The organism is Rummeliibacillus sp. POC4, assembly GCF_003576525.1.
In the GTDB taxonomy this organism is placed as follows: Bacteria; Bacillota; Bacilli; order Bacillales_A; family Planococcaceae; genus Rummeliibacillus.
In genome coordinates this window covers 57,672-115,342 of sequence record NZ_QWUA01000006.1, presented here as the reverse complement: position 1 = coordinate 115,342, position 57,671 = coordinate 57,672, and the positions used below count along the sequence as shown (strand labels likewise).

General features: G+C 34.5%; 58 protein-coding genes and 1 other annotated feature (3 of these 59 running past the window's edge). Of the genes, 14 read left to right on the top strand and 44 right to left on the bottom strand.

Annotation, left to right across the window (positions count from 1 at the left end; genetic code table 11):
* Window positions 1–7, bottom strand: the 5' portion of a protein-coding gene (rapZ, locus tag D1606_RS03440; RefSeq protein ID WP_119414609.1) for an RNase adapter RapZ. The gene continues 875 nt to the left of window position 1, outside the view; 7 of the gene's 882 nt are visible here — the first part of the coding sequence; it begins with the start codon at window positions 5–7; its stop codon lies beyond the left edge, outside the window.
* On the bottom strand, window positions 1–482 hold the 5' portion of the coding sequence (locus tag D1606_RS03435) for an NUDIX hydrolase (protein WP_119414608.1). 1 nt of this gene lie to the left of the window's left edge; the window shows 482 of its 483 coding nt (coding positions 1–482); it begins with the start codon at window positions 480–482; its stop codon straddles the left edge of the window (only 2 of its three bases are visible, at window positions 1–2). Before D1606_RS03435 ends, rapZ begins: the two co-directional genes overlap by 8 nt.
* Window positions 483–962: 480 nt before the next feature.
* The gene (gene trxB / locus D1606_RS03430; RefSeq protein WP_119414607.1) at window positions 963–1,910 is read right to left on the bottom strand and encodes a thioredoxin-disulfide reductase; all 948 of its coding nucleotides are present in this window, start codon (window positions 1,908–1,910) and stop codon (window positions 963–965) included.
* Between the two features lie 92 nt (window positions 1,911–2,002).
* Entirely contained in the window at window positions 2,003–3,523 is a 1,521-nt protein-coding gene (locus tag D1606_RS03425) for a tetratricopeptide repeat protein (RefSeq protein ID WP_119414606.1), read from the bottom strand.
* Window positions 3,524–3,602: 79 nt separating this feature from the next.
* A complete protein-coding gene (gene hisIE, locus D1606_RS03420; protein ID WP_119414605.1) occupies window positions 3,603–4,223 on the bottom strand; it encodes a bifunctional phosphoribosyl-AMP cyclohydrolase/phosphoribosyl-ATP diphosphatase HisIE in 621 nt (206 codons plus the stop codon).
* A complete protein-coding gene (hisF, locus tag D1606_RS03415; protein WP_119414604.1) occupies window positions 4,220–4,978 on the bottom strand; it encodes an imidazole glycerol phosphate synthase subunit HisF in 759 nt (252 codons plus the stop codon). The genes hisIE and hisF overlap by 4 nt, the downstream gene beginning before the upstream one ends.
* Complete coding sequence (hisA, locus tag D1606_RS03410; RefSeq protein ID WP_119414603.1) at window positions 4,978–5,715, bottom strand: 1-(5-phosphoribosyl)-5-[(5-phosphoribosylamino)methylideneamino]imidazole-4-carboxamide isomerase; 738 nt, start codon at window positions 5,713–5,715, stop codon at window positions 4,978–4,980. The genes hisF and hisA overlap by 1 nt, the downstream gene beginning before the upstream one ends.
* Window positions 5,712–6,359: an imidazole glycerol phosphate synthase subunit HisH gene (hisH, locus tag D1606_RS03405; protein ID WP_119414602.1), complete on the bottom strand. Its 648-nt coding sequence runs from the start codon at window positions 6,357–6,359 to the stop codon at window positions 5,712–5,714. The genes hisA and hisH overlap by 4 nt, the downstream gene beginning before the upstream one ends.
* Window positions 6,356–6,949, bottom strand: a complete 594-nt coding sequence (gene hisB, locus D1606_RS03400; RefSeq protein WP_119414601.1) for an imidazoleglycerol-phosphate dehydratase HisB — start codon at window positions 6,947–6,949, stop codon at window positions 6,356–6,358. Before hisB ends, hisH begins: the two co-directional genes overlap by 4 nt.
* Before the next feature lies 1 nt (window position 6,950).
* On the bottom strand, window positions 6,951–8,231 hold the full coding sequence (hisD, locus tag D1606_RS03395) for a histidinol dehydrogenase (RefSeq protein WP_119414600.1): 1,281 nt from the start codon (window positions 8,229–8,231) through the stop codon (window positions 6,951–6,953).
* A gap of 14 nt (window positions 8,232–8,245) precedes the next feature.
* Entirely contained in the window at window positions 8,246–8,869 is a 624-nt protein-coding gene (hisG, locus tag D1606_RS03390; protein ID WP_119414599.1) for an ATP phosphoribosyltransferase, read from the bottom strand.
* Window positions 8,862–10,031 (bottom strand): ATP phosphoribosyltransferase regulatory subunit, encoded by a 1,170-nt coding sequence (locus D1606_RS03385; RefSeq protein WP_119414598.1) that lies wholly within the window; start codon window positions 10,029–10,031, stop codon window positions 8,862–8,864. Before D1606_RS03385 ends, hisG begins: the two co-directional genes overlap by 8 nt.
* Window positions 10,032–10,150: 119 nt before the next feature.
* Window positions 10,151–10,675, bottom strand: coding sequence for an acyltransferase (locus tag D1606_RS03380; protein ID WP_119414597.1), 525 nt, complete (start codon window positions 10,673–10,675; stop codon window positions 10,151–10,153).
* Window positions 10,668–11,327, bottom strand: coding sequence for a pyrophosphatase PpaX (gene ppaX, locus D1606_RS03375; protein WP_119414596.1), 660 nt, complete (start codon window positions 11,325–11,327; stop codon window positions 10,668–10,670). The genes D1606_RS03380 and ppaX overlap by 8 nt, the downstream gene beginning before the upstream one ends.
* Before the next feature lie 305 nt (window positions 11,328–11,632).
* Complete coding sequence (gene lgt, locus D1606_RS03370; RefSeq protein ID WP_119414595.1) at window positions 11,633–12,442, bottom strand: prolipoprotein diacylglyceryl transferase; 810 nt, start codon at window positions 12,440–12,442, stop codon at window positions 11,633–11,635.
* Window positions 12,443–12,482: 40 nt separating this feature from the next.
* Entirely contained in the window at window positions 12,483–13,412 is a 930-nt protein-coding gene (gene hprK / locus D1606_RS03365) for an HPr(Ser) kinase/phosphatase (protein WP_119414650.1), read from the bottom strand.
* Between the two features lie 400 nt (window positions 13,413–13,812).
* Window positions 13,813–14,196 (bottom strand): cytochrome c551, encoded by a 384-nt coding sequence (gene cccB / locus D1606_RS03360; protein WP_119414594.1) that lies wholly within the window; start codon window positions 14,194–14,196, stop codon window positions 13,813–13,815.
* Between the two features lie 305 nt (window positions 14,197–14,501).
* Window positions 14,502–15,734 (bottom strand): EAL and HDOD domain-containing protein, encoded by a 1,233-nt coding sequence (locus D1606_RS03355; protein WP_119414593.1) that lies wholly within the window; start codon window positions 15,732–15,734, stop codon window positions 14,502–14,504.
* 264 nt (window positions 15,735–15,998) lie between these two features.
* Here D1606_RS03355 and D1606_RS03350 point away from each other — a divergent pair, with 264 nt between their 5' ends.
* On the top strand, window positions 15,999–16,775 hold the full coding sequence (locus D1606_RS03350) for an enoyl-CoA hydratase-related protein (protein WP_119414592.1): 777 nt from the start codon (window positions 15,999–16,001) through the stop codon (window positions 16,773–16,775).
* Between the two features lie 56 nt (window positions 16,776–16,831).
* On the opposite strand, the gene D1606_RS03345 is transcribed toward D1606_RS03350, so the two are convergent.
* Together D1606_RS03345 and D1606_RS03340 are read right to left on the bottom strand one after the other, a co-directional pair.
* Window positions 16,832–17,302 carry an S-ribosylhomocysteine lyase gene (locus D1606_RS03345; protein ID WP_119414591.1) on the bottom strand — a complete coding sequence of 157 codons (471 nt, stop codon included), beginning with the start codon at window positions 17,300–17,302 and terminating at the stop codon, window positions 16,832–16,834.
* A 130-nt stretch (window positions 17,303–17,432) separates the two neighbouring features.
* A complete protein-coding gene (locus D1606_RS03340) occupies window positions 17,433–18,074 on the bottom strand; it encodes a DedA family protein (RefSeq protein WP_233548015.1) in 642 nt (213 codons plus the stop codon).
* Between the two features lie 385 nt (window positions 18,075–18,459).
* Here D1606_RS03340 and D1606_RS03335 point away from each other — a divergent pair, with 385 nt between their 5' ends.
* Window positions 18,460–19,812, top strand: a complete 1,353-nt coding sequence (locus D1606_RS03335; protein ID WP_119414589.1) for an amino acid permease — start codon at window positions 18,460–18,462, stop codon at window positions 19,810–19,812.
* Window positions 19,813–19,921: 109 nt separating this feature from the next.
* On the opposite strand, the gene D1606_RS03330 is transcribed toward D1606_RS03335, so the two are convergent.
* The 6 genes from D1606_RS03330 to lplA all read right to left on the bottom strand — a co-directional run bounded on the left by D1606_RS03330 (window position 19,922) and on the right by lplA (window position 27,103).
* Complete coding sequence (locus D1606_RS03330) at window positions 19,922–21,478, bottom strand: fatty acid--CoA ligase family protein (RefSeq protein WP_119414588.1); 1,557 nt, start codon at window positions 21,476–21,478, stop codon at window positions 19,922–19,924.
* Window positions 21,479–21,673: 195 nt separating this feature from the next.
* Entirely contained in the window at window positions 21,674–23,611 is a 1,938-nt protein-coding gene (locus D1606_RS03325) for an ABC transporter permease (RefSeq protein WP_119414587.1), read from the bottom strand.
* Window positions 23,583–24,356, bottom strand: a complete 774-nt coding sequence (locus tag D1606_RS03320) for an ABC transporter ATP-binding protein (protein WP_119414586.1) — start codon at window positions 24,354–24,356, stop codon at window positions 23,583–23,585. Before D1606_RS03320 ends, D1606_RS03325 begins: the two co-directional genes overlap by 29 nt.
* A gap of 20 nt (window positions 24,357–24,376) precedes the next feature.
* Window positions 24,377–25,366: a sensor histidine kinase gene (locus D1606_RS03315; protein WP_119414585.1), complete on the bottom strand. Its 990-nt coding sequence runs from the start codon at window positions 25,364–25,366 to the stop codon at window positions 24,377–24,379.
* 2 nt (window positions 25,367–25,368) lie between these two features.
* A complete protein-coding gene (locus D1606_RS03310; RefSeq protein WP_119414584.1) occupies window positions 25,369–26,073 on the bottom strand; it encodes a response regulator transcription factor in 705 nt (234 codons plus the stop codon).
* 37 nt (window positions 26,074–26,110) lie between these two features.
* Window positions 26,111–27,103: a lipoate--protein ligase gene (gene lplA / locus D1606_RS03305; protein WP_119414583.1), complete on the bottom strand. Its 993-nt coding sequence runs from the start codon at window positions 27,101–27,103 to the stop codon at window positions 26,111–26,113.
* 139 nt (window positions 27,104–27,242) lie between these two features.
* Between lplA and yhfH the strand changes: the two genes are divergently transcribed.
* Window positions 27,243–27,368, top strand: a complete 126-nt coding sequence (gene yhfH / locus D1606_RS03300; protein ID WP_119414582.1) for a protein YhfH — start codon at window positions 27,243–27,245, stop codon at window positions 27,366–27,368.
* Between the two features lie 217 nt (window positions 27,369–27,585).
* Here the strand turns inward: yhfH and D1606_RS03295 are convergent, their stop codons facing one another.
* From D1606_RS03295 to hemE, 9 genes are all read right to left on the bottom strand, one after another.
* Window positions 27,586–30,225, bottom strand: a complete 2,640-nt coding sequence (locus D1606_RS03295; protein ID WP_119414581.1) for a YhgE/Pip domain-containing protein — start codon at window positions 30,223–30,225, stop codon at window positions 27,586–27,588.
* A gap of 65 nt (window positions 30,226–30,290) precedes the next feature.
* Entirely contained in the window at window positions 30,291–30,860 is a 570-nt protein-coding gene (locus tag D1606_RS03290; protein WP_119414580.1) for a TetR/AcrR family transcriptional regulator, read from the bottom strand.
* A gap of 133 nt (window positions 30,861–30,993) precedes the next feature.
* On the bottom strand, window positions 30,994–31,485 hold the full coding sequence (locus D1606_RS03285; RefSeq protein ID WP_119414649.1) for a FixH family protein: 492 nt from the start codon (window positions 31,483–31,485) through the stop codon (window positions 30,994–30,996).
* A 3-nt stretch (window positions 31,486–31,488) separates the two neighbouring features.
* On the bottom strand, window positions 31,489–32,880 hold the full coding sequence (locus D1606_RS03280) for a sensor histidine kinase (RefSeq protein ID WP_119414579.1): 1,392 nt from the start codon (window positions 32,878–32,880) through the stop codon (window positions 31,489–31,491).
* Window positions 32,877–33,560, bottom strand: a complete 684-nt coding sequence (locus D1606_RS03275) for a response regulator transcription factor (RefSeq protein WP_119414578.1) — start codon at window positions 33,558–33,560, stop codon at window positions 32,877–32,879. The genes D1606_RS03280 and D1606_RS03275 overlap by 4 nt, the downstream gene beginning before the upstream one ends.
* Complete coding sequence (locus tag D1606_RS03270) at window positions 33,557–34,519, bottom strand: YncE family protein (protein ID WP_119414577.1); 963 nt, start codon at window positions 34,517–34,519, stop codon at window positions 33,557–33,559. The genes D1606_RS03275 and D1606_RS03270 overlap by 4 nt, the downstream gene beginning before the upstream one ends.
* A gap of 134 nt (window positions 34,520–34,653) precedes the next feature.
* Window positions 34,654–36,078 carry a protoporphyrinogen oxidase gene (hemY, locus tag D1606_RS03265; protein ID WP_367269465.1) on the bottom strand — a complete coding sequence of 475 codons (1,425 nt, stop codon included), beginning with the start codon at window positions 36,076–36,078 and terminating at the stop codon, window positions 34,654–34,656.
* A 9-nt stretch (window positions 36,079–36,087) separates the two neighbouring features.
* Window positions 36,088–37,023: a ferrochelatase gene (gene hemH, locus D1606_RS03260; protein ID WP_119414575.1), complete on the bottom strand. Its 936-nt coding sequence runs from the start codon at window positions 37,021–37,023 to the stop codon at window positions 36,088–36,090.
* Window positions 37,024–37,040: 17 nt separating this feature from the next.
* Window positions 37,041–38,093: a uroporphyrinogen decarboxylase gene (gene hemE, locus D1606_RS03255; RefSeq protein ID WP_119414574.1), complete on the bottom strand. Its 1,053-nt coding sequence runs from the start codon at window positions 38,091–38,093 to the stop codon at window positions 37,041–37,043.
* 366 nt (window positions 38,094–38,459) lie between these two features.
* Between hemE and D1606_RS03250 the strand changes: the two genes are divergently transcribed.
* Window positions 38,460–38,969 carry an antibiotic biosynthesis monooxygenase family protein gene (locus D1606_RS03250; RefSeq protein WP_119414573.1) on the top strand — a complete coding sequence of 170 codons (510 nt, stop codon included), beginning with the start codon at window positions 38,460–38,462 and terminating at the stop codon, window positions 38,967–38,969.
* Window positions 38,970–39,121: 152 nt separating this feature from the next.
* Here the strand turns inward: D1606_RS03250 and D1606_RS03245 are convergent, their stop codons facing one another.
* The 3 genes from D1606_RS03245 to D1606_RS03235 form a co-directional block, all read right to left on the bottom strand.
* Window positions 39,122–40,132: an LLM class flavin-dependent oxidoreductase gene (locus D1606_RS03245; RefSeq protein WP_119414572.1), complete on the bottom strand. Its 1,011-nt coding sequence runs from the start codon at window positions 40,130–40,132 to the stop codon at window positions 39,122–39,124.
* A gap of 130 nt (window positions 40,133–40,262) precedes the next feature.
* A complete protein-coding gene (locus tag D1606_RS03240; protein ID WP_119414571.1) occupies window positions 40,263–41,444 on the bottom strand; it encodes an ABC transporter permease in 1,182 nt (393 codons plus the stop codon).
* The gene (locus tag D1606_RS03235; RefSeq protein WP_119414570.1) at window positions 41,437–42,177 is read right to left on the bottom strand and encodes an ABC transporter ATP-binding protein; all 741 of its coding nucleotides are present in this window, start codon (window positions 42,175–42,177) and stop codon (window positions 41,437–41,439) included. Before D1606_RS03235 ends, D1606_RS03240 begins: the two co-directional genes overlap by 8 nt.
* A gap of 104 nt (window positions 42,178–42,281) precedes the next feature.
* On the opposite strand from D1606_RS03235, the gene D1606_RS03230 reads away from it, so the two are divergent.
* From D1606_RS03230 to D1606_RS19025, 6 genes are all read left to right on the top strand, one after another.
* On the top strand, window positions 42,282–42,707 hold the full coding sequence (locus D1606_RS03230) for an HIT family protein (protein WP_119414569.1): 426 nt from the start codon (window positions 42,282–42,284) through the stop codon (window positions 42,705–42,707).
* Between the two features lie 196 nt (window positions 42,708–42,903).
* On the top strand, window positions 42,904–43,431 hold the full coding sequence (locus D1606_RS03225) for a tryptophan transporter (protein WP_119414568.1): 528 nt from the start codon (window positions 42,904–42,906) through the stop codon (window positions 43,429–43,431).
* Window positions 43,432–43,611: 180 nt separating this feature from the next.
* The gene (locus tag D1606_RS03220) at window positions 43,612–44,001 is read left to right on the top strand and encodes a YtxH domain-containing protein (RefSeq protein WP_119414567.1); all 390 of its coding nucleotides are present in this window, start codon (window positions 43,612–43,614) and stop codon (window positions 43,999–44,001) included.
* A 114-nt stretch (window positions 44,002–44,115) separates the two neighbouring features.
* Window positions 44,116–44,637: an HTH-type transcriptional regulator Hpr gene (locus D1606_RS03215; protein WP_119414648.1), complete on the top strand. Its 522-nt coding sequence runs from the start codon at window positions 44,116–44,118 to the stop codon at window positions 44,635–44,637.
* A gap of 233 nt (window positions 44,638–44,870) precedes the next feature.
* A complete protein-coding gene (locus D1606_RS03210; protein WP_119414566.1) occupies window positions 44,871–45,416 on the top strand; it encodes a DUF3267 domain-containing protein in 546 nt (181 codons plus the stop codon).
* 73 nt (window positions 45,417–45,489) lie between these two features.
* A complete protein-coding gene (locus D1606_RS19025; protein WP_119414565.1) occupies window positions 45,490–45,675 on the top strand; it encodes a hypothetical protein in 186 nt (61 codons plus the stop codon).
* 88 nt (window positions 45,676–45,763) lie between these two features.
* On the opposite strand, the gene D1606_RS03200 is transcribed toward D1606_RS19025, so the two are convergent.
* Window positions 45,764–45,877, bottom strand: coding sequence for a YjcZ family sporulation protein (locus D1606_RS03200; RefSeq protein WP_119414564.1), 114 nt, complete (start codon window positions 45,875–45,877; stop codon window positions 45,764–45,766).
* Window positions 45,878–46,026: 149 nt separating this feature from the next.
* On the opposite strand from D1606_RS03200, the gene D1606_RS03195 reads away from it, so the two are divergent.
* Window positions 46,027–46,905, top strand: a complete 879-nt coding sequence (locus tag D1606_RS03195) for a peptidylprolyl isomerase (RefSeq protein WP_119414563.1) — start codon at window positions 46,027–46,029, stop codon at window positions 46,903–46,905.
* A 67-nt stretch (window positions 46,906–46,972) separates the two neighbouring features.
* Here the strand turns inward: D1606_RS03195 and yhaM are convergent, their stop codons facing one another.
* Genes yhaM through D1606_RS03180 form a run of 3 tightly spaced genes read right to left on the bottom strand, consistent with a single transcriptional unit; the run spans window position 46,973 to window position 52,034 of the window.
* Window positions 46,973–47,911 (bottom strand): 3'-5' exoribonuclease YhaM, encoded by a 939-nt coding sequence (gene yhaM / locus D1606_RS03190; RefSeq protein ID WP_119414562.1) that lies wholly within the window; start codon window positions 47,909–47,911, stop codon window positions 46,973–46,975.
* On the bottom strand, window positions 47,908–50,799 hold the full coding sequence (locus D1606_RS03185) for an ATP-binding protein (protein ID WP_158582309.1): 2,892 nt from the start codon (window positions 50,797–50,799) through the stop codon (window positions 47,908–47,910). Before D1606_RS03185 ends, yhaM begins: the two co-directional genes overlap by 4 nt.
* Window positions 50,800–50,813: 14 nt before the next feature.
* Window positions 50,814–52,034: a metallophosphoesterase family protein gene (locus tag D1606_RS03180; RefSeq protein ID WP_119414560.1), complete on the bottom strand. Its 1,221-nt coding sequence runs from the start codon at window positions 52,032–52,034 to the stop codon at window positions 50,814–50,816.
* Window positions 52,035–52,191: 157 nt separating this feature from the next.
* Between D1606_RS03180 and D1606_RS03175 the strand changes: the two genes are divergently transcribed.
* Window positions 52,192–52,377 (top strand): YhzD family protein, encoded by a 186-nt coding sequence (locus D1606_RS03175; protein ID WP_119414559.1) that lies wholly within the window; start codon window positions 52,192–52,194, stop codon window positions 52,375–52,377.
* Window positions 52,378–52,439: 62 nt separating this feature from the next.
* Here D1606_RS03175 and D1606_RS03170 read toward each other — a convergent pair whose 3' ends face one another.
* On the bottom strand, window positions 52,440–53,216 hold the full coding sequence (locus D1606_RS03170; RefSeq protein ID WP_119414558.1) for an enoyl-CoA hydratase: 777 nt from the start codon (window positions 53,214–53,216) through the stop codon (window positions 52,440–52,442).
* A 622-nt stretch (window positions 53,217–53,838) separates the two neighbouring features.
* Window positions 53,839–54,074, top strand: a binding site (T-box leader).
* 103 nt (window positions 54,075–54,177) lie between these two features.
* Here D1606_RS03170 and D1606_RS03165 point away from each other — a divergent pair.
* Both D1606_RS03165 and serA read left to right on the top strand, forming a co-directional pair.
* Window positions 54,178–55,350: a pyridoxal-phosphate-dependent aminotransferase family protein gene (locus D1606_RS03165; RefSeq protein ID WP_119414557.1), complete on the top strand. Its 1,173-nt coding sequence runs from the start codon at window positions 54,178–54,180 to the stop codon at window positions 55,348–55,350.
* A 15-nt stretch (window positions 55,351–55,365) separates the two neighbouring features.
* On the top strand, window positions 55,366–56,952 hold the full coding sequence (serA, locus tag D1606_RS03160) for a phosphoglycerate dehydrogenase (RefSeq protein ID WP_119414556.1): 1,587 nt from the start codon (window positions 55,366–55,368) through the stop codon (window positions 56,950–56,952).
* A 289-nt stretch (window positions 56,953–57,241) separates the two neighbouring features.
* Here the strand turns inward: serA and D1606_RS03155 are convergent, their stop codons facing one another.
* A protein-coding gene (locus tag D1606_RS03155) for an HAD family hydrolase (protein ID WP_119414555.1) crosses the window boundary here: on the bottom strand, window positions 57,242–57,671 show its 3' portion. 359 nt of this gene lie beyond the right edge of the window; the window shows 430 of its 789 coding nt (coding positions 360–789); its start codon lies beyond the right edge, outside the window — the gene reads right to left on this strand; its stop codon occupies window positions 57,242–57,244.

Genomic DNA, 57,671 nt, shown 5'->3' with positions numbered 1-57,671 from the left:
TAGGCATTTCTTTCATCCCCTTCACAAGACATCTGAATTTTTTCATCTAACAATTGGAAATCCTCTGTATATGTAAAAGTTCCGTATTGAGTACCTTCTTGTTCAACTGCAAATAACAGATTTGTACGATCACCTTCTGCCATAGGCAAAAGATTTAAGTCTTCTACTGGATGCCATTCAAGTAAACCTTCGCGATTTTCTTTATAGGGTGTTCCTTCCAAATCTTCAGCTAAGAAAGTAAAGAGCATCCATTCATTGACCACTTCTTCTCCACGTCTTATCACCATTGTATAAACGCCTTTAAGATGTGGTTTGACAGCTTTAGCACCTGTTTCTTCTTGGAATTCACGGCTTGCTGCTTCGAAAATAGACTCTCCACTTTCAATTTTTCCTCCGGGCGCAACATACCAACCGCGTCGTGGCTTTTTTAATAATAGAACTTGGTCGTCTTTTTTAACTAACAAATTGGCGATTCTTTGCACACACGACACCTCATTTCTAACAATTCTTATAATAATTATTATACCGTTTTCAACTGCTTGAGTAAAAAAGAATAATCAAAATATAGAAATTCAGCTATCCAGTTGTATGAAATGGATAGATTAACTGATTATAACACTGATACTTAACATGAAATTTTATAAAAAAGAGGCTGCTCCATACGGTCAAGTGATCCGAAGGAAACAGCCATACCAATGTTCAATATTATAAAAGGGGTTATTACAATTCATACTATACACAATTATTATTGCAACTTGATGACAACCATATTAAAGTAAAATTAATTTATCCAACTTTAATGAGGGCACTAAGAACTTAAGTGGAAAAGTTAGTTTGAGAAATAACAACTCCTTGTAAAATCCCTATCGGTTCAACTACCCATCAATGTTTTGGAAAGTAAAAACACATCCTACTGCAACATTTGGCACTAGTATGTCATATTGACCCCTTTATATTGCTAGTTATTTTACTGCGAATTTTTCTTTTAGTTCTTCAACATAGTGTTGAACAGCTTGTGCTGCAATACTACCATCACCAGTTGCTGTAACGATTTGACGCAATGTTTTATCGCGAACATCACCTGCAGCGTAAATACCAGGTACAGAAGTTTCCATTTCTGCATTAGTTTTAATATAGCCAGTTTCGCTTAGAATACCTAGATTTTCAAAAGGAGCTGTAAGTGGCAACATACCAATGTAGATAAATACTCCGTCTGCTTGTACTTCTTGTTCAGTACCATCGACTGTAGAAACAAGTGTTACGCTACCTACCTTGCCATCTTTTTCATGAATTTCTTTTACTGTATTATTCCAGATAAAATCGATTTTTTCATTTGCAAAAGCACGGTCTTGAATAATTTTTTGAGCACGTAATTTATCGCGACGGTGTACAATTGTTACTTTATCTGCAAAACGAGTTAAGTACATACCTTCTTCGACTGCAGAGTCTCCTCCACCAACAACGATTAAATTTTTGTTTTTAAAGAATGCACCGTCACAAACAGCACAATAGCTTACGCCTCGGCCACCAAGTTCTTTTTCACCTGGCACACCCATTTTTTTATATTCTGCACCAGTACTAATAATGATTGCACGTGTTTTATATTCTTTTGTACCAGCTTTAATCGTTTTATACTCTTCGCCATCTACAATTTCAGTAACATCGCCGTAAGCATATTCTGCTCCAAATTTTTTCGCATGTTCGAACATTTTTGTAGATAATTCAGGGCCTAATATTGACTCAAAGCCTGGATAATTTTCGACTTCTTCTGTATTAGCCATTTGTCCTCCAGGAATTCCTCTTTCTAGCATTAAAGTTGAAAGATTACCTCGTGAAGTATAAACTGCTGCAGTCATTCCTGCAGGACCAGCACCGATAATGACAACATCATAAATTTTTTCTTCTGACATATCTGCTCCTCCTAAGTTGTGGCTATTCTATTTTTCTTTATCTTAGAGGATTGCCTTTCAGTATGACAAGATATCTGCTTATAAACAATACGTTATTTGTCAAATAGTGGTAAATATTGTATCAATTGATTCACATATTTTGTCAGGGTGGCTGGGGAAATCCCATAAAATTCAGCTATTTCTTTTTTAGTAATATTCTTCACTCGAGATGATTTATACATATATTCAGTTGCAGCAGCAAGCGCCTTAGGATTTTTAAACGCATAATCGTTTTCAAAAGCACGTTCATATAGAACAAACCACATTTGAAATAAGAAAGTATCATTCATATCTAAAGGTTTCATTTCTTCATATAAAATCTCAGCAACCTCTGCTGAATGTAAAAATGATTTTAAAGTACGATCATCATCTAGAAATTTATGATCCAAAGAATAAGCTAGATACAATTTTTCAAGTGGTGTGTAATTTTCAAGTTTAATCCAATTAGGATGAGCTACGATTTCTTGTTGATAAGGCGATTTCCCCAATAAAAATATGCCTAACAATCGTTCACTTCTATACTCACTTTCTAGTTTTTCAATGATAAAACTTCTATTTCTTTCAATTGAATCGGCCTGAAGTTGATCTTGCTCAAATGTCCATGGCTCATATCCAACTTTGTCAGGATCGATTTCAAGCAATTGTTTCCAAAACAATCTAGCTTCCTTTTCAAATCCGGAAAAATATGCAGAATGAGATAACCAAAAATAATAGCCAGAATCTCCTTCAAAGCCATGATTTTTTAGACTCTTTAACCACTTATACGCTTCTTCGTAACAGCCGATTAATGCAAGGGTTGCACCAAGTTTGTATCGTTGTTCAAATGAGTAAGGGCAAAGCTTTACAAGTAATTCTGTTAACTCTTGTAACTCCTCTTCCTCTTTTTCATAGTAGGCCATAACAGTCAAATTACAGAGTGCATGTAAATTACCATAGTTTCCTTGTAACACTTGATATAATAATGTTCTAGCTTGTTCTGAATCACCTTTATAAAAATACGCAAGTGACAAATTATTATATGCTGCCCAATAATCTGGATGATCCGTAATGATATCTTCTAAAAGCGTAATGGCTTCTTCAAGTTTGCCTTCTTCCATGAACTTTCTTGCCTTTTCTTGTAAATATACTACTTCTCTATCTACAGAGGTTTCAGGAGCAATATGCTTTTCCATCGATTTAGCAAAATCGATAATATCAATTGCTTCATCAGCATATTCTCCCATTTCATCAAGGCGCAAATATTCCTCAGCATAATACTTTGCATCATCAGTAAATCCTGCTTGTGCACATGCTTCTGCTAGGAACAATAAAATTTCAGGTTCTTCTGGATCTATTTCATTTGCCTTTTTCAATAATTCTAATGCGTGATCGATACGTCCGGCTTCCATTTCAACAATAGCATACTGTAGTATTATTAATGAATCCTCTGGACTTAACTCAGTTGCTCTTCTTAAATATTTTAGCGCTTTATCAACTTGATCATGATCTAATGCTTGTACTGCTTTTTTATAATAAAAATCACCATTTGGAATAAAGGACACAACATTTTCTCGAGTATTTTGTTCACTATTCATATCCTACAGTTTTCCTCCAAAATAATAAGGAACGCATTTTTACGTTCCTTAAGCATCGTATCCTATATTATATCATAAATTAGTGTTGCTCATGACGTTTTTGCAGAACTCCTAAAACTTCATATAAATCTAATTTTTGTTCTTGCAAAAGTACTAACAAATGGTAAATTAAATCAGCTGCTTCCCATTTTAGTTCTTCATGATCACGATTTTTCGAAGCAATAACGACTTCAGTTGCCTCTTCTCCAACCTTTTTACAAATCTTATCTACACCTTCATTAAATAGATATGTAGTATAAGCACCTTCAGGCATCTCTTCTTCTCTTCCTTTAATCACATTTTTCAATGTTTCTAAAATATCAAGAGAACCGATTGAAGTTTCTTTCTCTGTTAGAACTTCTGTAAAGCATGAAACAGATCCTTTATGGCAGGCAGGTCCTTTTGGCAACACTTCCACTACTAATGCATCCTGGTCGCAATCTGCACGCATCGCTACAACCTTTTGCGTATTACCACTCGTTTCACCTTTATGCCAAAGCTCTTGTCTTGAACGACTGAAGAACCATGTTTCACCTGTTTCAATTGTTTTCTTTAAAGATTCCTTATTCATATATGCGACTGTTAGCACTTCTTTTGTTTGTGCATCTTGAACAACTGTTGTTATTAAACCTTTTTCATCAAATTTAAGATTTTCAATCATCGTATTGGCACTCCTTGTTGTTTTAAACTTGCTTTTACTTCTGAAACACTTGTCTCTTTATAATGGAAAATTGAGGCTGCTAATGCTGCATCCGCATCAATATTATGTAATACTTCATAAAAATCCTCCGCTTTACCTGCGCCACCACTTGCAATAATTGGTACATTGACAGCATCTCGAATAGCTTTTGTTAACGGCAAGTCAAAGCCGTTCTTCTCACCATCTTGGTCCATACTTGTTACAAGTAATTCTCCGGCACCAAGTGCGACTGCTTCTTTCGCCCAATCCACTGCCTTTTTATCTGTTTTGTTTCGGCCACCATGGGTATATACCATCCAAGTTTGATCTTCTTCACTCCACTTTGCGTCGATTGCAACAACAATACATTGTGCGCCAAAATAATCAGAACCCTCTTTTATCAACTCTGGACGGTTAATAGCAGAAGAATTGATCGACACTTTATCTGCTCCGGCACGTAACAGACGTTTCATATCATCTAGTGTCCGAATGCCACCGCCAACTGTAAATGGAATAGCTAGTGCTGCTGCTGTTTTACGAACAACATCAACCATTGTTTCACGACCTTCATGTGAAGCCGAAATATCAAGAAAAACAAGTTCATCTGCACCTTGTTCGTTATAAAACTTTGCTAATTCGACCGGATCTCCAGCATCGCGAAGAGATACAAATTGAACACCTTTAACTACCCGGCCTTCTTTGACATCTAGACATGGAATAATTCGCTTTGTTAACATTATTCCGCCTCCTTTAATGCCTCTTGTAATGTGAACCGTTCTGCATACAAAGCTTTACCAATAATCACACCACTAACTGAGGAATTCTTTGCAGCATCTTTCACTTTTGAAATATCCTCTAATGCACTAATACCTCCTGAAACAATAATATTCGCTCCAGTTGCTTTTGCTAATTGAATATTAGCTTCTATATTCGGGCCAGATAAAGTACCATCTGTTGCAATATCTGTGAAGATGAAATATTTTGCACCTGCTTTCGCAAAATCTTTTCCTACTTCAATAGCTGATTGATCGGATGTTTCAATCCATCCATGTGTTGCAACCATTCCATCTTTTGCATCTAATCCTATTACAATTTTCTCAGCTCCGAATTCCTTGATGAAATTTTTCACAAGTTGAGGTTCACGAATAGCAAGGCTACCAATGATGACACGATCAACGCCATTTTCTAGATAAAATCGAACATCTTCTTCGGAACGTATTCCCCCACCAATTTGAACTTTCAATGGTAACTCTTTTGCTACACGGATAACTTCCTTCGCATGTCTACGTTCTCCATCTTTTGCTCCATCTAAATCGACCATATGTACATAGCTTGCACCTGCTTTTGCAAAACGCTTCACCATCTCAAATGGAGAATCTGCATAAACAGTTTCCTTTTCATAGTCGCCCTTTAATAGACGAACACATTTCCCACCTCTCATATCGATAGCTGGAAATATTTGAATTGAACTCATGAAACAGCAACTCCTTTCGCAACTGCACGCAGCCACTGTTGTAGTAAATAAACGCCACATTCTCCTGATTTTTCGGGATGAAATTGCATACCTGTTACATTTCCTTTTTGTACAATTCCAGGAACTTTCATATCACCATACTCTGCATAAGCGATAAGATTTTCCTCATCCATATCCGTTGCTAAATAAGAGTGTACAAAATAGACAAAATTATCTGTTGGTAATTGTTCTAACCATGTTGGCGATTTAGCAAATATTAAATCATTCCACCCCATATGTGGAACACGATAAGACTTTCCTGAAAGATCCTTACCCGAAAATTGTTTAACTACCCCTTTGAAAATTCCCAAACCTTTCCAATAGCCATTTTCTTCACTTTCTTCAAACAGAAGTTGCATACCTAGGCAAATACCTAAGAGAGGCTTATTAACCGCTACAATCTTATCGATAAATGTAACTAGCCCTGTATCATTAAGTTTTTTCATAGCATCCTCAAATGCACCGACACCAGGTAATATTAGAGCATCACATGTTAACAAACTTTTTTGATCTGATGAAATTAGCACTTCACAACCTAAACGTTTAATCGCTTGTTCAACACTAAAGAGATTTCCCATTCCATAATCGATTACGCCAATTTTCATGTTAACAACCCTTTCGTAGACGGAACTTTACCTTTCATTCGAGGATCAATTTGTACTGCATCATCAATCGCTCTAGCTAAAGCTTTAAAGATGGCTTCTATAATATGGTGTGTATTATGACCATAAGGAACAATAACATGAACATTCATACGTGCTTCTAATGCAAATTTCCACAAAAATTCGTGTACTAATTCTGTATCAAATGTTCCGACTTTTTGGGACGGGATTTCAGCACGAAATTCTAGATGTGGTCGATTTGAACAGTCAATAACCACTTGGGCTAGTGCATCATCCATTGGGACAAACGCATTTCCGTAACGTTTAATACCTTTTTTATCACCAAGCGCTTCTTTAATCGCTTGACCGAGTACAATTCCCAAATCTTCTGTTGTGTGATGGTCATCGATATCTGTGTCACCATTTGCAGTAATCTTCCCATTGAACAGGCCATGCTTCATGAAAAGATCAAGCATATGATCCATAAATGGTACACCTGTATCAACTGTTGCTTTCCCTTCTCCATCCAAATCGATTTCTACAGCAATTTGCGTTTCATTTGTCTTACGTTCTATTTTTGAATAACGTGCCAAATTATTCCTCTCCTTTGTTCCAGCCTCTTGACTCAACTGCTCTCGCATGCCCTTCTAATCCTTCTAATCTTGCTAAGCGAGCAATTTTAGGTGCATTTTCAGACCAAGTTTTTTCTGTATAATAGACAACATTTGTTTTCTTTAAGAAATCATCAACATTTAATCCACTAGCAAAACGTGCTGTACTATTTGTTGGTAACACGTGATTTGTTCCAGCAAAATAGTCACCTACTGGCTCTGAACTATAACGTCCGATAAAAATAGCTCCAGCATTGTCAATGGCTTCACTAACTTTCAGTGCATCTTCTGTTACAATTTCTAAATGCTCAGGTGCTAATTGATTGATAGCTTTTGTAGCTTGTTGCATCGATTCAGCAATATATATACATCCAAAGTTTTCTACTGATTTTCTTGCAATTGCTTCTCTAGGGAGGGTTTGTAATTGTTTTTCTACTTGTACCTGTACATTTTCAGCTAACAATTTACTTGTTGTAATAAGGATAGGGCATGCCATAGGATCGTGTTCGGCTTGTGACAGTAAGTCTGCGGCAATCTCATCTGGATAAGCCGAATCATCCGCAATAATCGCAATTTCACTTGGTCCTGCGATCATATCAATTGCTACCTCACCAAAAACTTCACGTTTTGCAAGTGCTACGAAGATATTACCTGGTCCGGTAATTTTATCTACCCCTTGAATTGTTTCTGTACCAAAAGCAAGTGCCCCGATTGCTTGTGCACCACCCATTTTATAAATCTCATCAATACCTAAGATAGATGCTGCAGTTAATACTGCGGCCGGAAGTTTACCGCTTTTATCACTTGGTGACGCTAATACAATTCGCTTAACACCCGCAACTTGAGCAGGAATAACATTCATTAAAACAGAAGATGGATAAGCAGCAGAACCACCTGGAACATATAAGCCTACAGAAGATATTGGCAAAATACGTTGGCCTAGCCAAGAGCCATCTGCTATTTGAAGTTTGTAACCTTCACGTTTTTGCTGTTCGTGATATAAGCGAATATTAGATGCTGCTTCTTTTAAATCTTGTACTAATTGAGGATCTAACGATTTAACAGCTTCTTCTATTTCTTGTTCGGTTACACGTAAGTTTTCCGGCGCATAACCATCCCATTTCCGACTATAAGCTTTTACAGCTTCATCGCCTTTTTCTCGAACATCAGCAAGCACTTGGCGAACTGTTTTAAGCTGTTCCTCATTGCCACCTTCCAAAGGTCTTTTTAAGGAAATTTCATCTGTTAACACTTTAATCTTCATCGCAAATCCTTCTCTCATTTCACACATTTTTTAAGGCGTTTTACTAAATCTAAAATACGTTCACTTTTCATCCGATAACTTGCAGGATTAGCAATAAGTCTTGATGACACATCTGTGATAAATTCATATTCTACAAGACCATTTTCCTTTAATGTTTGACCAGTAGAGACAATATCAACGATACGATCCGCTAGCCCAATCATTGGTGCCAATTCGATTGAACCGTTCAGTCCAATAATTTCTACCTGTTCCCCTTTTTCACGATAATAATCTGAAGCAACTGTTGGATATTTTGTTGCAATACGAGGAGCTATTTCGTTCAAAGTTGTATTTGGCAATCCAGCAGAAGCTATATGACATTTACTAATATTTAAATCAAGTAATTCATGAACTTCGCGTCTTTGTTCAAGTAAAACATCTTTACCAGCAATGCCGATATCAGCTACACCATGTTCAACATAAGTAGGGACATCCATCGGTTTAGCTAAAATGAATCGAATCTTTTCTTGTGGGATTTCAATCATTAATTTGCGTGACATTTCAACATTTTCTGGCAATTCGAAGCCTGCCTCGATTAACATCTCATAAGCTTCTTCGAAAATACGACCTTTTGGCATGGCAATCGTTAACTCATTCATGAACGTTACCTCCTTGTCCAATTCGTACAATTTCTGCGAAGTGTTTTTCAAATGCTGCTAAATTATCTAAACCTTCCATCGATTGTAACGTAGTACGTTTTCCTTGTGCTCGAAGTTTTTCGGCAGTTTCAAGCGCTTCTGCTAACTGTGGTGCTACAAATAGTACCAGAACTTCATCATTTGTTTCTGATTGTTGTGGAATAACTTCTAATAGATGGTCAATTCGAAAGCCAAAACCAATGGCGCCAACTTCAATACCAAATTCATCAAGTAATCCGTCATATCGTCCACCATTTCCAATTGGAAAACCTGAACCAGTTGCAAATACTTCAAATAACATCCCTGTGTAATAATTCATATGACTTGCTAATGTAAAGTCGAACGCAATGTAAGATGTAGCGTCTGCAATCTCTAAAATAGATGCTAGTTGTTCCATATAGATAAATGCATCTTTTTCATATAGATATTTTGCAATTTCTCGAATACTTTTCATCTCCGTTGCATCTTCCACAAAGGATAACAAAGTTTGCTCTTTTTCAATCGCTAAATTATACGAAATAACAGCTTCCTCAAATCCAACGATATTTTTTTGTACTAATAAGTTATGTAGTTCCTCAAATTGTTGTTGATCTTGGACGTTCTTTTTAATAATTGCCTCTAAGATTCCAGCATTTCCAATTGTAATTTTAAAATCTTCAATACCCAATGTTTTTAATAAACGTATTGCTGTTAAAATAGCTTCTGCATCTGCATACACTGAAGAATCTCCAATGATTTCGATTCCCATTTGTTCAAATTCTGCTGGTCGACCACCTTCAAGTTGCTGCGCACGAAAAACATTCGCAAAATAAGCTAGGCGTAGTGGTATTTTTTCTTTTAATAATTTTGAAGTAGCGACACGCGCTATAGGTGTCGTCATATCTGGTCGAAGAACTAATGTATTTCCTTGACTATCCACTAATTTAAAAAGCGAAGAATCAACTATAGCAGAAGCTTTACCCACTGTATCGTAATATTCGAGTGTAGGTGTTTGAATAAAATCAAAACCTCTTAAACGTAGAAACTCCATACCTGTTTGTCGAATTACTTCTTTCTTTGCAAATATCTTTGGAAATGTATCGCGCATTCCTAATGGTTTTTCAAATTTTCGAATTGGAGACATTATGACACTTCCTAATCTATATACTTTAGTTCACTAGAGTGTTAGAGTGATGATGTATGAAAGTATTTTATAATAATAAACACTTTAAGTCAATAATTCTAAGTAAATTTATTTGTATCTTACAATTCTTTAGAATTAACTGAATTTTTTTTAGCCATCTCCTCTTTTGTATAAATGATCTTCATCGGATTGCCACCAGCGAATGCACCAGCCGGAACATCCTTGTTCACTAATGTCATAGCAGAAATAATCGCATCATCCCCAATTTCAACCCCAGGTAAAATCGTTGAATTGGCACCAATCATTACCCGATCTCCTATAACTACATCGCCCAATCGATACTCATTTACTAAATATTCGTGTGCAAGTATGGTTGTATTAAAACCGATAATTGTGTCTTTCCCTACTTTAATCCGTTCTGGAAACATCGTATCCGGGGTTACTTTCAATGCAAAAGATGTTTTCTCCCCAACTTTCATCTTTAAAAATGTACGATAAAGCCAATTCTTCACAGAGAGAAAAGGCGTATATCGAGCTATTTCTATAACCACAAAACATTTCACGACTTTCCAGAAAGAAACAGTTTTATAAATTTGCCAAAGTGATGTTGAACCGGATACAGAATATCTTTCTGTTCTACGCATTTGCATGCTCCTCTACTATAGTCAATAAATCTTTCATATCATGCAGCATATAATCAGGTTTAAATTGCATTAAAAAATCTTCTCCTTTTAAAGACCAAGCAACTCCAGCTGTTTTTACGCCTGCGTTCTTTCCTCCTAATATATCGTGAGAATTATCCCCTATCATAATTACGTCTTCTTTTTTTAAATGCATTTTCTCAAGGGCTAAAAGGATAGGTTCTGGATCAGGTTTAACATTTTTTACATCATCCATACTAATAATAACTTCTACTAAATCTTCAATATCTAGTAGACGAATACCTTTGATCAACGAATCGTATCGTTTTGTTGAAACAATTGCTAATCGAATACCCTTGTTTTTTAGTTCTTGTAAAGTGGACTTAACTCCTTCAAATTCTTTAGCTAGTTCATCATGATGTTCACTGTTCCACACACGATATTGATTTACCCATTCCTCAGCTTTTGAAGCATCAATTGTCGAAAATGATTCAATTAAAGAAGGTCCTATAAATGGAACCATGTCGTCCTTTGTAAATTTCCCAGGAAATTCAGGTTCAAGTACATGCAAAAATGTTTGAATTATTAATTCGTTTGTATCTAGAAGTGTGCCATCAAAGTCAAATAGCAACCCTTTAAATTTATTTGTTGTCATTCTAAAATTGCTCCTTTACTTCCTGTATGACAGTTTTGTTTAAATAATAAAAACAGTTTATCATCTTGTTCAATTTTACCACGTTAATAGATTAAAGAATTTCCCAATATTAAAAGAATCGCCGTATTACAATGGCATCTAAATACCGTTTAACAGGTATCTATTCTTTAACCAAAGTAATATCGGCGTATAGTTTTATATCCTTTTTTATGAAAAATACTGAAAAGGGAGTTTCCTAATAATGTAATGTATAAAAAAGATCATTCATCAAAAATCCCATGCAAAACTCTATGTGAAAAAACACCCTATTCATCCTTATAATGAACTATTGGTTTTATTTTAAGTCTACGGTAGATGATTAAAGCAACACCTACAACAAGTCCAACTAGTGATACAATTTGCGCCATACGTAAATTACCAATCAATAAGCTATCGGTACGTAATCCTTCGATGAAGAATCGACCAAATGAGTACCAAATAATATAAGTTAAGAAGATTTCTCCTCGGCGTAAGTTTATTTTTCGAAGTAATAAAAGTATTAGTAAACCAACTAAATTCCAAAAGGATTCGTATAAAAATGTTGGATGATGATAGAAACCTTGAACATTCATTTGTTCAATGATCCAATTAGGCAGATGTAAACTTTCTAAAAACGAACGTTCAACTATACTGCCATAAGCTTCTTGGTTCATGAAATTTCCCCAACGGCCAACAATTTGTCCAATAATGATCGATGGCGCTAGAACATCGGCTAATTTCCAAAAACTGATTCCTCTTTTTTTAGCGAAAATAATCGCTGTCACAAACGCTCCTATAAGCGCACCATGTATGGCAATACCACCATGCCAAATTTGAATAATTTCACCTGGATGTGCCGCATAATATGGCCATTCAAATGTAACATAATAAATTCTGGCACAAAGAATGGAAATAGGTACCGCCCAAATAAGTAAATCTTTTAATAGGTCTTCACCAAAACCTCTTTTCACCATTTCTCTTTGACCTATAAAATAAGCAATAATAATCCCACAAGCAATGATTATTCCATACCAACGAACCGTTATTGGTCCAAGTTTTAATGCTACTGGGTCTATTGCCATTAAAATTGAATCCATAGTAAGCTCCCTTCACTACTATCATCTTTAAATTCTTCTACTAGAATTCGTCATTTCCTTCAATTACATTATCTAAGCGACGTGAAAATTCTTCTGCTGCATTAACGCCTAGATTTTTCAAACGATGATTCATCGCAGCTACTTCAATAATAACAGATAGATTTCGTCCTGGTCTTACTGGAATCGTTAACTTTGGTAGCTCTGTATCAATGATTTTCATCGTCTCCGAATCTAAACCCAAGCGGTCATAAGTTTTATCTGAATCCCATGTTTCTAGATCCATAACAATTGAGATACGTTTATGTTTTCGTACAGCACTTGCGCCAAATAATGTCATAATATCAATAATACCAATTCCTCGTATTTCAAGTAAATGAGCGATTAAAGGTGGCGCATTACCGATCAGTGTACTTTCACCTTCCTGACGAATTTCTACACAATCATCCGCGACTAATCTATGGCCTTTTTTAACAAGTTCTAGTGCCGTTTCGCTTTTCCCTACGCCACTTTTACCGGTTATCAAAACACCTATCCCATAGATATCCATTAACACACCATGCACGGCTGTCGTTGGTGCTAAACGACTTTCAAGGTAATTCGTCAATAGGCTTGAAAAACGAGTTGTTGGTAGCTTTGTTGTTAAAATAGGTACATGATGTTCTTCTGAAGCGACTATTAAAGCTTCAGGTACTTCCATATCATGCGAGATAATAATTGCTGGTGTTTCTTGAGAACACAACTTATTCATCCGATCAAATTGAACTTCGCGAGATAACATTTCAAAAAAGGATAATTCTGTTTTTCCTAAAAGTTGCACACGCTTAGCAGGATAATGTGTAAAATAACCTGCCATCTCAAGACCTGGTCGTGAAATATCACTCGTTAAAATATGTCTACCGATTCCTTCCTCACCGCTTATAAGCTTCAGATTTAAAACTTCCATAACATCTTTGGTGCAAACTTGATCCAAAGGCATCTTCATACCACCTTCCAAATAACCATAAGATAAAATAGATTTTCATACTTGGAACCTGTTTCTACTGTGTTTAAGTACCAATCTAGGCCACACGGAGTAAATCTCCTACTCTTCACTTGCATTTCACTTCAGTCTGTATGTATAGGGCTGACTGCACTTTATGCAAGATAAACAACATGAACATATTTTAGCATAAAACTTTGTATGAAGATGCTTGAAAAACCTGAAAAGTAGAAAAGCATTATGTACTTTAAGTGTACAATTCATAACTAAGTAAATATTGCTTTAAGGAAAAATAAAAACCAAGTAAGTCATTCCTTACCTGGTCTAGAATTTTTCAATTTAATTATAAAAAAACTAGCTTTCCCCTCAATGAAAGCTAGTCCAAAAATTATTATTTTTGTTCAGAAAGCCATTTAGCAACAGCGTTTACTTCGTCATCACTTTGTAGACCATTGGCTGGTTTTGCAGGCATTTGACCTTTACCCTTATTTAAAATATCTTTAATTTCACTTTCAGATAAAGTAGAACCGATTTTTGTTAAATCAGGACCCATAGCACCTGTTAAATCATTACCGTGGCAAGAAATACATTTTTCTTTTGCAATCTTTTCACCATCGGCATTAGTAGTTGTGGCTTTTTCATCTGTTGTTGTATCATTTGCTGCGTTATCAGTTGTTTTAGTATCTTCGGATGCTGCGTTATCCTTATCGTTATTACCACAAGCACCTAAAACTAAAGCTGAACCAAGTAGCAATGCAAGTAGAGCTTTTTGCATGATAGACCCTCCTATAAAATTTAATAATAACCTACGTAGTAAGTATACCAAATTCAATAATAAATTAAACCTGAATAAAACATAAAATTTGTGACCATTTTGCGCCATATAGACTATTTCAAAAGACCAATTTGTAAATTGTTATAAAATTCTAAACCTTCAATCTAGTATTTTGATAGTAATTTATCATTTAATACAGTAGGGGTTTCCCGACGTATACTACATACTATGTCAACATTGCCACAGGACGTGGCGTTTTTAGTTGACTTCAGCCTACGAATTACTACACTATTGATTTTATTTTATTAGGAAATTCGATTGGTCCATTTATTTGCAGCTTTAAAGCTTTCAAATACTTCTTCTATATTTATATTTAAATCATTTGCAATTTTATTGACGACTTCAAAATCCATTTGTTCAACAGCAACTGTTAATTGAAGGTATGGTTGCATAGATGTATCACTCCCTGATATTGTTTCTACTATTTCATCAGATAGTGGTAATTGCATTAAGATGCTTTTTATCGGTCTACGTAAAAGTGCGTCAATTAGTGAGAACATACCAATTAAAAAGTATTCGGATGTATTTCTCTTGTTATTATATTTCGCTAATAGTTCACACATTTTGGCTCTACACAATGAAGTTTTCATAAGCTCATCATATGCGCCACTAGGATTATATTTTTGAGATTCACGATATGTTAATATGTATATCCATCTTTTCAAATCTTCTAGTCCTAAATGTAAGATTGCTTGCTTAATGGAACGGATTTTAAATTTTGACCGTTTAGATGAGGAATTGATCAGCTTCATAAGTTTATATGATAATGCGATATCATGCTCTATACCTTCAGTAATCTCATCAATATCTGGTTCTTCTACACGGAGTAAAGCGATAACACGATAATATTGTAATAAGTTTGCGGGAATGTCATTTGCACGAATGATCTGTGGCTTAGTAAAAAAATAACCTTGAAATAATTTATACCCTCTTTGAATCGCATCAATATATTGTTCCATCGTTTCGACTTTTTCCGCCAGTAAAATGATATGAGGAAATAGCTTTTTTATACGATTCTCAATTTTTTCTCTTTCATCTACTGAAGATATTATAAAGTCAACTTTTATAATATCTATATAAGGAAATAAATCGTTATAAATGCTAGAATCTTCTTGCATTATAAAATCATCGAGAGCAATGCGATAACCTTTTGCTTTCAGTTCCTTTACACGCTTTATCAATCCTTTAGTTATAGGGACATCTTCTAGAATCTCAATAACTACTTGTGATGGATTCAACTGTTCCATAATGTCATTCATCAATAGATTTTCAGTAAAATTGATAAAGCAAGGTTTACCATTTGATAATTCTTCAAAACCAATTGATAAAAAGGAATTGATAATTAACTCAACCGTAGCGATATCCGAATCAATATCAGGAAATGCATTGTTTTCAATTCCATTTCTATATAATAATTCATACGAATAGACTTGTTCATTAGTATTAAAGATTGGTTGTCTTCCAATAAAGATCTCCATTTTCTTTCTCCTTCAATACACATTTACCTATATTGTATCATTTTTCTCCAAATAAATAGTGCTTAATAATGATTTATTTTATAAAACTAGTCAGATTTATCAACACCCAACTCATACTTAGATAACTAAAATGCCCCACTAGAAAGATACTCTAAAATACTCATTCTTTCAACAAAAAATGGAATTATAAAATACTGTATATTGGAGTATATTGCTATAGTTACTACGATTAACTTTATATCAAGTAATTTAGGGGGCTAACTATTGAACAGTATAATTTTCGAAAAGTCCAATCATATTGCGACCATCACATTGAATAGACCAGAAGCATTGAACGCATTTAACTACGATTTGCTTGTTGAGCTACATGAAGTTGTGGAATCTATTCGTACAGATGAAGATTTATATCTTGTTATTTTCACAGGTGCAGGTGATAAGTCCTTTAGTGTGGGTGCAGATTTAAAGGAGAGGAGAAACTTACCAGAAAGGGACGTCAAACGAAATCTCAATAAGATTGGTGCATTATTTACAGCTATAGAAAAATTACCACAACCTACTATCGCTATGCTAAATGGTTATGCTTTTGGTGGAGGAACTGAGCTTGCTCTTGCTTGTGATTTTCGTTTTGCTGCTGATGATATTCAAATGGGACTAACCGAAACAAGTCTAGCAATTATCCCTGGAGCGGGTGGCACACAAAGACTTCCTAGAATAGTAGGAGAAGCAAAAGCATTAGAACTCATTTTAACAGCAAAGAGGATAACGTCTCAAGAAGCTACACAAATTGGGCTACTTACTGATTGTTTCAGCCGGTCTCAATTATCAGATAAAGTTTTAAATTTTGCCCATCAAATACTTTCAAACGGACCGATATCCATTCAACAAGCAAAATTTGCTATCAAAAATGGGATGAATACAGATTTAGAAACTGGTCTTCAAATTGAACGGAAATCATATGAAATCACTATTCCAACAGAAGATCGTCTAGAAGCATTGGATGCATTTGCAAAAAAAAGAAAGCCTAATTTTAAAGGGCGTTGAAACTTAAAAAAGGTGTTACAAAGACATTCTCTTTGTAACACCCAAATGAATCAATATTATTTTTCTTCTGCAAAAATTGTGCTCCACTCATCACGTTTAGCAAGCATTTCTTTTGCCAATTCTTTCGCTCCATCTAAGCTATGACTTGCAGCCCAACCACATTGAACTTCGTTGCAAGCAGGAACTTCTGTTGCCTCAAGAACATCGTTAAATGTTTTTTCAATTATATCTAGAACTTCATCATAATCTGTATGATTGATAAGCGATAAGTAAAAACCGGTTTGACATCCCATTGGACTTAAATCGACTACTTGATCTGTATGGTTACGTATATTTTCAGCCATTAAATGTTCAATAGAATGTAATGCGGGCATATTCATATGCTCTTTGTTTGGTTGTTTGAAGCGGATGTCATATTTATACACTTCATCCCCGTTGATACCTTTTTTAATGCCTGCAAGACGTACAAAAGGTGCTTGAACTTTCGTATGATCAAGGTTGAAACTCTCCACGTTCAATTTTTCCATTAGGCAAAACTCCTTTTATGTTCATATAATTTTATTTTATCATTATTTTAAATTTTTAGAATACTTTCGTTAAAAAACACCTCTGCTAATATCAAATTATTTTTGTATATTAACAAGAGAGGAGTTTATATTACTTTTTAAATTTGGAACGTAAAATTCCAATAATCGCCGGTAAAATGGAAACAAATACAATGGCTAAAATAACAGTAGAAAAGTTATTTTTTACAACTGGGATATTACCGAAGAAGTAACCACTAAATACTCCAACCAATACCCATAGTAAAGCCCCAGTGACATTATACATAATGAAGTATTTATAACGCATTTTACTTGCACCGGCTATAAACGGGATGAAAGTCCGAATCACCGGCATAAAACGTGCGATGACGATCGTCTTACCACCATGTTTGTTGAAGAAGTCTTGTGCTTTTTGCATTCGTTCTTTATTCACCATGCGCCCTAAAAAGCTATCTTCAGGAATTGATTTACCTAATTTATGACCTATCTCATAATTCAAGGAATCTCCTAAAACGGCAGCCACAAAAAACACAAGCAAAGAAACCCATAAGTTTAAGGCTCCTAGCGATGCAAGTGCTCCACTTGCGAATAGCAGTGAATCACCAGGTAAGAACGGCATAATAACGACGCCTGTTTCAATAAACACAATAAGGAAGACAATTCCGTAAACCCAAGCATGATATTGGGAAACAATTTCAGTTAAGTGCACATCAATATGCATGATAAAATCAAATAATCCTTTTATAAGGTCTATCATTACTTCCACTCACATTCTATACATATTCTTATTCATGATACTGTTTATGTTATCTTCTGTCACGGTATAAATACGTAACACTCTAATTGTAACGTTAAATGCTAGATGAATGTTGCAAAATTTATGACAAGTCAGATGAACATATCATTAAAAATAGTAATCCTTCTTCGAAAACAAATCTGTATTCTTTTTAATTTTCTAAAATGGAAGATTTACAAACACCACCGCATATACATAACTTATAATGATATTCCAAATCTAGGATTTAATCATTCAGAATATTTATATTTTTAGTGGCATAAATTCGTTTTTATTATCTCTATTTTGTGTTACCATAATGAAGTTACAATTTAATTTTATAGCATCGAAGGAGTTTTTATCTATGAACAAGAAACCACAGCTCCAACGAGGTTTGGAGTCGCGACATATCACGCTAATGTCGCTCGGTGCTGCCATAGGAGTCGGGTTATTTCTAGGTTCTGCAGGCGCTATTCAATTAGCTGGTCCTGCAATTTTAATCGCTTATGCCCTTGGTGGTATCGTAATTTTCATTATTATGCGTGCACTTGGTGAAATGGCGGTTGAAAACCCTGTCGCCGGATCCTTTAGTCGCTATGCTAAAGACTATTTAGGACCACTCGCAGGATTTATAACTGGATGGAACTATTGGTTTTTATGGATTGTGACATGTATGGCGGAAATAACCGCAGTCGGGATTTACATGCAATTATGGTTCCCAGGTTCACCTAAATGGATATGGGCACTTGCTGCACTTGTAATTATGACAATAGTCAATTTAATCGCAGTCAAAACATTTGGCGAATTTGAATTTTGGTTTGCCTTCATAAAAGTTTTTGCAATAATCGCAATGATTATAGTTGGATTAGGGATTATTTTATTCGGGATAGGTAATGGTGGTATAGCTATTGGCTTTAGTAATTTATGGAGTCATGGTGGATTTATGCCAAATGGTATAAAGGGTATCTTCATGTCATTACCAATTGTAATGTTCGCATATCTTGGAATTGAAATGATTGGTATTACTGCTGGTGAAGCCAAAAATCCTAAAAAGGTTATTCCTCATGCAATTGATACAGTACTTTGGCGGATATTAATATTTTATATTGGTGCTTTAACTGTAATAATGTCTATTTATCCATGGAATGAAATCAATACAAACAATAGTCCATTTGTTTTAATGTTTGATCAAATTGGACTAAGATATGCAGCAGGTATTATTAACTTTGTTGTATTAACAGCTGCATTATCAAGCTGCAACAGTGGTATATTTAGCACTGGACGAATGTTGTTTAACCTTGCTGAACAAAATCAAGCACCTGCTTTTCTTAAAAAGGTAAGCCATAATGGTCTTCCAACAGCAGCTATTATTGCTTCATCGTTTGTTCTTTTAATTGGTGTCATTTTAAATTATTTTGTAGCGGAAAAAGTATTTATGTGGGTAACCAGCATTTCAACTTTTGGTGCTATCTGGACTTGGATTATTATTTTAATCAGTCAAATGAAATTCCGTAAAACTTTATCGAAAACACAGGTTTCAAAACTTTCTTATAAAGCATATATGTATCCATTTGGCTCTTACTTCGCTATTGCGTTCCTACTTTTAGTTATTGTTCTAATGGGCGTATTTCCAGATACAAGAATTGCACTTGAAGTTGGTCCAGTTTGGATCCTCCTTTTAATTATTTTCTATTATACAAAATATAAAAAAGCTTAAATATAAGTCTATTTGTATTATGAAAAACCCGTCAATCAAAAGTGATTGACGAGTTTTTTGTATATTTAGAGTGTCTCTTTAAGCACTCTCATATTCTGTTTAAATCTCACTAAACGCGAGAAAGAGCTTGGTCTTTTAAATTACGACGTAATATTTTCCCAGTAGTATTCTTTGGTAATTCATCTAATATAATAATTTCTTTTGGACATTTATATTTTACTAAATGTTCTTTACAGAATGCATCTAATTCATCAACTGTAATAGATTTGTCCTTCAGTACTACGTATGCTAGTACTTCTTCACCTAGATTTGGATCTGGTATACCAACAACAGCCGCTTCTAATACTCCTGGATTTTTATAAAAGACTTCTTCTACCTCTCGTGGGTAAACGTTGAAGCCACCTACAATAATCAAATCCTTTTTTCGATCAACAATATAGAAATAACCATCTTCATCCATTCTTGCTAAATCGCCCGTATAAAGCCAACCACCACGAATTACCATAGCTGTCTCCTCAGGCATTTTATAATACCCCTTCATAACATTAGGTCCTCTTACAACAAGTTCACCGACTTCACCGACCGGTACTTCTTCACCTAACTCATTAAAAACTTTGTTTTCTACATTTACAATATTCGTACCAATTGAGCCAGGTTTTCGTTCACGGTCCAGTGGGTTAAAACAAGTAACTGGTGAAGCCTCAGATAGACCATATCCTTCTGATATTCTAACATTAAACTTATCCTCAAAATTATGAAGTAAAGCAACTGGCAAGGAAGATCCCCCCGAAATGGCTAAACGTAATGATTTTAAATCATCTGCATTTCCTTCCGGGAATTGATACAAGAAATTGAACATCGTTGGAACCCCAGCAAAAACAGTTGGTTGAAGTTCTCTACCAATTCTAAAAATTTCTTTTGGACTAAATTTAGGCACAATGATTAATTGCGCTGAAGTTAATAAAGGCGCATTGACAACAACCGTTAAAGCAAAAACATGAAAAATAGGTAAAGTAGTTATAATACGATCATTCTCATTGAATTGTAAATAATCAGATATATCTCTAGCATTTGAATATAGATTCTTATGTGTTAACATAGCTCCTTTTGGATGCCCTGTTGTACCTGAAGTATACAATATAATAGCTGTCTCATCATCATCAATCTCTACTGGTTTTACCACTGGCTCTGATTGAGCTAATAATTGCGTAAAAAGATGAACTTTTTCTTTCACAATTGGTGATAGCGTTTCCATTTTCTCGAATATATCTGGTTTCGTTTCGCATATTACATACGCTTTTACACTAGGAAATAATTGAACACCAGCTTCTACTAAAGGTAACAACGCATCTAAGGCAATCACGGCTTTAACATCACCATTTTGAATAATATATGTAATTTCATCTGGTGTATAAAGCGGATTAATCGGAATAGCTGTTGCACCAATTCGCATTGTTGCATATAAAGAAATTATAAAATGAGGTGTATTACTTAATAAGAAAGCAACATGATCGCCCTTATCAACCCCTAATTCTTTTAATGCAGTTGCCATTTTTGAAACAGAATTTTCAAATTCTGAGTAAGTAGTATCTTTTCCCCCAAAATGATAAGCTACTTTGTCTGCTTGTTCTATAGATGTCTTATAAACCGCTGAAACTAAATTCATATTCTCAACCCCTTTGTAAGAATAAAATGAACGGTAATTCATTCCCCATCCATATCTATTATATAGAAGTTGAAAAAATAAAACAACAGACATTCTATTTTTCGCTATCTGTTGTTAGTATTTTTCTATTTTTTGATGTTATTTTGTTTTTAATATATTTATCTTAAAGCCCTTATATAGAGTGAATTCTCTAAATTAAATAGCTCTTATATGCGACAAATATCGCCATCGAATTAGATAAAAATAACATAATTGCATACACGAGATGCCTGCTAGCACGAGGAATATCTCTCTTATAATCGATAAATCCGCAATTCCTTTCCAGAATACTTGTAATGCCATAAATGCAAATGTGCTATGAAACATCGCTAATCCCCATGGCATAAAGAACTGTGGAATCAGTTGACTATTTACTATTTTACGTAACTCTTTATCGGTAATGCCCATTCTACGTAATGCGTCAAATTGCTTTTTATCTTCTTCTAAGCCCGTATAAAGTTTAAAGTATATAAAGCTCCCTGATGCTAGGAAAAATACTGTAGCCGCTAATAATCCGATAAACAACAATAACGCAAACGTTGAGCGTATAAAAGAATAATCCAACCCTGAGTTTTCAAAATAGAAAGGCAAGTCATTTTCATGATTAGTCATATATGCTTCTGTCATTAAGGCGTCTAGGTTTTGACCGATATCTTTTGTTTCTGTCCATTCAGGTACTGAAAAAACAAAAATATGATTCGTGGATTGGTTTGCATTTGCACCTACCATTGGTTCTTTGATCAAACGAAAATCTTCATCGCTAACTACGATGACATTTGTTCCAAGCTCTGTAGGTGAGAATAATACTTTTGGATACACCTTATTTATCGTTAAAGGAATACTATTTTCTTGTAAAACTGTTTCAACATTTTTCTTTTTTAACATATCAATAGAATCCATTGAATAAGGTAGGAACATCGCTTCACCTGGTTTTAAATTAACGACCGGATAACTATATAAAAGAGCTAGTCTATTAATATCTGATTGCGTCAATATTTTTACGGTCTTTTGAGTATTTGACGATGTTTGTCTTTTTACATCGAATTTATTGAGGTGATAACTTAACCCCTTATCCTCTAATTCCTCGATTAATCCAGATACATGCGTTTTTTCATATGGGTTATCTATTTTGCTAGAATACACCATTCCCAATGGATTTAATTGATGATACTGGTGTGTAAATGTGGACATTGAACTTAAGGAGCCGACTGCCAAAAAAGCTAGTGTAGAAACCATACATGAGATAAAGAACATTCTCGAATTTTCTCGCATAATCGACGAAATTTTGGCCAATGAGATAATCCGATATTTATGCCAATACCATTTTCGATGTCTACGTATTCGTGACAATATAAAAGGTACAGAATCTGTAAAGAATAGATATGTACCAATCATTGCAAAGGGAGGTGTTAAAGAAACAAATACAATAAGATAGGCTTTATTAATATTGGCTGCCATTACATACGCCATAGTTAATAACAATAAGCCTGCAATCCCTCTCCAAACGGAATACTTTGCAATCTGTTCATTACGCCAATATCCTCTCAAAAGATTCACCAAATTATTATCCTTGATGAACATAACACTAAAAGATGAAATAATCACAAATAGACTTGTGAATGTACCAATTGTTAACGCAAAGGGCTTCCAAGAAAAATACAATGGTAAACTATCAATTTGCAAAATTTCTCTGACAATCATAAAGAAAAATTTAGAAAAAGCATAACCAAAAACTATTCCAACAATGATAGCAGCAATTCCAATAATCATTGTTTCAAATAGAATTAGCTTATTGAGTTTTCTTTTCTCAATCCCTAATTGTAGTAATATCCCAAACTCTTTTGAACGAGCTTCTAAAAAAGCCCGCATAGAATAAAACAAGAAAAACAATGTGAACAGCACTAAAATAACTTCTGCACCGAACATCCCTTGAAAGGCAATTTCCCGGAGAAATTCATCTTCAACTTTTGGATGAAACATTAACATGGAATAGATAAAAAATACCATAACCGATGAAACACTTGATAGAAAGAAAGCTGCATAAACACGCTGATTTCTTATTACATTACGGAAGGCGAACTGTCGAAAAGTCACCGACATGACCCCCTAATAAGCTCAACACATTTAAAATAGCTTGAAAAAAAGTTTGGCGATGGTTATCTTTATATATTTCATTAAAATACTCTCCATCTTTGATAAAAAGAACCCGGTCACAATAACTTGCTGCAATAGGATCATGAGTCACCATCACGATTGTTGTGTTTTCGTGCTTGTTAATACGTCTAAGTAATTCTAATACATCTTTTGAAGACTTAGAATCTAAATTTCCTGTTGGCTCATCTGCTAATAGAAGTGATGGCTTATGAATAATGGCTCTCCCAATAGCTGTCTTTTGTGCTTGACCACCCGAAATTTCATTTGGACGCTTTTCGAGTATCTTTTCAAGTCCTAATTGTTCTGTAACATATTGAAGTCTCGTTTCCATTGTTTCAAGATTTTGATCATCAAGCGTTAACGGTAATACAATATTTTCTTCTACGGTTAACATCTGAAGTAAATTAAAATCTTGAAAAACAAACCCTAGTTGGCGTCTTCTAAAATAAGCTAAATCATTTTTCTTCAACTTATGAGGTTTTATGTCATTGACGATAATCTCACCTGATGTTGGTGTATCAATAGTAGAAATCATATTTAGAAGCGTTGTTTTTCCACTTCCCGATGGTCCCATCACTGCTAGAAATTCACCATTTTCCACTTCGAAGCTAAGTTGATTGACCGCGCGATGTGTAACTTTACCTTCATATACTTTCGTTACATCCTGAATTTTTAAAATTGACATATACGTTTACCTCAATTCTATTATGAATGCTGGAAGTGAACACGTATGGTTGTACCTCTTCCTACCTCTGAATCTATTTCTAGTTGATGCCCTAACTTATCACAAACCTCTTTTGCCAAATATAGACCCATCCCCGTAGATTCGGCTGTTTTCCGACCATTTTCACCAGTAAAGAATGCTTTCGTTACACGTTTTAAATCTGAAGGTGGTATTCCAATACCCTCATCTCTAATGGTTAAAATAATTTGTGTGTCATTAACTTCTGCAGATAAATACAGCTTTTTTCCATCTTCAAAAGTATATTTTACTGCGTTGGTGATAAATTGGCCGATGATAAACTTCATCCATTTCGGATCAGTTGGGACGATACAATCCTCAGCGATATCAATATTAGGGTATACATGATTTGTGATAAATAATCTTTTATTTTCATTTACGATTGAGCTTACCAATGGGCGAAGAGCAACCTGCTCAATTTTCATATCCTCTTCAAAAGTATCTAGACGTGCATTCATCAAAACGGTTTCCAGACCATGTTTTAGTCTATCTACTTCCTCTTGAACACTAACCTTATCTAACTCTCCATCTTCTTGCAAAAGTAGTTCCAAAACACTAATTGGTGTTTTCATCTGATGTACCCACTGATTCATAAATTGAAGATGACGATTTTGTTGAGCATATAAAGCTTGTGCTTCTAATTCATAAATTTTGTATAGTTCATGAATATATTCTTCTGCAGCAATATTTGCTGGGGTTTTTGCGTTTTTTTGTAATGCGTCTTCCATAGAATGAGGTAGTTGAAGGATCTTATTATAGAAAGAGCGGCGCATAATATACCTTGTACATAAAAAAGTTACGGTTAAGATTAACGAGATAATGATAGAATAAATAGCTGTATCAATATTACGAAAACCATCTAACCAATATAATAGTAGGATAAATAACACCAGCAATATATCAAATATGACATAGCCAACATGCTCCTTTAGAAAAAGTTTTATAGAATCCATGATTATTGCTCCTCTTCACATAAAACAAATCGATAACCTGCACCACGCACTGTTTCAATAGTAGATAGCACATGATAATCCGAAAGCTTTTTTCTCACCCTTGTCATATTAACGTTCAAAGTATTTTCATCAACAAAAGCTTGATCATCCCATAATTCTTCTAATAATTTTTCTCTAGAGACTACCTTTGGGGCTTGTCCCATTAACAATTCTAAAATGACACATTCTTTTTTTTGAAGTGGAATTTGTGCATTCTTTGTATGCAACTCCATACGTTCCAAAAATAGTTGTAATTGACCAAGCTTTATCGTTCTTTCCTCTTGCTTCATCGCATATTCTCCATACGATCTTCTTAAATGACTTTTAATCTTCGCTAGGACAATTTCATAGTTAAATGGCTTCGTGATAAAATCATCTCCACCATTTTCTAATGCAAAAATTTGATCCATTTCCCCTGCTCTTGCTGAAATGAATATTATTGGGCAGGTCGTTAACTGTCTAAGCTGGCGACACCAGTAATAGCCATCAAATGAAGGTAAGTTTATATCAAGCAAAACAAGATGTGGATCGAACGCTTTAAAATCATCTAGAATGTTATCAAAAGATTCCACGGTAGTTACATCATAGTGATACTTGCGTAATGTATCCGCTAATAATGATGCAATTTTCACATCATCTTCCACGATTAAAATTCGATGTGTACTCATTATTCTCCCCTCCATCTTATTCGTCATATCCGTAAAATTAATAGATTAGTTTCAAAAATTCTTCTTTTGAAACTCCTCCAAAATACTTAGGTATATCTATATTTTCAAGAGCTTTTGAAATCTCATGAGGTTCATATTTTTTGCCGTTCAGAACTTCTTCTATGTCTTTCATTTCACCGACACCAAAGAAATCACCAAAGATATGCACTTGTTCCATAATACCTTTTTTTACTTGTAAACGTAAATCGATAAAACCAGAAGCGAATTTCTTATTTCGTTGAATATTAAACTTAGGCGATTGTCCATAATTCCAATCCCATTGTTGATAACGCTCTTCTGATAATTTATAAATATTATCCCAATCTTCTTTTGTTAGTTCGTAATATTGAATATTTTCTTCTCCACCGAAAATCGATTTTAGTATTTCCATTCTAAATTCTTCGATTGTTATTGGATTTTCCATAAAATCAGCAATGTTCGCAACACGTGAACGAACAGATTTAATACCTTTTGATTCGATTTTTTCCTTTTTAACTTTTAGTGCAGATACAACATGATCAATATTTGTATTGTACATTAAAGTACCATGACTAAACATACGGCCCTTTGTTGAGAACATGGCATTTCCTGAAATTTTACGCCCTTCTGCCAGGATATCATTACGACCAGAAAGTTCAGATTTAATACCGAGCTTTTTCATAGCATCTACAACTGGCTGAGTGAACTTTTTAAAGTTTTGGAACGATTCTCCGTCATCTTTTGTTAAGAAGCTAAAATTCAAATTACCAAGATCATGATAAACTGCTCCACCACCAGATAATCGACGAACTACAATGATATTATTTTCTTCAACGTAATCAGTGTTAATCTCTTCAATTGTATTTTGATTTCTTCCAATAATAATTGAGGGTTGGTTAATATAAAACAGTAAAAATGAATCCTTTTCTACATCCATTGTCTTTAATGCGTATTCTTCTATTGCAAGGTTAATACGTGGATCGTTGATTCCTTTATTATCGATAAAATACATGCTCGTCACTCCTTCAATATATTCATAAATTATTTTAACTTAAATTTGGAATTTTGTATTGACATTTACCTTTCTGTTATAATACAATACTTAATAACGAAACAGTAATATAACAGTATTGTGAAGGAGGGGACTTTCAATGTTAGAAAATGTTGTTGAATTTTTCAAAAACTTACCTGATAAACATTGTGCAGAATGTGGAGAAAAAATTGAAGAACAAAGCGAGTGCTATACTAACACTTGTGAACATTGCAATAACCTTTAATAGTTTATATTACTTACTAGACTAAACGTCTCCCAAGATTCGTTTAGTAATCGCTCACTCCTCATCACTGTCTGAACCGCAGATGATGAACTTATAAGTAAACCGCTTACGAAAAAAGCGTAAAGAGCCCGAACCCCTCTTTACGCTTTTTTATTAATCTTTGATATATTCATATTTTAAAAAGGCCAAGGACTATTCCCTGGCCTTTTATATTGATCTATTCTGCAGTAGCTTCTTTTGAATGGCGTTTTGCAAATAATAATGCAAAAAATCCAAACGTAATTGCTAAGAAAGCAACCAAATATGTTAACAAAATCGCGATATTAAATCCGAAAAAGCCCATATCTCCAGTTGAAATAGCCGCCTTGAAGCCTTGAACTGTATATGTCATCGGTAAGATTTTGTTAAATACATGCAACGCTTTTGGTACTAATTCTAACGGGAATGTACCAGCACTTGTTGTAAGTTGAAGAATAAGGACAATAATTGCTAAGAATCGTCCAGGATCTCCTAAAATAGTAACAAGCATTTGTATTAAAGCTAAGAAAACATAACTTGTTATTAAAGATAACAAGATAAACGCACCAATATTGGCCATTTCAATTTTTAATACAAATAATGATATTAATACTACGATTATAGATTGGAAGAAACCAACTACAGCTAAAATAACTGTTTTACTAGCAAACCATGAGAAGCCATTTTTTGGTTTGATAGCTGGTTCTACTAATGGGAAAACAATTGAAATTAGTAATGCACCAACAAATAATCCTAGTGAAATAAAGTAAGGGGCAAAACCTGTTCCATAGTTTGGAACTTTATTTACTTCTTGTTTATCTACATCAACTGGTTCGCCAACCATATCATATGTTTTTTGAGATGCATGAACACTTGAAGCAGTTTGATGAGCATCAGTAAGTTTATCTTGTAGTGTTCCTGCCCCATCTTTTAATTTAGTGGTACCATCTGCAAGTTGTTGCGATCCGTCAGAAAGTTTTCCTGCACCACTTACTAAAGATTGTGTTCCATTACTTAATGTATTTAAACCGTTTGCTAATTTACCTGAGCCGGCTTGTAGTTGACCCATTCCATTTACTAATGATTGTGTACCATTACTTAATGTACCCAAACCAGCAGTTAATTTTCCTGAGCCTGTTTGTAATTGACCAAGTCCATCAGTAAGCGATTGTGTTCCGTTACTTAATGTGCCCAAACCAGCAGTTAGTTTTCCTGAGCCTGTTTGTAATTGACCAAGTCCATTATTAAGTGAAGCTATCCCTGTATTTAGTTGGCCAGCTCCTGCATCTAATTTTTTAGCACCTTCTACTGAACTACTCCAATTTGAAGCGAGCTTATCTGTTCCTGCTGCTAATTGTTTTGTACCTGGCGCTAACTCTTTGCTTACTTTCTCATTCATCTGGTCTAAACCAGCTGAAACTTGTGCAGCACCTTCTTTTAATGCAGTTAAATCTCCTGTAGTTGGTGCATTCATTTTCGAAACTTTATCGTTTAGTGCAGTCGTTCCTGCACTTAGATTACTTGCACCTGTTTTTGCTGTAGTTGCTCCCGCTTTAAGAGTATTTGCTGTAGCTAATAATTGGTTCTTTTGCTCATCAGTTAATCCTAAAGAATTAATCTGTTGGATTAGTTTTTCTGTACCTGCTTCTAATTCGGCTGTACCTGTTGCTAAATTAGCTGCTCCACTATTTAAATCTGATACACCTGTTTTTAAAGAGGCAACTTGTGTAGGCATTTCTCCTAAGCCTGTCACTAACTGTGATACGCCATTTGATACATTGCTGGCACCTGGAGCTAATTTAGCTAATCCAGTACTCAATGTACCAATACCTGTATTCACTTGTTGTGCTCCATCATTTAAAGCATTGATATTAGCTGTATTGCCTTCTAGACCTGAAACTAAAGTTTCGGTTCCTTTTTTCAAATCAGATGAACCTGTTTGTAATTGACCTGATCCATCTTTTGCTGAGGTGATACCATTATTTAATTCATTTGATCCTTTTGCTGCGGATTTTGCCCCATTATTTAATTGGGTTGCTCCATTTGCTGCTGAATCAATTCCATTCTTTAAATCATTAGAGCCTTTTGCTGCAGATTTTGTTCCATCATTTAATTGGGTTGCTCCATTTGCTGCTGAATCAATTCCATTTTTCAAGTCACTCGATCCATTCGCTGCAGACTTTGCTCCATCGGCTAACTGAGTTGCTCCATCTTTTGCAGTTTGAAGCCCATCATTTAATTGGTTGGCGCCTTTATTTAATTTGCCCGCTCCATTTTCTAATTTACCTGCTCCATCTGCAGCTTCTCCGAAACCGTTACCCATTTTTTTGATATTCGCAAACAACGTTTTCGCATAAGTTGCTGAGACTTGCTTATTTACCTCTTTACGAACTAATTCTAAAGCCGTATTACCAATTTGTCCGCCTAAGAAGTTATAGCCTTCATTTGGCTTATATATTATTTTCATTTGTTCAGGATCATCCTCTAAGATTGAACCTGCATTCTTTGAAAAGTCTTTTGGAATAACAACTTCCATATAATAATCGCGATTTTTTAATCCCTTATTCCCTTGTTCTTGGGTAGTCTCCGTGAACTTAAACTTTTTACTATCAATTAAATTTTCTGTAAGGTCATTTCCTAGATGCTTTGTCTTGCCATCAATTGTTGCACCTTCATCATTATTTACGATAGCAACTGGTAAATCCTCTAAATTTGCATATGGATCCCAAAATGCCCATAAGAACATACCAGCATATAGAACAGGGACAAATAAAACAGCAATTATAGCAACTAAAACTTTTCTAGAATGAAAAATTTTACTCCATTCTGCTTTAATCACAATTTACTCCTCCTAAAACTGACTGACCAATATTCTCATTTGGTCATTTTATTGCAAAAAGAATCTCATGGTAAGAGACCTTTAAAGATAGTATCTCGAAACAATGCTGCGATTCTTTCTTCGGATAATTCCGAATCATGTGTTTCGCCCCAATCTGCGACTAGACCAATATAAGATTTAAATAATAGAAAGGCTACAAGTTCCGAATCACATGGACACAATTCTTTTTTATCTACAGCAATATTTATCTTTTCCGAAATGTAGGAGACAATTTCTTTTTCGATACGAATTAACATCGTTTGAACAGTTGGAGTTCGAAGCTCTTTTTCTTCTTCTACTAATTTTGCATATAGTTGATGTACTTCTCTAAATTGCAAGATTTTCATTAAAACATTATGTGCATTTTCTTGAAATGGACGACTTGTTTCAATTTCCTGTTCGGCCGCTAATTTCATTTCCAAAATTAGTTTCACTACAATCTCTTGGAAAAGAATTTCTTTATTTTCGAAAAATGTATAAATCGTACCTTTTCCTACATTTGCAATTTTCGCCACTTGATCCATGGTTGTTGCTTTATATCCAAATAGTGAAAAGGATTTGGATGCTGCTTCAAGAATCTCTTGTCTCCTATCCATATTGTTTCTTACCTACTTTCTGCTTGCATAAAATGACCAGAAAACATTTTTGGTCATCTGGTCATTAATTTTACACTTATTAATTTTTTGTTGCAAGGTATTTTAACAAAACAGAATCTCACTCGAATATAATTTAATGATCTTCGCTTGAGGAATCATCCATATCCATATTCATACTTCCATCGTCATTATCCTCTTTTACTTTACTCATATCAGGATTGCCAGCTACAATTTTTTGTTTAGGCATTGTGTGTAAACCGCGAGCTGTGGTGTGAGCATACATATAATAGACACCATCATGATCGAATTTTGTCGTTGCTTTGTATATGCCGTCTTTATCTAATTTACCTTCAAGCATTTGTCCATTATCTCTATTACCTGATTCCCAAACTTCAAATTTCACTTCATCAGCATCGTCTACATTTTCTCCACCTTGAGTAACATGAGCGGCTAATTCAATATCCTTTCCAACTTTTACTTTTTCAGGTGTTTGAATAGCTACTTTTACTTCTACTGTTGTTCCTTCGTTATGTGATGTAGAATCATCTGTCTTTGAACTATTTGCATTGTTACAGCCAGCAAGTACACCAGCTATTACAGCTAAACTTATTAGTAGTTTTTTCATCATTTAAATCTCCTTTATTAATGGTATTTGTATAGTCACTTTTGTACCATTACCTAATTCACTATCTATATGCCAAGTTCCTTTATGATATTTTACAAGCTGATCTACAATAGAAAGACCTAATCCACTACCTCCATCACTTCTGCTTCGTGCTTTATTGACTCGATAAAAGCGTTCAGTTATATGTGGTAAGTCTTCAGCAGGTATTCCAATACCATGATCTTGTACAGTTATAATTGCCATATTCTCTTTTCTCTTTGAACTTAGAATAATCTCTGTTCCTTCTTTAGAATATCGCAGTCCATTTTCTATAAGATTAATCATTATTTGTTTAATTTTTTCCTCGTTTGCATTAATAATGATATCTTCATCAATGTCTGTTCTCAAACTAATTGATTTTAAGTAAGCTTTTTGCTCCGTAATTGTTACAACTTCACGTAAAGTTTCCGCCAGCGGCAAAGGATATAAGGGTCCGGATTCTGTTTGGTTAACAGCTCTTGATAATTGCAATAATTCATTTGTCAGTTTTTCTAAGCGATTTGCTTCCCGAACAATAAGAGAAAGCGTCTCTTGTCTTTGTGATTCCTCTATATATCCATTCTGCAATGCTTCTCCATATCCTTTTACATAACTAATGGGTGTCCGCAATTCATGGGAAACTGTTGCTAGAAATTGCTTTTGAGCTTCATCCTCGCGTTGTATTGATGTGGCCATTTTGTTGAAGGTTTGTGCAAGTTCTCCTATTTCATCTTTAGATTTTACTTCAACTCGAGTTTCATAATTACCCACGGCCATCTTTTCAGCTGCATTTTGCAACTCTTTTAATGGTTTCATAATATGCTTGATACCTTTAAACACACCAAATCCAATTAAGACTATAAAGATAGCTGCACTGCCAAGTAAGATAAAGACTTCTTTTGAAGCCATTTCTGTTATTTTAGCAAGCGGGAAGTATATATAGATAATCCCCTCTAAACGTTTTTGATCAGTTAATGGAATAATGGCTGAAATTACTTGGCGATCAAAACGCTTTTCATAGCCTTTTTTTGTGATTGTTTTCCCCTCAAGAAGCTGCTGTCGTTCATCTGCACCGATTAAAGTATCATAATCGATATCAAATGGTACACATGCACTTAGTTCTCTAGGATTCCGAACTGCAAACACATTTATATTCGAGTAATCATTATATTCATCAATCTTTTGGATAAATTCATCAGTTACTTTTCCACCATTATAGATTGTTGACAATTTTTCTCCAACTTCAACCATTGAATCTTCTGCGTCTTTTACATAAAGGCCTTCATATAAGAAATCCGTAAGAACATACATAAATAATATTGTAATGGCTAAAAAAGCTACAATGACTGTCCAAATTTTCGTGGATAATTTTTTCATCTTACAACCTCGAATCGATACCCCAATCCCCATACAGTTTGTATATATTTTCCGGTCTTTGCTCCTAGTTTTAATCTTAATGTTTTAATATGTGTATCAACCGTTCTAGTACCACCGCTATAATGTGCATCCCATATAATTTCTAAAAGTTGTTCTCGTGTATAGACTACACTTTCGTTATTCATAAACAAATGCAGGATTTCGAATTCCTTTAATGTTAATGGAACAACTTTACCACTCACACTAACTTTTCTTGACACATCATCTAATTCTATTTCTCCCTTAACAATTAGATGATTGGTATCTTCAACAACTTCTCCTTCAGTTCTTCTTAATACGGCTTGTATCCTAGCTATTAGCTCTGATGCAGAAAACGGTTTTACTACATAATCATCAGCACCAATTGTTAGTCCTTTTACTTTATCCTCATTCGCATCCTTTGCTGTCAAGAAAATAATGGGGACATCAGATTCCTTTCTTATTTCAGCACAAACAGAAAAGCCGTCCATCTCTGGCATCATTACATCTAAAATAACTAAGTCTATATGATGTTCTTTTAGCAGCTTAAACGCTTCTTGTCCTCCATTCGCTTGAAGAGATTGAAAACCAGACTGGCTTAACATTACTTCAACTAAATTTCTCATATCTTGTTCATCATCTACAATTAATATTGTCGTCATTCTTCGTTCCCCCTGACAAGCAATTGGAAAGGTCCTTTACCTACATTGATTGTTTTAGCAATTTTCCCATTTTGTAAAAAATAGACGTGATGATCATCATATCCAGCTACCACTATGTTGTCTTTAAAGATTGTTACAGTAAAGGGATTCGCCCCAACTTCCATTTTACGAATTACCTTACCATTGAAATCCACTTCAGAAAGTGCACTATCACCATGACTAATAACATAGACGCGATCTTGACTCTTTGCAAAACCAACAGGCATTAAAGGTAGTTTAATCTGTGATATTCTTTCACCTGTTTGTAAGTCATAAATATCGGCCGTTGAGTTTGGTTTAATCCCCTCACCATGACCACCAATCCATAATTCCTTATTCTTAACAATCTGCATACCATTTGATGACTTCTCAATAGTCCACTCTTTTAAAGGTTTTAAAGTATTTGTCTGCAATATTGATAAAGTAGTATCTTTGTAATTTACTATATAAAGTTGCTGATCATGGATGATCATGGACATAGGGTAATTTCCTACCTTTTGAGTTTTGGCTAATTTTCCATTACTAAAATATGCCGAAATACGGTTGGTTTTCCCGTTTGCTAGATACACTTTTTGATGTTTTTTATCATAAATAGCATTTGTTATACCAATTCCAGTAGCAATGGTGTATTCTTGTTTACCCGTGCTCAAGTTATAGACAGTTGCTTTTTTTAACTGATATCCATACAGCAAAATATAATCATGATCTATTAATGTTGCACCAGTATATCCTTCATCTAGTTTCCATGTTGTAAATACTTTTCCTTTATCGTTTATAAAACTGATTGATGGTGCTTGTAAATTTACAGATGCTACAAAATTTTTTGTTTTAGATATTGTAGGGTATGTAGTCTCACCGCATCCACTAAGAATTAGTGCAAAACTGACGATCCATAGAATCCACATTTTTCTCCAAATCACAAGCATCACCTCTATATACTATTTTACTTTGTAAATGTGAAATATAAATGAAGTCTTCTTAGCTATTTTTTGAAGAAATAATAACGTTCGCAAAGCTAAATGTAACTATTAAAACAAAAGAACTCCATCTCTTACTAGAGACAGAGTTCTTTTTGGAATATTGATGCTATAACTTCTTTTGCCGCATTTTCCCCTTGTAAAATACAATCGGTTAAACTGAAGCCTTCATAAGCATTTCCAGCAAGACGAATAGTCGGGTATGACTCATGCAATTCTTTTTTCGCCTGTTCAACTCTTTTTTGATGTCCTATTGTATAAATCGGCATTGCCTTTTTAAAACGGGATACTACTGTATGAATTGGTTTTCCAGCAACTTTAAGGGTGCTTTTTAAATCTTGTAAGACAATTTTTTCAATTTCTGAATCAGACAGTTCAACGATAGATTCATCACCTGCTCGTCCTACATAGCTCTTAATCACTTCATAATCTCCAGGGACTTTGTGTGGCCATTTGCGATGAGTAAGAGAACATGCAGTGATAGAATATTCACTACTTCTAGAGACAAAAAAGCCATATCCATCAAACGCTTTCTTGATGGTGTTGTGTGGAAAAATCATTGAAACCGTCGCAAATGAATTCACTGGAATATCGAGTAAACTTTTCAAAATACCTTCTCGCTCAAATAACTTTGTTGCCATTTGATGTGAAGTCGCAACAATCACACCATCTACAAAGATAGAATGCTGATTATTTAGTGACAGTATTATTTTATCCTTCGATTTTGTAATACTTTGAACCCGAACACTTTTATAAATAATAGCCATTTCTAACGCTTGCTCTAAAGCATCGATTAAACTCTCCAAACCGTCCTTTAACGTTAGATAAGAGTATCCATTTGCACCTTCTTTTAGTTTAGATGTTTCCTTTTGAATACCTTTAATCACACTGCGATGTTTTCTACAAGCATTAGATAAATTCGGAAGTGTTTCATGTAAACTCAATAAATCGATATCACCCGAATACGCTCCCGATAATATAGGTTCGATTAAATTTTCAACAGTCTCTTCTCCAAATCGTTTACGTAAAAACTTACCTAATGATTGATCTTGACTTATGTCAGATGGAGGTAATAATAAATCACAAGCCGTCCTTAACTTTCCACTCCAAGAAATCGCATCAGACTTAGCAAAGGGCAAAATTTCAGTTGGTATTCCTAAAATAGAACCTTTTGGAATGGGGGAAAGTTGATTATTGATAGCTACATAAGATTTTCCCGGGGAATTACTGATTAGCTGGTCTTCAATCCCTAACTGTTTTGATAAATCTACAACTACTTGATCTTTCTCAAAAAAAGAATCTGGACCTCTTTCAATGATAAAGTCATCCTTTTTTACTGTTTGAATACTGCCACCTAATCTGTGACTTGCTTCTATAAGGACAATCTCAAGCGGTAGCTTCTGTTTTCTTGCTTCTTGTTGCAAAAAGAACGCAGCTGTTAAGCCCGTAATCCCCCCTCCGATAACGGCAACCCTTCGCTTTTGTTCAGTCACATCAATCATCACTTTCTATTAAGCATGAGCTACTAATGTTTTTTGTACTACATCAACTAATGCATCTATAAATAATGGATTGTCATTTGGCATTGCTGGACGATGGTAGTTTGCTCCTAGTTCTTCACAAACAGTTTTACATTCATAATCATTATCATAAAGAACTTCTAAGTGCTCAGCTACAAAACCAACTGGTGTATATACAAATGAACGATAGCCTTTCTTGTTATATAACTCACGTGTTAAATCTTGTACATCTGGTCCAAGCCATGGATCTTTTGTTTGACCGGCAGATTGCCAACCAAATTCCATGTTTTTCACGCCTGTACGTTGTTGAAGAATTTCTGCTGTTTCATGTAGTTGATCTGCATATGGATCACCCATAGCGATAATTTTTTCTGGTAGAGAATGAGCACAAACGATTAAGCAAGCCTTTTCACGTTCTTCATCAGACATTGCAGCAAATTCTGCATTGATTTTTTCTGTCCAATATTGAAGATATTTTTCTTCTTTATACCAGCTATCAATAGTATAAATAGTTAAATTGCCAAGTTCCTTTGCTTTATCTGTTGCACGAGTATTATATGATTTTGTTGAGAATGAAGAAAAATGTGGTGCTAAAACTAGTGAGACTGCTTCAGTAATACCATCATTATGCATTTTTTCAACTGCATCTTCGATAAAAGGCGCAATATGTTTTAAGCCAATATATAATTTGTACTCAACTTCATCTTGTACTTCATTTAAACGTTTTTCTAATGCTTTTCCTTGTTTTTCAGTTGTTTCAGCAAGTGGTGAAATTCCACCGATTGCTTTATAACGGCTGCGTAAATCTTCAATATGTTCATCACTAGGACGGTGTCCGTGGCGAATATGTGTATAATAAGGAATTAAATCATCATCGTTTTTTGGCGTTCCATAAGCCATTACTAATAGTCCGATTTGTTTTTTCATTTCTAATCACCTCAAGATTATAATGAATGCGCTTTTATTTTTTGCGCACTATATTCATGTATTAAAGTTGTTAATCGTTTTAAAACATCTGGATTTACTGATGGAAATACTCCATGGCCCAAATTGAAGATATGACCTGGCACTTCTAACCCTTGATCAATAATCTCTTTTGTACGAGCTTCAAGAATTGACCAATCAGCTAATAATAATGTTGGATCAAGATTTCCTTGAACAGGTTTTGTAATACCCATTTCACGCGCTTCTCTAATAGGTAAACGCCAATCTAATCCAACTACATCTAACGGTAGATCTTGCCAATCTAGTGCTAAGTGACTTGCACCTACACCAAATAAGATCATCGGTACACCTTCGCCTTTTAGCTCATTAAAAATACGTTCCATAACCGGTTTGATGAAAATGCTATAGTCTCGATGACTTAAAGCACCCACCCATGAGTCGAAGATTTGGAATGCTTTAGCACCTGCTTTAATCTGTGCTTTTAAATCTGTAATCACCATATCTCCAAGTTTCTCCATCAAAAGGAACCATGCTTCTGGTTGTGACACCATAAATGATTTTGTCAACGCATAGTTTTTAGAGGGACCGCCTTCTATTAAATAACTTGCCAATGTAAATGGTGCTCCGGCAAAGCCGATTAAAGGTACATTAAGTTGTTCTTTAGTCAATAACTTTATCGTATCAAGGACGAACGGAACATGCTCCTCAGGATTAAATTCTCTAAGATTCTTTACATCTTGCGCCGAGCGAATAGGATTGGAAATAACAGGGCCTACTCCGCCTTTAATCTTCACATCTATTCCCATACCAGGTAAAGGAGTAACGATGTCTTTGTATAAAATCGCTGCATCCACATCATAATTTTGTACTGGTAAGTGCGTTACATAAGCACATAATTCTGGTTGGTGCGTTATTTCTTCTAGTGAATATTTTTCTTTAATCTTGCGATATTCAGGTTGTGAACGACCTGCTTGTCGCATGTACCAAACTGGTGTATAGGCTGTCCTTTCACCTCGTGCTGCGCGTAAAAGCGTATCATTAAATGTTCCCATGAACAGTAAACCGTCCTTTCATCAATTCAGTAATTATTTAATTCGACATTCATATCCATTGTTCATAATAGACGTTTCTTCAAGCGTTGTATAGTTCAACGAGCTGATTGTCAAAAAAATGTATAAATTGATGACATCTTTTTGACAAAGTGTCTACTTATGATATTTTCTAATTTAAAGGATATACTATTATTAACTTTCTTTCATAATGTTTATACCATTTTTTGTCGATTTAGAGGGATGATTTCCGAGATAGACATTGATTTTTCTTGATAGGATTACTCGTTCATACTTCTCTAATATAATGTATTAAATTTTCTTGTACTGTTGCAAGAATTCAAATTAGCTTACAAAGGTGGAATTTCTATGTATTTATATTTAACTTCTGGAACACCAGAATTTATGGAAAGTCTAAAAAAGAAGTTTTCGAAAGAAGATATGATTGTTTTATATGGTGAAGGAAATACAGTTCTACTTCATGAATCTGATAAAAAAAGTGTGTTTGCTACCCCGAGAAGCTATGAAGTTATAGGTAATATCAATACCTTAGACGAACATGGCTATTTTGTTATGAACCATATTCCTGTTAAAAGTGAAAGTCGAAAAATATTTGAAGATCGTTTCTTAGACACGATTAAAGCGATTGAAAACGAACCCGGTTTAATCGCATTTCGTTTACTAAGACCTTTGCATGACGAAACATATATTTCTCTTACTGAATGGACTGGTCCACATTCATTTGAAGCATGGAAGGCATCCAGTTCCTATAAAGAAACCCATGAAGATGTAAATGGAGTAGATCGTGGAAATATTTTCACAAGTGCTCCTTATGTAAAAATATATGTGACAAAGCGCCCTGATGAAGAGGAGCTATAAATCATTAAAAGTTGAGTGATTCGCTCGGCTAAAAGGAATTTATCTTCTCCGAATTTGTGGTTGATTTTCACTACTGAATCACTCTTTATACGGATGAAAAGAGCCTCCTTCACGTTAGGAGGCTCTCAACTTACCCATAGATATTGTTATTTCTACTCTTTTACTGCCGAAGCTAATATTTCATATGAACGTATACGTGAGGCTGGATCATAAATATGTGAAACAGCCATTATTTCATCCACGCCTGTTCTTTCAACAAAAGCTCCAAGATCATGTTCAATCGTTTCTTGGTCTCCGATAAATGAATAATACAATGACTGCATAACCATATTCTTTTCGGATTCTGACCAATAATTTTCCATATCATCTACTGGTGGTAGTAATTTATTTTTTGTATTACGAACAATGTTCAAAAAATGCAAATATAGACTCGTCGACATTTTTCTTGCTTCCTCATTTGTATCGGCCGCAATTACATTGACACAAGCAATCGTGTATGGTTCTTTTAATTGCTCGGATGGTTGGAATGATTCTCTATACATTCGAAGTGCTTCCATTAAATATGTCGGTGCAAAATGGCTAGCAAATGCATATGGCAATCCTAACATTCCAGCAAGGCGTGCACTGAAAAGGCTTGATCCTAGTAAATATAATGGTACGTTTGAACCTTCACCAGGATATGCATGTACATGACCATCTGGATTATTGCTTAAATAACGTTGTAATTCTAGTACATTCTCTGGGAAATCTTCACCCGAACTTTGCAAATTCCTACGAAGTGCTTGAGCTGTTATTGGATCTGTACCTGGTGCTCTTCCTAGACCTAAGTCAATGCGGTCTGGATATAATGCATCTAACGTACCGAATTGTTCTGCAATTACTAAAGGGACATGATTAGGAAGCATTATACCTCCTGATCCCACTCGAATTGTTTTCGTTCCTTGTGCAACATAACCGATTAACAATGATGTTGCGGAACTAGCGATACTCGGACTATTATGATGTTCTGCAAACCAATAACGTTTGTACCCTAACTTTTCTACATTTTGCGCTAACTCCAAACTATGTTGGAAAGAATATGATGCATCATGATCTTTTAATACAGATACTAAATCTAACACAGAAAGCTCAATATCCTTTAATTTCTTTTGCTTTTCCGTCACTTATTTCAATCCCCTTTCATGAGGTTAAACTTTAATCTCTCACAATCAATATATATCATTTGAGAACAATCATAAAAAAGGATGCTCTTTAAAGAATAAAAACTCCTTAAGGGCACCCTTTTATAATTCGTTATTTACTTAAACGAAGTGTAAGTTCACCAACTACTAGTACGATTAATCCTTGTACATAGAAATATGGTATTCCTAATCCTGCAAGTAACACAACAATTGCTTGTACAATAATAGTATACCGCACTATTTTAACCGCTGCTTTTTCACGCGCATTCTTTGGTAAAGGATACAACATGTCCATTCTGAAATCATTTGATGTTATTAATGCTTGTTTCAACTGAATAGCAGTTGCAAATGATAATGCTGCCACGACTACGCCAATGGCAATAGGAATGTTAACAAAGGCTGCAGCTAATGCAGAAATCACCGTTAAACGAAGCCATAAAAAGAAATGATCATCTGTCCGTATAAATGAACGGAATATTAAATATTCCTGCGTATTTTGTTTTGCATATGGTATAAGTTTATAAACTCCATCTAACCATGCACGACTTCTTATACTTCCATGTATATTAGGTACATCTGTAAAATAATTTGCAAATCGGTAAATCCCCATCATACGATTTTCTTCTAATCTAACAAAATGTTCATATGGGAATGGTGTTTGTTGAACTTTCTTTTTCCATGACATCGGATAAGATACGATGATTAAGATCAGAACAATCATCGGAATAAATTGAACGTTCAAAACAGAGAAAAGCATGGCAAATGAGCACACCATCCGAACAATCCGATCCATCCAAACATTGTGACCCTTATAAGCCCATCTGTAACTGAACTCACTATAAATATTCCACCACTTCAATAGAAGTGCTACAACTAATCCGATGAATATCGTTAACGGTTCTAGACCCGCAACTTGTCGAAGCATCGGCCATGTCACAATATAAAGAAGAGCAACAAGGATAATTTGTGAGCCAAATGTATATCTTAAAGCCTTGCTAAAATATAGAGGTAATTTTGTCTCCAGAGGGAGTAAATATACCTCGTCTGGTTTTCGAATTAACGTAATAGGTCTACTAATTCCCAATACAATTCCCAGAATTACTGTCGCTAATAATATTGAAGGAAAATCACTGGATGCTGTTTTTAGCCATTCACTGTATTTATAGCCCGCTGCTCCAAGAACGAACATAATAACAATAGCTAAATGACCAGTAAAGACGAATCGCAAATACTTTTGAACTTCCCCCATATAATGGGTAAACCGCGCACGCCAAACATCATGCAAGCTATTCATCATCTTGCTCCTTTGTCATCGCGATATATAAATCATCTAATGTTGCGTTCGGCATATTGAATGTTTGGCGTAAGTCATCCATTGTACCAAATGCACGCAAACGACCGTTATGCAATAATAGGATTTTATCGCAATGCTTTTCTGCGGTAGCCAATACATGCGTTGACATTAAAATAGATGCCCCTTCTTTTTTCTTTTCATCCATTTGGTCTAATAATGATTGGATTGCTAATGGATCTAGACCTAAAAATGGCTCATCAATAATATATAAAGAAGGATTGACTAAAAAGGCACACATAATCATTACTTTTTGGCGCATCCCTTTAGAAAAATGAGAAGGAAACCAATTCAATCTTTTTTCCATTCTAAATTCTTTTAGTAAGGGTGCTACTCTTTCTTCCATAGTTTCTAATTCAATTCCATAAGCCATAGCAGTCAACTCAAGATGCTCTTTTAATGTCAGTTCATCGTAAAGAACCGGGGTTTCTGGAATATAAGAGAAAGAAGAACGATATTGATCCATATTGTCTTTAATGGATACACCGTTTAACAAAATTTCTCCTTTTTGTGGTGTCATTATTCCAATAATATGTTTGATCGTAGTACTTTTACCAGCACCATTTAAGCCGATTAATCCTACCAGCTCCCCTGGTTCAATAGAAAAAGATAAGTCATGAATAACAGGTTTTCGTGTATAACCACCTGTTACAGATTGTAATTCTAATACCGTCATTCAAAGTCACTCCCATTCTTATTTACAGTTTATCAAAAATTCCTCTTTCTAGCAGTTCCTATGTGGTAAAATGAATAGCAAAATAGTGAAAGGTGTGTTTTTACATGAGCGATTGTTTATTTTGCAAAATTATCGATGGGTCTATTCCAAGTACTAAAATCTATGAAGATGAGTATGTCTATGCGTTTATGGATATCGGTCCATTAACAAAAGGACATACTTTACTAATTCCAAAAGAGCATGTGGCAAACGTTTTTGAAATGTCCGAAGAAACAGCTGCTAATCTTTTCAAGGTTGCACCTCGTATCGCAAATGCGATTAAAGATACTTTCAAGCCAGCTGGCATGAATCTATTAAATAATAATGGTGCTCCCGCTGGTCAAAGCGTATTCCACTTCCATTTACACTTTATACCAAGATATGATGCAACTGATGGTTTTAAACCTACGTGGAATACAAAAGAAGACGAATATACTCCTGAAATCCTACAAAAACTAGCTGAAGAAATTAAAGCTAACTTGAACAAATAATAGAATTCTATCTATTGAATAGAGAGTATTAAAAGCACAGAAATTGTTCTGTGCTTTTTCTGCTTTATGACCCGAATACGCTATTGCCTTTCAAACAATTAAATTGTAAAATCATTATAAGTTTTCGCTTTCGATCAAGAGGATACGGAAGGAGAACATTAGCTTAGCTTAGGCAACTGAATAGGAGAGATGAGAAATGAATACAAAAAATTTAGTATTAATGGCACTACTCGTTGGTGTGGGAGCAGCATTATATGTTGTTATTCCTGGGTTTAATGGTGGGATGAAACCTGACTTCATGTTAACAATGATGTTCATCGGAATTCTACTATTCCCTAGAGTAAAAGAGGTATTTCTTCTTGCTGTGACTACCGGCATTATTTCAGGACTATTTTCTACATTCCCAGGTGGATTTGTACCAAATATAATCGACAAATTTGTTACAGCATTTATCTTTTATGTCATTGTTGTTTTATTGAAAAAAATGGCTCAAAAAATTGTTGTATCAGCTATTCTTGCCGGTATTGGTACAATTATCTCAGGTAGTGTATTTTTAGGTTCTGCAATTGTAGTTACTGGTGCTAACATTCCTTTTGGAGCACTATTCTTAACAGTGGTCTTACCCGCTGTAGCTATTAATATTGTAGCTTTCGTAATAATTTACCCAATTATTATGAATCTCGTAAAACGTTCAAAATTTACAACAGCTTTACATCAAGCCTAACAAAAAGAAGGAGTTGACCTTCAGTATTATATAGGTCAACTCCTTCTATTTATATGATAAATGGGATAACTCTTAAGTATTTACTTAGCTCACGAGTTATCCCCATTTTATTTTTTTAATATCTTGTTTTAATATAGTATTAAGAGGAAATAACTATAAGAAAAAAGGAGACTGAATTTTATGAAAGCCTCAACTTTTTTATTCGGACTTACAACTGGTCTATTGGGTAGTGCTGCAGCGGTATTACTAACTACACCACAATCCGGAAAAGAATTACGCTCTACTTTAAAAACGGGTAAAAATATTGTAAATGAACAAGTAAAAGATTTAAGCCATCATGTTACGAATATCAAAAATTCCATTAATAATATTAAAAGTGAAGTAAAAGTTGCTGTTCCAGCTGTTTTAGAGGATACGAAATCATCTATTTCTGTATGGCAAGAAGAAACTGCTCCTATTCAACAACATCTTCAACAAGAAATTTCTTCATTGCAAAGCTCTGTTGAAGAAATTCAACAGCAAATAAATGCGTTTCAAAATAGAAAAGCCAAAAAAGAGAGTAATAATTAGCTAAATAATAAACAAAATATTATAACGATAAATTTTCTTTGCATAACATTTCTTTATTCTATTGTATATTTTTGTAAGAGAATGATATAATATTAAGAAATTACGAAAGTGGTGATAGCTATGTCTGAAGAATTACTTACGGCTAAAGAAGCCATGCTCTACTCACAACGTGTTGCACAATTATCAAAAGCCCTTTGGAAAGCCGTAGAAAAAGATTGGCAAGCATGGATCAAACCTTATGATTTGAATATTAATGAACACCATGTATTACTTATTGCTAACAATTTGAAAGGTGCTTCCATATCTGATATTGCTAAATTCGGTGTAATGCATGTATCGACAGCTTTTAATTTTTCAAAAAATTTAGAAGAACGTGGCTTGCTATCATTCTCTAAACGTGATGATGATAAAAGAAATACATATGTTGAGCTCACCGAAAAAGGTCAATCATTGCTTTTAGAGCTATACGAAAACTTCAATCATTCTAGACATAGTATTATTGAAGGTTCTCTTCCTTTAAAAGGAATGTACGGTAAATTCCCGCAATTTTTAGAATTAGTCGCCCTTATCCGTAACATTTATGGGGATGACTTTATGGATATATTTGAAGATTCTTTAAAAAATATAGAAGATTAAATAATCGTTCCAACATCAATGAATGGTTCCTTTAAATTTTGATGTTGGTTTTTTTATACTAACTTTAACTACCTACTTATTTCATTCAAATCAGCATTAGAAGCCAATCTAACATGGTATCTTCTTAAAAATAGCAACTTGTTTAAAAAAATTAAGCTTGATTTTCCTTCTAAAAACCTTTAATGTTATGTATCGATGATTTTATTAAATAAAAAAATTGGAGATGCTACAAGTTGCATTGTTGGAAAACCATTAATGTACAAAAACAATATGGACATCATCGTATCTTCTTAATATCAGCAATATTTGTTATGATGGTCTTTTCTGTTTTTTACATTTCAATAACGGCTTATAAAGACAATCCAGTCTCTGATCGATTATTTCCACTATTCATTTTAGTGTTTTTAATGATCTACCCTATTCATAAGCTTTTGCATTTTTTGCCATTGATGCGTTATCGTTCAAGATTACGCTTTTCTATAGAAAAACACTTTAAAATTATTCCTGTATTAGCTATGCGCATTCATGAGCCTATTTTGAAATCACGTTATATAGTCGCTTTAATAGTACCTTTCATGGTATTAAATAGTATACTCATAGTTGGGGCAATTATTTTCCCTACATTTAGACATTACTTTGCTATTTTATTAGCTTATCACTGTGGATTATGTGTAATGGATTTACTTTATGTAAAACATTTAATACGTTCACCCAAACAAGCGTTAATAGAAGAGACAGATAAAGGCTTCGAAATCCTTATTTCGCCTACAAATAACTAAATGATACCAAACTTGTATTTTCTGTCTTTTTTTTGATATGCTAAAAGGGTATATATAGAGGGGAGGAAAAGACTTGATCATTGCCATTGTCGTCCTATTCTCGGTGTTCTATCTATTCCAAATTAATCGGATGACGTACGCTTTGTGCGCACAGAAAGAAATTCCCGAGGAAAAGCAACCTAAAATTTATCGCACCATTAATGTGCTTATTACCATTTTATTAATTTCATTTTACTTAGAAATGATGTTTACTTTATAGAATAGGCTTGCGCATGGTCATGATGCTTCTCGTGCCCTGTAAAACTATAGAAAAGACCATTTACATTTAGTAAATGGTCTTTTATTGATTAGTAACCTCCGTAACCCATAAATGCTGCACCTACAATGATCAACAAGATGAATAGTACCACCACAAGTGCAAAGGAGTTAGAACCGTAGTTATTTTGGTAACCTCCACTCATGTCTGTCACCCCCTTTCTTACCTATCCTATGCATTTGTTTAGAGCATTGCTAGGCGCTTTTTGCAGCAACCTTTTCCATTTTTTTTCGTTCTATGGTATAGTTACATTTGCATATATTCAAGTGACTTAAGTTGGGAGAGATAAGGAAGATGAAAAAAACAGTTTTATCATTAACACTTGCAGCATCCGTACTTGCATTGTCAGCTTGCGGTAACGCGAGTGACGAAAAAGTTGCTACTTCAAAGGTTGGAGACGTAACAAAAGATCAACTTTACAAAGAAATGAAAGATTCAGTCGGTGACTCCGCATTACAATTAATCATCATCGAAAAAGTATTAAGCGATAAATATAAAGTATCTGATAAAGAAGTAAGTGCTGAATACAAAAAGCAAAAAGAACAAATGGAAAGCCAAGGACAAGACTTTAAACAAGCTCTAGCAGCTCAAAATATGACTGAAAAATCATTTAAACGTAGCGTCAAACTAAATCTGTTACAAGAAGCTGCATTAGCTGATGGTGTTAAAGTATCTGAAGCTGACATGAAAGCTTATTATGAAGAAATGAAAAAAGAAGTAAAAGCTAGTCATATTCTTGTTGCTGATGAAAAAACAGCTAAAGAAGTGAAAGCTAAATTAGATAAAGGCGAAGATTTCGCTAAATTAGCTAAAAAATATTCTACTGATACAGGTTCACAAGCTCAAGGTGGAGAACTTGGTTGGTTTGGTCCAGATAAAATGGTTCCTGAATTCACAAAAGCTGCATATGCGCTTAAAAAAGGTGAAATTAGCGAACCTGTAAAATCTTCTTACGGTTACCATATCATCAAATTAGAAGATGAACGAGATGCAAAAGTAGAAGGTTCTTACGAAGACAATAAAGCTCAAATCAAGAAAAAATTACAACTTCAAGAAGCTGACCAATCACAATTGTTAACAAAAGTATCTAAATTGATCAAAGATGCAGACGTGAAGATTAAAGATAAAGACTTAAAAGATGCATTAGATCAATTCAAAAGCTCATCTAAATAACTTTTCCTATAAAAAAAACTCGGACAAACTATAAGCTGTCCGAGTTTTTTTATTTTACTTTAAGTGATTATTCAATTGTTGGTTTATAGAATGAACGGTTATCTAATGGGAATAGGCGTTCAGTAAATTCACCAGGTTTTGTTTTACCTAATGCACGTTTTAATGTGTTCATCTTCGCATCTATATTATCAATATAGTGCAGTATTTCAGCTTCTTGAAGCATTGGTTTTTTAGGACTTCCCCATTCTTCTTTACCGTGATGTGATAAAACCATATGTTGAAGAAGCATTACTTCCTCTCCTTCAATATTCAACTCATTTGCTGCAAGAGCAATTTCAGATACCATTATTGAAATATGTCCTAACATATTTCCGGTAACTGTATAACTTGTTGAAATTGGTCCTGATAATTCTACTACCTTACCAATATCATGTAAGATTATTCCCGCATAAAGTAGATCTCTATTTAAAGTTGGATACAAATCTGCTATTGCTTTCCCCAGTTTCAGCATAGATACAACATGATCTAATAATCCTGAAGCATAATCATGATGATTTTTTGTCGCTGCAGGAAAAGTCATAAGAGATTGTTGATTTTCCATAATTAAATATCTTGTAAGACGAGAAATGTTAGGATTCTTTATCTCAAAGAAAAAATTCATGAGCTGATCGAATAATTCTTCTTTAGGAGTTTCTGCTGATTGAACTAAATCAGTTACTGTAATATTCTCATCTGCATTTATAGGGCGAATTGTTTTAATACGCAATTGTAGTTTTCCGCGATAATCATGAATTTCTCCACCGATGCGAACAATTACACCAGCTTGATACAATTTTTCTTGTTCTTCTCCAGTATCCCAAAGCTTTGCTTCTACGCTTCCGCTTTTATCTTGTAAAATAAGTGTCATAAATGGTTTTCCCATTGTTGTAACACCTTTTGTTGCTTGTTTAATAAGTAAATATTGATCGACTGGTGCTCCTGCTTGTAATGTTGCTACTCCATTCATACCGAAGTCAATCCCCTTTCATTATTAAGATTTGCTACTTGGATGATATTAGCTTTCTCCCATTGTTCCAGCATTCCATCATGGCATGTAAAATAAAGAATCTGATGTTCACTTGAAATTCTTTGTATTAATTGTACCATGTAAATTATTCTTAAACGATCAAAATGGACAAACGGATCATCCATGATAATTGGGAAAGGTGCTGATTGTTTAAGTGAACCAGCAAGAGCAAATCGCAATGCAATATAAGCTTGTTCTTTTGTCGCTTGTGATAACTCTGCAACTGAATAGCGAATGCCCTCCACTGATAATACTTCAAATTTCCCCTCTGTATTCAGATAAAGTGATTCATATCGATTATTGGTTAATACGTTAAAATATTGCTCTGCATGTTGTAAAACTGCAGGAAGCTTTTCTTCTTTTAACTGATGCAAAGTTTCTTGGATAGCTGTTGATATAAGTTTAGATACTACCCATTCTCTTGCATTGGTATTGAAAGCCGCCTTATGTTGTTCAAACTGTTGTAGGTGGTTACCATATTGTCGATCTTCCAACAAATGTTCAGCTTGCGCATGGAGAGTAGCCTGCTCTTTCAATAAGAGATTTTTTTGTAGCTGAAACTGTTTTTCATGCTCATTATACTGATTGATACGATAATTGATGTCTTCTATAGATAATTCTGTTGTCTGTACTGTTTTATCAAACATTTGAAGCTGTGCTTCAATTTGTTTAAGTGAAAAGTACGTTTTCTCAAACTCATTATATTGTTCTGCAGCTTTATAATACTCGTCTATTGTTTTAACATTGGCATCCTGCAACAATTTGAATATCTCTTCTTCATACGTATCATTCAACAAGATCAATTCCTCTAATTGCTGTTGTAATTCTTTTTTCTTTTCGAGTGAATTTTCTATAGATTGTTGTAATTCTAGCATTTGTTGATAATTACTATGCACAACTGAAGATAAATTTTCCACAGTACAAGTAGCGTTACAAATGATTGAAGCTTGTTGTAACCTTTGTTCTGTTAATCTCATCAATTGTTCTTTCTGATCAATCATCATCATCAAACGGTTATTAGATAACTGTAATTGACGAACATTTCTAAATAACTCGTTTACTAATTTAGGCTGAATATCCCCTCTGATTTGGAATTTAGCTAAAAATAATTTCAGTTGTTCTTTGCTTTGTTCTGTAAAAATAGTTAACTTATTTAATGTTTTTAAAACTTGCTTTTGTTCTATTTCTTTATCTTCTAATTGTTGCTCAACTAAAACAACACGATCATGATAGAGGCGGATTGATTGTTCAAGTTGTTCCATTTCTTGTGCCATTTTGCGAACTCTATCTAGTTTTCTTATAGATTGTTCCAACTGTTTGTCTTGATTTGAAGCATTTGACTTTCGATTGAATAATATATAAATTGCAATTGCTACAACTACTCCAACTATACTTAATATCATTTTCCCTTGAGCTATACCTAAGATAATAGAGATTACTGCTAGAAAAATACTTAAAACATTTACTAACCGCTCTGATTTCGATCCATGATGTTGTAGTAATACTTTTGCTTCAGCAGCTTCTTCTTTTTCTTTTTGCCATTTTTTTAAACGTTCCTTGTCTTCCTCAGTTGGCATGCTTTCATACAATTCGTCCAGTTTATGTGATAGAGTATGGATTTCCTCTTCTAAACGCTTTGATATTCTCTCTTGAAATCGTAATTGCTCTTGTTGTTCATCCATTTGTTGAATCAAACGTTGAAATTGATCTTCCTGTTGAATAGAGACTTCTGATTGTAAAACTGCCTGTTGTTGTTCCGATTTTATAATGCCTAAAAGTTGAAATTGACTATGCATCTCTTGCTTAACAGTTTGAATATCCCTTTCAAACTGGCGAATTTGAGTTTGCCATTCTCTCCATTCACTATCACGCTCGACAAGTTCCTTTAATGAACTTAATCGTTCACTATCAAACTCTTCCCGTAACTGTTCTATTAAGAAATGGTAATTTTGTTGTACTTTATTTAAAGAAGCTTTGTTTGTTAACTGAAGTTCTCGCAGTTGCTCATATCGGTTGATGCCATTGTTTGGAAATGAGGTATATTCAATACTAGCTATTACGGATTCTAATCTTTGTTTTTCTTCTAATAAAGGTGAAACTTGCCGTAACTCATTTAACTTTTGTATATTTTGTTTTAGCAATTGTTCTTGTTGATCGAGAGTTTTAATCTCATTTTTAATCTCTTCTATCCTTTTCATAGAAGGCTCATATTCATCTATTTTTTTCCGTTCTTCTTTAATCTTTTGATCTTGTTGTACTAAATCAATAATATTCTGATTTAAAAGAGGAACTCTTCCTGATTTTTTGAATAATTCCTGTTGTTTTTTTTCTAACTCCTGTTTTACATTACCTAGTTGATCTGCACCAGTCGTACCTGATGCTAATAAAACACCACTTAACTCTTCCTCAGATAAATTCTCCATCTGTTGTAATTGATGCACCGAAAAGGAGAATACTGCTTCAAAACTGTGTCGGTTATACCCTCTCAGAATCTTAGCTAATAACTCTTCATGGCCTTTTTCACCATTAGCAAGATATACAGTAACATCTCCACTTGCTTTTCCTTTTACTCGTTCAATGATACATTCTCCATATTCACGATCTGATAGATGGACTTGTCCACCAAACTTACCACCTTTTTTAGGTTCATATCGTAGTTGTTGGTGGTTTTTTTGAGGAAATCCGAAGAGAATTTGCAAGATAAATTGTTGAATAGTCGTTTTACCTGCTTCATTTAATCCATAAAAAACATTGATGCCTTTTGATAATTCAACTGTAATATCTTCATGTTGTCCAAAACCGTATATCAATAGTTTTTTTAAATACACATCTATCCCCCCTATCATTTGGACGTACTAATGTTCTTTAAAAACTGTTGTTTTGCCTCAGATACAAGAGATTCTAAATCTTCTGATGTTAACGTTTCTAAGTAGCGACTTCCTTTTGGATGTTGATACAGATCCTTTATAACCTCTTTTAAATGCTTTTCATCCCATTCACTTAACACTTTTAAGACTGATTCAGATGCTAATGTTGGCTCATATCTATTAACAGCAGAATCGTCTATTTCTAATGATTGTATCCATACAAATGGGGTCTTTTCTTCCTCTTGTTCACGAATCACTTCGAGCCAATCTGCAAGTGGCGTCTCTTCAAATAGAGACTTTCCTTGTTCATCTATATTTTTTAGATAAAGCCAGACAACTCCAGCCCCAAATTGTTCTCTGAAGTTTTCCAAAGCTTGTCCACAAGCCCTAAGAACTTCATTGGCATGTATTAAGTTGGCACAATCGATTTCTATTTTGTCATACACAATAGCGGAAGTCGGAATAAATGTACAATCTGAAGCGAAATTTGTAATTGTAACATCATAAAACCCTTTTACGCCTTGTTCCTTTAGATGTCTACTTTGTATATTCCCCGGATAAATAATGGGTGGATCAGTATGCAAAACTTGACGCTTATGGATATGTCCAAGAGCCCAATAATCATAATTTTTGGAAAGCAATTCTTCAATTGTAAACGGTGCATAAACATCATGCGTTGTATTCCCCTGTAAACTTCCATGTAACATCCCAATATGTACGGCATCTTGTTCTGTGGCAATTGGGTATGTGTCAATCATAGGTTTTAGTACATGCCGTTCTGGATAGCTAAATCCGTATAGATTCACCTTGGAATCACGAACATTCAATGTCAATTTAGTCGTCTCTTTTGGCATTACGTAAACATTTTCCGGCAATGAAAAGCGTGTCCATTTCCCCTTCAAATGATCATGATTTCCATAACTAATAATAATGGGAATTTGATATTCCGATAACTTCTCCATACCTTTTTGAAAAATTTGTTGTGCCCTTAAACTGCGATCTTCCCCATCATAAATATCACCTACAATCAGGATAAAATCAGGTTTTTCTTTAATCGCCTTTTCTATTAAATTTGAAAAAGCATCGAATGTACTGTTACGTAGCTGTTCAAATGCCTGTTCAGGTAAATTAGACATTCCTTTAAATGGGCTATCCAAATGCAAGTCAGCAGTGTGGAAAAATCGAATCGAAGACATACTATCCCTCTTTCAGTAAAGCGAATATTTGTTCTTATTTTAACATGAACTTCCAATTATTTATAGCGTTTTCTACTTAAGTCTTACACATTTTAATGTACAAGATTTAATCCATTTTAGTATAATGAATGTACATTCATTATAAGGGGTGAGGATGATGCTAACGTTTCGTTTTACAGCTTTTAAAAAATCTGGTGAAATCATTAAAGATGAAGCATGGGAATTCTCAGATGAAGATACAGCAAAAAAACAAGGGGCAGAAAAAATTGAACAACTTGGTTTATCCGAAGAGACTCATCGTCTTGTTAACTCAAGCGGTAAATTAATATTATTTCATGTGTGAGTAAAAAGGAGTTGTCCTGTAATTTTGGACAACTCCTTTTATTGACAATTATTAGATTTGATTTATTTTCCTTCAAAATTCGGCGTTCTTTTTTCTACAAATGCTTTAATACCTTCTAGATGATCTTTAGTACTACGCATTGTTGTCTGCCCCACTGACTCCATTTCTAAAATACTATTCAGTTCAGCAACTTTCTGTGCATGCAATATTTTTTTCGTCTCAATCATAGATAATAGTGGAGAATGTAGCAATTTTTGCGCTAATTGTCCTGCTTGTTCGATTGCTGTTCCATTTTCTACAACTTCGTCGACTAATCCTACTTTTTTCGCCGCAAAACCATTTAAAACATCTCCAGCCCAAATCATTTGCTGAGCTTTTGGAGCACCTAATCTTTCTTTCATAAAGAAATGCCCTGCTCCATCAGGGATAAGACCAATTCCTATAAAATTCATCGCAAATTTACTATCTTCTTCCCCAATTATAATATCCGCTGCTAATGCTAAACTAAAACCAAGTCCAGCAGCTGCACCATGAACTGCTGCAATAGTTACCATAGGTAAGGTGTAAAATGCCTTCACCAATCTAGAGATATCTATCATAACATCAGCAATATCAAAGCTCTCAGTTAACATCGCTTTAATATCTCCACCGGCGGAGAATACTTTTCCCTCACCTTTTAATATCAACACTTGTATCGTAGGATCTTTATGCAATGCTTCAAAACAATTTGCTAACTCATGGAGCATTACATCATCCATCGCATTCATTTTTTGCGGTTGATTTAAACTAACAATCGCTAATCTACCGTTTCTTTCAATAGTAATTGTTTCATATCCCATTTTGGTGCACCCCTCTGTGTTCATAATAAATTACATAATGCTACCTTACTTAAAGATATTCTATGTTTTATTATAAAAACCTTTATTTTGAAAATTCTAATATTATTTTATTATTTGAGTAGATTTACAAAAATCAAAACATCATAAAAATTCTATTTTCTGACTATGTATTTTAATGAATAGCGGAATATTTAACTATTTTAAAAAAGTATTTAAATAAAATTATATTTGTCACCTTTTATAATTATCATTTCACTTAAATATACAAATTTCTTTCAAATATATTATTTCGTTATCATTATGTACTTAATTTCAGGGTGTTATATATATGTGCTATTGATAATGTTTTATTGAATTATCAACTTTTTTATTTTCCGGATAAAAACTTTCCTATGGGTTGTATTTATTATTCTAAAATATTTATAAGTAATGTTGTTTTTTCTTTATGTCATATAATATTGTCTTTTCTAAAAAGACGTACGATAAATATATAAAACATTTTTATTGTTCGTGTTAATGCTCATTAATCAATGTTTCAAAACAATAATTTTAAGAAATTCCAAAAATAATGTTGACATTCGATGTTAATGGTTTTAATATTGGATTAAATTCAATACGACGAAAAAATACGACGACGAAGACATACTTAACGATTTGAAAATCCCACAGCGAGCTGATGGTTGGTGTAAATCAGTGATTTCAACGGTAAGTTCCACTTCTGAGTAGGTACTCCGAACATATAAAAGTAGGTTTACCCGGATCATGCACGTTAAGCATATAGCAAAGACTGTCCATTTCAAAAGGACAGTGAAACAAGGGTGGTACCGCGATTGTTTATACAAGCTTTTCGCCCCTTACGACGGTAAGGGTGTGGAGAGCTTTTTTTTATTTAAATGCTGAAGTACTTGACTTTCCAAGTTACTTTTGCAAATTTTTCTAAAAACGAGAGGGGCAATTACTTATGTTACAAGATTACCAATTATTACGTATTCCAGGACCAACACCAATCCCACCAAGCGTTGAACGTGCAATGGCTAAGCCAATGATTGGGCACCGTGGGAACGAAACTAGTCTGATGATTCAAAATATTAAACCTAGACTGAAAAAAGTTTTCGGTACAACTCAAGACGTCATGATGTTAACAGGTAGTGGTACTTCAGGACTTGAAGCAGCAATTGTTAATGTTGTAAAACCAGGTGATAAAGTATTAGTTGTTGCCACAGGAGTATTTGGAAATCGATTCACTAAAATCTGCGAAGCATATCAAATAAATGTAGAAGAATATAAAGTTGAATGGGGAACTTCACTTAACCCAGCTGAAATTGCTGAATATGTAAAAGCAAACCCTGATATCAAAGCAGTATTTTCTACATACTGCGAAACTTCAACGGGTGTCTTAAATCCTGTTGGTAAATTAGCACAAGCTGTTCATGCAGTAAATGATGAGACATTAGTTATTATCGATGGTGTTTCTTGCATGGCAGGTGTAGAAACTAAAATGGATGAATGGGGTATCGATGTTGTCGTAACTGGTTCTCAAAAAGCATTTATGCTACCAGCTGGACTGAACTTTATTGCAGTAAGTGAACGCGCATGGAAAGTTATCGAAAGTAATCCCAAAAAAGGTTTTTACTTAGATCTAACAAAATACCGTGACAATCTTGCAAAAGATACAACACCTTTCACACCAGCTTTATCTTTACTATTTGGTTTAGAACAAACACTTGAAAACTTCGAACAAGAAGGTCTTGAAAATGTATATGCTCGTCACCAACTAATGCGTGACATGACTCGTGCTGCATTTAAAGCTTTAGATCTTCCATTATTCGCTTCAGACGAAGATGGTTCTCCAACAGTTACATCTGTGAAACCTGATGATTTCGATCCAGAAGCATTCCGAAAAGTATTAAAAGCAGACTTCAACTTATCTATTGCAGGTGGTCAACAAACATTAAAGGGAAAAATCTTCCGAGTTGGTCACATGGGCTATTGCGCTCCAACTGATGTACTACAATATGTTGCTGCAATGGAAATCGCACTAGTAAAAGTTGGAAAAGATATTCAACTTGGTGCTGGTGTTGCCGCAGCTCAAGCAGTTTACTTACAAAATACTACAGAAAAAGTTGCACAATAAGGAGAGAATACAAAGATGGCTATTAACATTTTAATCAGTGACCCACTAAGCGAAGATGGAATTTATCCACTTCGTCAAGAACAAGAACTAGATTTGAATATTGTGATTAACACTGGCCTTCAACCAGAAGAATTGAAAGCAATTATTAAAGACTTTGATGTATTACTTGTCCGTTCTCAAACAAAAGTAACACGAGAAATTATTGAAGCCGCTGATCATTTAAAACTTATCGGTCGAGCAGGTGTTGGTGTCGATAATATTGATTTAGATGCTGCTACAGAAAAAGGGATTATCGTCGTAAATGCTCCGGATGGTAATACAAACTCTGCTGCAGAACATACAACTGCTATGATTATGTCTTTAGCTCGTCATATTCCTCACGCCTATCTATCTTTAAAAGAAGGACGTTGGGATCGCAAAAAATTCGTAGGTGTTGAGCTTAAAAACAAAACATTAGGTGTCATTGGTTTCGGTCGAATCGGTCAAGAAGTGGCTCATCGTGCTAAAGGAAATCGTATGAATGTAATTGCTTATGACCCATTCTTGACAGCCGAAAAAGCCGAAAAAGCTGGTGTTGATTATGGTAGTGTTGAAGATGTAGCACGTGTAGCAGATTTTATCACTGTCCACACACCACTTCTAGATTCTACTCGTCATATGATTAATGAAGAAGTTTTCAACATCATGAAAGACGGCGTTCGCATTATTAACTGTGCACGTGGTGGTATCATCGATGAAGAAGCTTTGTACAATGCCATTGAAAATGGTAAAGTTGCAGGTGCTGCACTAGACGTAATGGAAGATGAACCATTCGTAGGAAATCGCCTTTTAGACTTACCACAAGTAATCGCAACTCCACACCTTGGTGCTTCAACTGTAGAAGCGCAAGAATCTGTCGCAGTTGATGTAAGTAACGATATCTTAAGTTACTTTAAAATAGGAACAGTTCGTAACCCAGTGAACATGCCATCAGTTCCTAAAGATATGGTCGCTAAAGTAGAACCATTCTTTGATCTTGCCAATAAAATCGGTGCTTTCGTTTCTAACTTAGTAGACGAAGCCATCGAAGAAATCAATATATACTACTCTGGCGAACTTGCAAGCTTTGATGTTCGTCCATTAACAAATAACGCTGTCAAAGGTGTACTTAGTCGTAATCTTGGAAATCATGTAAACAACGTAAATGCTCGTTATTTAGCAGAAAGAAATGCTATCAAAATCAACGAACATAAGTCTACAACTGCTAAAGCATTCTTAAATTCTATCTCAGTTGAACTTATAACAAAAAATGAAACGCACAAAGTAAAAGGTACATTACTAAACGGACTAGGAGCTCGTATCGTTCAAGTTGATGACTATGTTGTTGACGTTGTACCAGAAGGTCATTTAATCTTTATCAAACATACTGACAAACCAGGTGCCATCGGACGCGTTGGTACACTACTTGCAGAAAAAGATATCAATATTGCCACAATGCAAGTTGGTCGTTCAAATCAAGGTGGGAATGCCATCATGATGCTTTCTGTAGATAATGCTTTTGAAAATATCGAATTCTTAACAGCTCAAGACAATGTCTTCGAAGCAAAAGCGATTAACTTATAATCTTCTACTTAAATAATGCCAGAAGCGGTTTCTATTAATTAGAGACCGCTTCTTTTATTTTGCTATTTTCACTAATGTGCTAATAAATGATATCTGGATTTAACGACATAAAAAAAGAGCAGCTACGCTACTCTTCGAAAATTCAATAGAATCGATATATCACCAAAGCCAATGTCAAAGCCCCTGCAATAAATATTTTAGGATCTTTTAATAATCTTTTCATAGTCTTCATTCTCTTCCCCTCACGATATGAACGACTTTTTCCTTTCTTGGGTTTCTAATTTTTTACCTAAATTTTCTCTACCAATTGAACAAGCTCATGTAAAGCATGAATTTCATAAGTAGGTTGAACCCCTTCAACATGAGGTTTGTTTTCACGGTTTATCCATGCAGAACGCATTTGCACACGAGAAGAACCGAGAATATCGGTCATTAGATTGTCTCCAACCATAATAGCTTCTTTTGCATCTACTTTTGCTACTTCTAAAACGTGTCTGAAAATGGAAGCAGCTGGCTTACCTTCACCAAAATTCCCGGAAATAATAATATGGTCAAAATAAGGTACAATTTCAGGTGTAATTTTCAATTTTAAATTTTGTAGACTAGGAGAACCATTTGTCAGTAAAATAAGTTGATATTTTCCCTTTAAAGTATCCAATACTTCAAATGTATCCTCATAAACAAATGGGCTTTGTTTTCTTGCTTCTACAAAATATTCA

What these genes read in the sequence shown, in the direction of transcription:
- D1606_RS03175 (WP_119414559.1), top strand. Translation starts at nt 52,192, where the DNA reads ATGCTAACGTTTCGTTTTACAGCTTTTAAAAAATCTGGTGAAATCATT.
- D1606_RS03200 (WP_119414564.1), bottom strand. Translation starts at nt 45,877, where the DNA reads ATGAGTGGAGGTTACCAAAATAACTACGGTTCTAACTCCTTTGCACTT.
- D1606_RS03275 (WP_119414578.1), bottom strand. Translation starts at nt 33,560, where the DNA reads ATGACGACAATATTAATTGTAGATGATGAACAAGATATGAGAAATTTA.
- hisIE (WP_119414605.1), bottom strand. Translation starts at nt 4,223, where the DNA reads ATGATTGAAAATCTTAAATTTGATGAAAAAGGTTTAATAACAACAGTT.
- yhaM (WP_119414562.1), bottom strand. Translation starts at nt 47,911, where the DNA reads ATGAATGGAGTAGCAACATTACAAGCAGGAGCACCAGTCGATCAATAT.
- hemH (WP_119414575.1), bottom strand. Translation starts at nt 37,023, where the DNA reads ATGAAAAAACAAATCGGACTATTAGTAATGGCTTATGGAACGCCAAAA.
- D1606_RS03310 (WP_119414584.1), bottom strand. Translation starts at nt 26,073, where the DNA reads ATGAGTACACATCGAATTTTAATCGTGGAAGATGATGTGAAAATTGCA.
- D1606_RS03220 (WP_119414567.1), top strand. Translation starts at nt 43,612, where the DNA reads ATGAAAGCCTCAACTTTTTTATTCGGACTTACAACTGGTCTATTGGGT.
- D1606_RS03280 (WP_119414579.1), bottom strand. Translation starts at nt 32,880, where the DNA reads ATGAAAAAATTATCCACGAAAATTTGGACAGTCATTGTAGCTTTTTTA.
- D1606_RS03230 (WP_119414569.1), top strand. Translation starts at nt 42,282, where the DNA reads ATGAGCGATTGTTTATTTTGCAAAATTATCGATGGGTCTATTCCAAGT.
- ppaX (WP_119414596.1), bottom strand. Translation starts at nt 11,327, where the DNA reads ATGACAACAAATAAATTTAAAGGGTTGCTATTTGACTTTGATGGCACA.
- D1606_RS03425 (WP_119414606.1), bottom strand. Translation starts at nt 3,523, where the DNA reads ATGAATAGTGAACAAAATACTCGAGAAAATGTTGTGTCCTTTATTCCA.
- hisH (WP_119414602.1), bottom strand. Translation starts at nt 6,359, where the DNA reads ATGAAAATTGGCGTAATCGATTATGGAATGGGAAATCTCTTTAGTGTT.
- D1606_RS03315 (WP_119414585.1), bottom strand. Translation starts at nt 25,366, where the DNA reads ATGGATTCTATAAAACTTTTTCTAAAGGAGCATGTTGGCTATGTCATA.
- hisF (WP_119414604.1), bottom strand. Translation starts at nt 4,978, where the DNA reads ATGTTAACAAAGCGAATTATTCCATGTCTAGATGTCAAAGAAGGCCGG.
- hisD (WP_119414600.1), bottom strand. Translation starts at nt 8,231, where the DNA reads ATGAAGATTAAAGTGTTAACAGATGAAATTTCCTTAAAAAGACCTTTG.
- D1606_RS03385 (WP_119414598.1), bottom strand. Translation starts at nt 10,031, where the DNA reads ATGTCTCCAATTCGAAAATTTGAAAAACCATTAGGAATGCGCGATACA.
- D1606_RS03290 (WP_119414580.1), bottom strand. Translation starts at nt 30,860, where the DNA reads ATGGATAGGAGACAAGAGATTCTTGAAGCAGCATCCAAATCCTTTTCA.
- D1606_RS03285 (WP_119414649.1), bottom strand. Translation starts at nt 31,485, where the DNA reads ATGAAAAAACTACTAATAAGTTTAGCTGTAATAGCTGGTGTACTTGCT.
- D1606_RS03380 (WP_119414597.1), bottom strand. Translation starts at nt 10,675, where the DNA reads ATGCGTAGAACAGAAAGATATTCTGTATCCGGTTCAACATCACTTTGG.
- D1606_RS03345 (WP_119414591.1), bottom strand. Translation starts at nt 17,302, where the DNA reads ATGGAAAAATTGAACGTGGAGAGTTTCAACCTTGATCATACGAAAGTT.
- hemY (WP_367269465.1), bottom strand. Translation starts at nt 36,078, where the DNA reads ATGATTGATGTGACTGAACAAAAGCGAAGGGTTGCCGTTATCGGAGGG.
- D1606_RS03335 (WP_119414589.1), top strand. Translation starts at nt 18,460, where the DNA reads ATGAACAAGAAACCACAGCTCCAACGAGGTTTGGAGTCGCGACATATC.
- D1606_RS03195 (WP_119414563.1), top strand. Translation starts at nt 46,027, where the DNA reads ATGAAAAAAACAGTTTTATCATTAACACTTGCAGCATCCGTACTTGCA.
- serA (WP_119414556.1), top strand. Translation starts at nt 55,366, where the DNA reads ATGGCTATTAACATTTTAATCAGTGACCCACTAAGCGAAGATGGAATT.
- hisA (WP_119414603.1), bottom strand. Translation starts at nt 5,715, where the DNA reads ATGAGTTCAATTCAAATATTTCCAGCTATCGATATGAGAGGTGGGAAA.
- lgt (WP_119414595.1), bottom strand. Translation starts at nt 12,442, where the DNA reads ATGGATTCAATTTTAATGGCAATAGACCCAGTAGCATTAAAACTTGGA.
- D1606_RS03240 (WP_119414571.1), bottom strand. Translation starts at nt 41,444, where the DNA reads ATGAATAGCTTGCATGATGTTTGGCGTGCGCGGTTTACCCATTATATG.
- D1606_RS03180 (WP_119414560.1), bottom strand. Translation starts at nt 52,034, where the DNA reads ATGTCTTCGATTCGATTTTTCCACACTGCTGACTTGCATTTGGATAGC.
- trxB (WP_119414607.1), bottom strand. Translation starts at nt 1,910, where the DNA reads ATGTCAGAAGAAAAAATTTATGATGTTGTCATTATCGGTGCTGGTCCT.
- yhfH (WP_119414582.1), top strand. Translation starts at nt 27,243, where the DNA reads ATGTTAGAAAATGTTGTTGAATTTTTCAAAAACTTACCTGATAAACAT.
- hisG (WP_119414599.1), bottom strand. Translation starts at nt 8,869, where the DNA reads ATGAATGAGTTAACGATTGCCATGCCAAAAGGTCGTATTTTCGAAGAA.
- lplA (WP_119414583.1), bottom strand. Translation starts at nt 27,103, where the DNA reads ATGTATTTTATCGATAATAAAGGAATCAACGATCCACGTATTAACCTT.
- hemE (WP_119414574.1), bottom strand. Translation starts at nt 38,093, where the DNA reads ATGGGAACATTTAATGATACGCTTTTACGCGCAGCACGAGGTGAAAGG.
- D1606_RS03355 (WP_119414593.1), bottom strand. Translation starts at nt 15,734, where the DNA reads ATGGAGATCTTTATTGGAAGACAACCAATCTTTAATACTAATGAACAA.
- cccB (WP_119414594.1), bottom strand. Translation starts at nt 14,196, where the DNA reads ATGCAAAAAGCTCTACTTGCATTGCTACTTGGTTCAGCTTTAGTTTTA.
- D1606_RS03320 (WP_119414586.1), bottom strand. Translation starts at nt 24,356, where the DNA reads ATGTCAATTTTAAAAATTCAGGATGTAACGAAAGTATATGAAGGTAAA.
- D1606_RS03330 (WP_119414588.1), bottom strand. Translation starts at nt 21,478, where the DNA reads ATGAATTTAGTTTCAGCGGTTTATAAGACATCTATAGAACAAGCAGAC.
- D1606_RS03235 (WP_119414570.1), bottom strand. Translation starts at nt 42,177, where the DNA reads ATGACGGTATTAGAATTACAATCTGTAACAGGTGGTTATACACGAAAA.
- D1606_RS03165 (WP_119414557.1), top strand. Translation starts at nt 54,178, where the DNA reads ATGTTACAAGATTACCAATTATTACGTATTCCAGGACCAACACCAATC.
- D1606_RS03170 (WP_119414558.1), bottom strand. Translation starts at nt 53,216, where the DNA reads ATGGGATATGAAACAATTACTATTGAAAGAAACGGTAGATTAGCGATT.
- D1606_RS03250 (WP_119414573.1), top strand. Translation starts at nt 38,460, where the DNA reads ATGTATTTATATTTAACTTCTGGAACACCAGAATTTATGGAAAGTCTA.
- D1606_RS03225 (WP_119414568.1), top strand. Translation starts at nt 42,904, where the DNA reads ATGAATACAAAAAATTTAGTATTAATGGCACTACTCGTTGGTGTGGGA.